Below are 56,286 nucleotides of genomic sequence, written 5' to 3' on the forward strand. Positions count from 1 at the left end.
GTTGACAGCCATGGCGCGAACTCCGATCGAATGGCGGGGCGATGGAGGTATTGAATGGCGCTGAACCGAGGCTGGCTACTGTCAGAAATTACAGGTGCGTGTGGGTTTAAGACAAACGGTCCCCCTATTTGCCACCGATAAAAAAACGGCCCACTGGCCGTTTTCCTGTATCCGAGTAACTAAACCGCCGGAATATCCAGCGACACCGACATGAACTGACTGATCCGCGAACGCAGCCATTTCTCCGCCGGATCGTTGTCATGCACCCCGCTCCACGCCATCGACAGTTGCGCCGCATCAATCGGAAACGGTGGATCTTCAGCCCGCAACGCACACCCCTCAACCAACGCACACGCCGCGTAATCCGGCACGGTCGCGATCATCTCGGTGCCGGCCAGCAGCGCGCGCAAACCGCTGAATTGCGGCACGCCGAGCACCACACGACGGCTGCGACCGACCTTGGCCAGGTCCACGTCGATGTTGCCGCTCAGGTCGCCGGAGAAAGACACCATCGCATGAGGCCGCTCGCAGTATTCATCCAGAGTCAGCGGGCCCGGGCGGTTGTCGCCGCGCAGCACCTTGCACGGAATGTCACGCAGTTTCTTGCGCTTGGCGTTTGCCGGCAGATCGGTGGTGTAACTCACGCCGACGGAGATTTCCCCGGAGGCCAGCAACGTCGGCATCAGCAGATAGTTGGCACGGCGCACCACGACCACGATCCCCGGCGCCTCTTCCTGCAACTGGCGCAGCAATGGCGGGAACAGACCGAATTCGGCGTCATCCGACAGGCCGATGCGGAACACGTCGCAGCTGGTGGCCGGATCGAACTCCTTGGCCCGACTGACCGCGCCGGAAATCACGTCCATCGCCGGTTGGAGCTCCCGAAGAATCGCCAGCGCCCGCGCCGTCGGCTCCATGCCGCGACCGTTGCGCAGCAACAGTGGATCGTCGAACAGATCGCGCAAACGGCCCAGCGCCGCGCTTACCGCCGGCTGGCCCATGAACAGTTTTTCAGCAACGCGGGTCAGGTTTTTTTCGAACATCAGTGCTTCGAAAATCACCAGCAGGTTCATGTCGACGCGGCGCAGATCATTACGGTTCATAGGGCACGTTTTCCTTGTTTGAGCCTGACGTGAAAGGTGGGCACTTTACTCGATCAGCGGTACTTTGGCCGCGCGTTTGTAGGGGCCGTATTCAACCGGTACCCACTGGAAGTGCTTGTCGACCGCCGTGATGTGGCCGATACCCGGAAACGGCAAATGCGCGGCCGTCACCCAGGTTTTGCTGGCGGCCGCTGCGCTGAACACTGCATGACGGCTTTTGATCGCTTGCTGATTGTTGACGTCAAAACTGATCGACACTTCGGGATGATCGAACTGCACCGCGAGGTTGTGCACCAGGTCGCCCATGAACACGATGCTCTGGTTCTGCGAAGTGAAGCGGTAGGTGGTGCTGCCCGGCGTGTGCCCGGCTTCCAGTGTAGCTTCGACCACACCCGGCAAAGGCGACTGGCCCTCTGCGAACGTCTTGAAGCGCCCGGCCGCCACGTAAGGCGCAGTGGAGTCCTGGGCGATCTTGAAAAACTCCCGGGCACCGGCCGGCGCCTTGGCCATTGCCTGCGGATCAAGCCAGTAATCGGCTTCAGCCTTGGCGGCGTAGACCGTAGCGTTGGCGAAGATCGGCTGTTGCTGGCCGTCGACCAATCCACAAACGTGATCCAGGTGCAGATGGGTCAGCAGAATCGCATCGACCTGTTCAGGCCTGTATCCGGCGGCCTGCATGTTTGCCGAGAGCTGGCCGGCGGTGGCGCCGATGCACTGGCCCGCGCCGGTATCGACCAGAATCAGTTGCTTGCCGGTATTGACCAGAAACGCATTGAACGCGGTCTGCACACCCGGCGTTTCAATCGAGCGACGGGCCAGCAATGCACGGATCTGACTCTGGCTCAGGCCCTGCAACAGTTTCGGTGACAGATCGTTGTAGCCGTCGAATAACGCGGTGACTTCGTAATCGCCCAGTGCCAGACGGAAATAACCGGGTGCCTGAGTACCGATCTGTGGCGCTTGCGCCATGGCACTGCTCATCACACCGGCAAGCGCCAGGCCAGTCACGGCGCTGAACAATCCTTTCATGCGTATCCCCTTGGTCGAGCCCGAAACTGCGGCCCCCAATGGTCCGCCGGTCCTTGCCATCCTGCCCGGCCTGCGCCGCGAGGACTTGCAGCGGTGTGCTGAGTTCAGGTTCAGCCAGCGTAATTAACAACGTTTAACTCGTCAGCCCTCGCCCCTCGCCGAACAATGAAACCCTCTGCGCAACGTTGTTTTTTGAACCAAGGGAAAGCCTGACAGTGCATTCCCCCCGACACGGACCCTGGCCATGGCTCATTCACAACAAACCGTCGCCCTCGCTCCTGCCATCGAACCACGCAGAACCGGTACGGGCGGCCTCAGCCCGCAGCGGGAGCGGCTGGTGAAACAACTGATACTCGAACGCCTGGGCGACAGCCTCGAAGTCACCGAACTGGCCAGCGCCTGCTCACTCTCTCGCAGCCATTTTTCCCGGGCGTTCAAGTGCAGCACCGGGTACTCGCCGCAAGACTGGATCCGTACCCAGCGCATTGCCAGGGCCAAATTGTTGATCCAGCACACTAACCACAGCCTTACGCAGATCAGCCTGGAATGCGGATTCTGCGATCAGGCGCACTTCTGCCACATCTTCACCCGCAGCGAAGGGATCAATCCGTTTGCGTGGCGGTGTCAGGTCATGAAAAACCGCTGAGGCGGTTTCAGTCCCGAGCCATCCGCTGAGCCAGGCGTGCCACCCGCTCGCCCAGGTGTGCGGCGGTCAACTGGTCTTCCGGCGGAGGGGCTTGTTCAGGCGGTTGCTCGACCGAGGATTGGGACATCGCCCCGAGGGAGCTGCCGAGGCGATTCAACTGGCCGTCGAACACCCCTTCGCACGCACGCGCCGGCAGCAGATCGAGCCCGACCCAGATCATTGAATGCTGGGCGGCGAACACCGCCATTTGCAGCAGGGTATTGAGTTTGTCGCCGCACAGGCTGCCGGAATTGGTGAAGCCCGCCGCGAGTTTGTCGCGCCATGGCCGGGCGAGATAGAACGACGCCGTGGCCTCCATGAATTGCTTGAACGCGGCCGAGGCGCTGCCCATGTAAGTCGGCGCGCCGAAGATGATGGCGTCGGCGCGGTGCAGGTCATCCCAGCGGGTTTCGACGTCTTCCACCGCCAGCAACAGGCAGGTGCTGCCCACGTGGCGCTCCACCCCCTGGGCCACTGCCTGCGCAATGACGCGGGTGTGCCCGTAGCCACTGTGATAGACCACCACTACTTTGCTCATCGCAGCGCCCTCCGGACGTATGCATTCCATTGCCCCGGAGTTTTGGCTCTGACGCGGGCGCGGACGAGTTAATCGTTGTTAATTTTTCCCGGCTGTCGGCTGAGCGGGCACAGGTTCTGCCCTTTAAATACAGTGGTGAAGGCGCTGGATGCCGAGCGGTGCCCGAACGCCTGCCTCTCGCGCAAGTTGCACTGGCGGCAAATCCTGAGGAATATGCCCGGATACTGCGGATCAGACGGCTTGCGTGACCTTCGAGTCGCTCTGCGCCCTGCCCGTCACGGATTCTTCACCCCGACGGATCAGGATCAAAAAAAACGTCGAAGGAGTGAGCGGTTGAGTCTTTCCCCGAATCAGGCCATCGGTTTCGGCCCCTATCGGATCCACCCCGGCCAGCGGCTGGTGCTTGAAGGCGACCAGCCTTTGCGCCTGGGCCGGCGTGCCATGGATATTCTGCTGATCCTGCTGGCCAACGCCGGCGAGGTGGTGAGCAAGCAGCAACTGATCGCCGGGGTATGGCCGGACAGCGTGGTGGAAGACATCAATCTGCGAGTGCACATGGCCGCGCTGCGCAAGGCCCTCGGCGACGGTCAGAACGGCCAGCGCTATATCATCACCGTTGCGCAACGCGGTTACAGTTTCGTCGCGCCGGTCGTGCTGCAATCGATTGAACAACGCCCCGCCGCCACCCACCTCGGCCAGCATAACCTGCCACTGCGTCGCACGCGGATGATCGGTCGCCAGTCGGTGGTCGACAGCCTGATGACCCAACTGCCGCGCCAGCGCTGCATCACCCTGGTCGGCCCCGGTGGCATCGGCAAAACTACCGTGGCCCTGCGCGTCGCCGAGCAACTGATCGGCCGTTATCGCAACGGTATTCGTCTGCTGGATCTGGCACCGCTCGATGACCCTGCTTCGATCTGCTCGCACCTCGCCGCCCTGTTGGATCTTTCGCTGCACGACAGTGAACCGATGGCATGCCTGATCAACAGTCTGCGAGAGCGGCAGATGCTGCTGGTGATCGACAACTGCGAGCATTTGATCGATGCCGTGGCATTGCTCAGTGAAAGCATTCTGCGCGGCGCGCCGCAGGTGCATATTCTGGCCACCAGCCGCGAAAGCCTGCGAGCCGAGGGCGAGTATGTGCAGCGCCTGGAGTCTCTTGATTGTCCACCGCCGATTGCGGTGCTCGAACGTGATCAGGCGATGGGGTTTTCTGCGCTGCAACTGTTCGTCGAACGGGCGATGGCGGCCCACGAACACTTTGAGCCGGGCAACGCTGATCTGCCCTCGATCATCGAAATCTGCCGCCGACTGGATGGCATCCCGCTGGCACTGGAACTGGCTGCCGCGCAGGTGGCGGGCCTTGGGCTGGACGGTTTGCTGAGTCAACTTCAGGGGCGGTTGCCGGCAGGCAATCAGACGCGTCTCGGCAGGCACGAAACGCTGCGCGCTACGCTGGACTGGAGCTTCAATCTGCTCAACGCCTGCGAACAGACCGGCCTGCGCCGATTGAGTGTGTTCCGTGGCGCCTTCACGCTGGAATCTGCGGCGGCGGTCATCGTCGGTCAGCACATCGAGCCGAACGAAGTGTTCGCCTCGATCACGCAACTGGTGGCCAAGTCGCTGCTCACCGTAGAGGTCGGTGATGAAGAGGTGTTCTATCGCCTGCTCGACACCACCCGCCGCTATGCACTGGAAAAACTTGATCAGGCTGCCGAGCTCGGCGAAACCCGCGAACGCCATGCCGAACGCAGCCTGGCGCTGATGCACCAGGCCCAGGCCGACTGGGAGAACACCGCGACTGAAGTCTGGATCGAGCGCTACGCCCGTAGCCTCGAAGACCTGCGCGCGGCACTGGACTGGACGCTGAATGACGAAGGCTCGCGCCCTCTCGGCGTTCGACTGACGGCGACCTCGGCGCCGTTGTGGCAAGAGTTGTCTCTGCTAAAGGAATACGGCGTTCACGTGCGGCGGGCACTCGCGTTGCTGGCGTCATCCGACGAGCCCTGCCCGCGACTGGAAATCGCCTTGAAACTGGCCCTCGGCAGCGCCTGCTATCACACCTGGGGCGGCACACCGGAAACCATCGAAGCCTTCGTCAGCGCCCGTCTGCTGGCGCAACGGCACGACGACATGGCCGGGCAATTGCGCGCCATATCGGGGCACATGGCGGTCAATCTCAGTTGCGGGCATTACCAGATGGCGCTGGAGCAGAGCGAGCAATTCGAAAGCCTCGGCGTGCACGGCGATGCGCAGTTGTCCTTGAGTACCCACCGCTTGCGGGTGCTCGCGTTGCATTACGCCGGCGATCAGCATCAGGCGCGGATCCACGCCGAACAGGTGATCCAGCGCATGGCCCACAGCGGCCACCTCAACCGCTTCACGCACGGTTTCGGCGTGCAATACGATCAGAGCGTCGCCTCGCTGACCGTCCTCGCCCGGGTGCTGTGGCTGCAAGGTTTTCCCGAGCAGGCCTGGCGCACGGCGCGGCAGGCGCTGGACATCGCGGTGCAGATCAACCACGGCACCTCGATCTGCTACACCCTGGCACTCGCCTCGTGCCTGATCGCCCATTACAACGGCGATGTGCAGAACGCTCGCGCGCTGCTGCAACTGCTGCTCGAACAGGCGCAGAAGCATTCGGTGCTGCTGTTCTACACCTGGGCGCGGCACTACGCGCAGGTGATCGACGCCGACAAGGCCCCCGCCTCCCCGCCCGCCGATAGCGGTCTGGTCAGGGAGATCATGGTCACGCTGGATCCGGTTTTCGTTGATGATGCCTTGCTCGAACGAGCACAAAGCGGAGCGGCCGGCTGGAGCACTGCGGAGATTTTGCGGGCCCGCGCCGAGCGATTGCTGGCGGCTGAATCGCCCTGCCATCACACGGTCGAAAGCGCCTTGCAGCAATCCCTTGAAATTGCCCGGGCACAAGGCGCACTGGCCTGGGAACTGCGCAGTGCAACGTCGCTGGCTCGGTTGTGGCAGCGCCAGTCGCGTTTGCGTGAAGCACTCCAATTGCTGACACCGATCTACCAGCGCTTCACCGAAGGCTATGCCACCCCCGATTTGCGCAAAGTGCGCTTACTGCTCGACGAATTGGGCGGTCAGCCGGCCGCGTGAAGCTGGCCGTGTGCGGCCAAGGTAACGCGCGTGCCGACGCTCGACATCGTTCAGTTCGCCGCTCTGCTCGAGTTGCTCGCGGGCGTATCGGCGCGTGGTGTTGAGCATTCGATAGCGCAGTGTTCCGCTGGATCGATCCATTGTCAGCAGCGACTTGGATGCCAACTGTTCAACCACAGCCACCAGCGTCGAGGGTGGTAATTGGGCACAACTGATCACGCCGATGGCGGCGTCCAGGGTGAATGCCATCTTGAACACCGATAACCTTTGCAGCACTCGTTTTTCCTGCTCGCTCAAGCGCTGATAGCTCCAGTCCAGCGCAGCCTTCATCGACTGATGGCGAGGCACGGCGGTGCGGCGACCGTGACTCAGGACTTGCAGACCTTGATCCAGTTGCGTCTGAAGGCCGACCAGCGCCAGCGCATCGATCTGCGCCGCTGCCAGTTCGATCGCCAGCGGCAGGCCGTCGAGTCGTCGACAGATATCGCGCACCGTTTCCAGATCCTGCTCACGCAGACCGAACCCGTGTTGACGCGCACGGGCACGACTGACAAACAGCTGCACCGCCGAATAGCCCATGACCTCATCGACGCTGTTAAGCGCCGTGGCTTTGGGAAGTGTCAGGGACGGCAGTGGTTGCAATACTTCCAGACCGAGACGCAACGGTTCACGGCTGGTGGCAAGAATCGACAGACGGGGGGCAACGTCGAGCAACGTTTCCAGCAGGCTCCGGCAGGCTTCGTGCAGGTGCTCGCAGTTGTCCAGCACCAGCAAGGCGTGGCGCGCGGCCAGTGTGGGGAAGTCGATGTCGAGTGTTTTCAGCAGGTGATCGAGGAGCGGAGTATCTTCGTCGACCAGCGACAGATCCACCTGCCAAACGCCGTCACGAAAATGTTGCAGCAGCAATTCCGCTGCGCGCAGCGCCACGGTGCTTTTGCCGACGCCGGCAGGTCCCGTCACCGTCAGGAGCCGGGACAACGGCAGTTGCCGGACCAGACCGCCGACCAGTGAGTCGCGCCCGGTGACCGGCGTCAGCCGTGCGGGCAAGTTGTGCTGGGGCGCTTGCAGGCTTTCGAAAACCACCTGAGCAACGCTGTCGCCCTGCACCGGTGCCACGAAGCTGTACCCGCATTGCGGCACATTGACGATGTAGCGTTGACCGTTCTCGCCGTCGCCGAGGGCCCGGCGCAACGCGGCGATGTGCACCCGCAGGTTGATCTCCTCGACCACCGAGGTCGGCCACACCAGAGCAATCAACTGCTCTTTGCTGACCACCCGCCCGGCGCGCTCGACCAGCACCTGCAGAATGTCCAGCGCACGACCGCCCATGCGCAATTGCCGATCCCCTTCGAGGATCAGCCGTTGACGCAAATGGAACGCGTACGGCCCGAAACGCAGGACCGACGCCGAGTTCAATTCGTTGAAGCTGTTCATGTCCGTTATCTTCGCAGGCCTCGATGACGGAACAACCACCACGCGGGGTCCAACACGGACATCCGGATGCCCGTAACGGACAGAACCGCTCTAGCTGAACTGTTCGCGATATTGCGTGGGGGTCAGCCCGAGCTTTTCGCCGAACAGAAAACGCATGTGCCGCACGCTGCCGAAACCGCTTTTATAGGCAACGGTCTTCAACGGCAGATCACTGGTTTCCAGCAGGTTGCGCGCGCAATCGATGCGCGCACTTTGCAGGAATTCCATGGGTGTCATGTTGACCTCGCGGGCAAACACCCGAGCGAAGTGTCGTGCACTCATGTTCGCAAGACTTGCCATGCGCTCGACAGTGAAAGCTTCCTCCAGATGCTCCAGCACATGGTTCTGCACCCGGGTAATCGGTGTTTGCTGGGGCGCCACTGCTGCCATCAACGGGCTGAACTGCGCTTGTCCGCCTTGACGTTTCATCACCACCAGCAACACCTTGGCCACGTCCTGGGCAATCTTTTTGCCATGATCGCGAGCGACCACCGCCAACGCCATATCGATGCCGGCCGTGACGCCCCCGGACGTGATCAGATTGCGATCCTCGACAAAAATCTGGTCAGTTGCGACGTTTGCCATTGGAAAGCCCTTGATCAGGCGTTCGGTGTAATTCCAGTGGGTGGTTACACGGTAGCCGTCGAGCAAACCGGCGTGTCCAAGCACGAAGGCACCGGTACAGATCGAGCCATATTGCCCGGCACGCGTGACCGCCCCCTGCAGCCAGGCGAGCAACGGCGGGTGTTTTTCGTTGTAGGCGCCGGGGCCGCCCGGCACCAGCAACAAGTCATAACGCTCATCGGCTTCGTCGATGTGCCGATCGGCGTGCACGAGGACGCCATTGGACGCACGCAACGGCCCGTGCTCGGTGCCCAGGGTCGTCAGGTGATAGTGGGCTTGCGGTTTCAGGTAACGGTTGGCAACTGAAAAGACCTCCAGCGGCCCGGCCATGTCGAGCAGCAGAAACTCCGGGAACAGCACCATTGCCACGGTCTTCATGGGGGTATCACCAAAATCCATGCAAAATCATAAGTCTGCGCATTATGGCCGGATACGCTGGAGCCGTCGGAAAGAATACGTGATCCAGTGCACACAACTGTCAACTCTAAAGGGACAGTATTTCAATTTTCATCTACTTATTGCATCCCAGGGTTACCAGTAACCTTCTCCTCACTCGGACGAATCAACGTCCTGAAAGGAGATTTCATCATGCTGACCCTTCGTAAAGCTTCCGACCGCGGTCTGGCCAATCATGGCTGGTTGAAGTCGTTCCACACCTTTTCCTTCGCCAGCTACCGTGACCCGCGTGAACAGGGTTTCTCCGACCTGCTGGTGATCAACGATGACCGCGTCGCCGCCGGCAAGGGCTTCGGCCAACACCCCCACCGGGACATGGAGATTTTCTCCTATGTGCTCGAAGGCGCCCTGGAACACAAGGACACCCTCGGCACCGGCTCGGTGATTCGCCCCGGCGATGTGCAACTGATGAGCGCCGGCAGCGGCGTGGCCCACAGCGAGTTCAACCATTCGGCGACCAAACCTGTGCACTTCCTGCAGATCTGGATCGTACCGGACGTCAGCGGCGCGAAACCGCGTTACCAGCAAGAGCACTTCAGCGAGCAGAAAAAACGCGGTCGTCTGCAACTGATCATCTCGCCCGAAGGCAACCACGGCTCGCTGAAAGTGCGCCAGGATGCACGGGTGTATGCCGGGCTGTTCGATGGCGAGGAAAGTGCCACCCTCAAGCTGCCTGCCAACCGCTTCGCCTATGTTCACGTCGCTCGCGGCAGCGTTGAACTCAACGGCCTGCAGTTGAAGGAAGGCGACGGCGTACGGGTTCGTGAAGAGCAGGCACTGACCCTGAGCAATGGCCAGGACGCCGAAGTCCTGGTGTTTGATCTGCGCCCGCAGGAACTGCCGGAAATGCCATGATTCGGTGATTTCATCGCTCGAAAAAAACGGCCTTCATTGAAGGCCGTTTTTCATTCTGCAGGCAAGATCGCCAACTGATGTAGCCGTCTTGCACAACCTCAATGAACTACTCATTCTCCAGTACGAACGCTTCGACAATGTGTTCGATCACCGCCCTGACCCGCGCGGTATGGCGCAAATCCGCATGGGTCACCAGCCACACTTCATAAGGCAGCGGCCGCGTGCGCTCCGGCCACAGTCTGACCAGACCATCGCGCTCGCCCATGTAAACCGGTATTTCTCCTACACCCAGACCGGCGGCAATCGAGCGTCGTACCAGCAAGCTGGAACTCAGACCGGCGACGATCCGCCCGCGAGTCACGGGCTCGTTCACCAAAGTCAGGTCCTTGTTGCCTTGCAGATACGGCTGGTACACCACCAGATCATGGCCCTCGAATGCACTGCCCGGCGCCGGCACGCCATGGTGGTCGACATAGGCCTGCGAAGCGAACAACCCCACCGGCCAACGCGCGATGCGCCGGGCGATCAGGTCCGGGTTGTCCGGGCGGGTGTTGCGCACGGCGATGTCCGCTTCTCGTTTGGCCAGGCTGAGGATCTGCGTGGAAGCGTCCAGCTGCACGCGTACGTCCGGATGCTGGTCGTGCAACTGCGCAATGGCCGGGATCAGGAAATCGATGGCCAGTGAATCGGTGGTGCTGACCCGAACGCTGCCGGTCAGGCGATCGTCCAGGCCCTGGATACGCCGCTCCAGCTCGAGCGCCGAATGCTCCATTTTTTCCACCGACTTGAGCGCGGCTTCACCGACTGCCGTCAACGCGTAGCCCTCGGAGGTGCGCAGAAACAAGGTCGCGCCCAGCGACTTTTCCAGCGCCGTGATGCGTCGCCCGACCGTCGCCTGATCCACGCCCAGCACGCGCGCAGCGCCGCGTAATGTCGACTCGCGGCAGACCGCAAGAAAGACCCTTGCATCATCCCAGTTCATAACATTCCCCATTGATGCATAAACGCATCATAACAACGCAAACTCGCTGCATTAACGCAGCAAAGATAGCCGATATGCTGGGCGCCATAAACCTTTCCTCAGGACCGCCATCATGCGCACTACAACTGCTTCGCCCGAACGTCCGGACACGAGTGTCTGGCTGGCGATCTTCGCCGGACTCTGCGCCAGCCTGGTCAGCATCGGACTGGCGCGTTTCGCCTACACACCGCTGATCCCTTCGCTGATTCAGGCGCAATGGTTTTCCGCCCATGATGTGGTTTACCTCGGCGCGGCCAACCTGGTCGGTTACCTGATCGGCGCCCTCCTCGGTCGCCCGCTGGCACGCCGGGTCACCCAGAGAACAGCTCTGCGCCTGATGATGCTGGCGGTGACCGTGGCGTTTTTTGCCTGTGCATACCCCGTATCGGTGAGCTGGTATTTCGGCTGGCGCCTGCTGTCCGGCATCGCGGGCGGCGCGATCATGGTGCTGGTGGCCGCGACTGTATTGCCCCATGTGCCTGCCGCGCGCAAGGGCCTGGCCAGTGGTGCGATTTTCCTCGGCATCGGTCTGGGCATCGCCGGCTCCGGCACGATCGTCCCCCTGCTGTTGAGTCTGGGCCTGCAAGCGACATGGCTGGGACTGGGCGCGCTGTCGCTGGCACTGACGGCATTGAGCTGGTTCGGCTGGCCTTCTGAGCTGCCCCAAGCAATTACCACAACGACTCAGGTGGATCCGGCAGAACCCACACCGCCTGCGGTGTATCTGTTGTTTGCCCAGTACGCGTTCATGGCCGCCGGGCTGGTGCCAGCCATGGTTTTCCTGGTGGATTACGTCGCCCGTGGGCTGGGCGCCGGGGCGCACGTCGGCGCGCTGGTCTGGGTCATGTACGGTCTGGGCGCCATCGTCGGCCCGGTGAGCTATGGTTTTCTCGCCGACCATCTCGGTGCGCGGACCGGCATTCGTCTGGTGCTTGTGATACAGGCGATCACTCTTGGCTTGCTGGCCGTTTCGCATTCGTTCGTGGCGCTGGCACTGCTGGCGGTTGTGCTCGGTTCGTTTCCGCCGGGCATTGTCCCGCTGGCGTTGGCCCGGGTGCATGAGCTGGTACCGGATCATCATCGCCAACAGGTGGCGTGGAGCCGCGCCACGGTGTCGTTCGCCACGTTTCAGGCGCTGGCCGGTTTCGCCTATTCGGCGCTGTTCAACGCCACAGGTGGACAGCATGTGCTGCTCTTCGTGATTGCCGGCGGTGCCATCGTGATCGCACTGATACTTGAGCACGTCATGAAACTGCTGCCCTCCTCGATCGAACAACGCCGCTGCGCCCATTGACGGGAATCATTAGGCCCTGACTGCGCTCCCATCTACTGATCACTTGTTTCAAGAGGAATTGAAAATGACATTGCCCACTGAAATGACCCGCATCGAAATCACCGAACCGGGCGGGCCCGAGGTTCTGCAATCCCGACGCGTGCCGCTGCCGATTGCTTCAGAAGGCGAAATACTGATCCGCGTGCACGCCGCCGGCATCAATCGCCCGGACGCTTTGCAACGCGCCGGCCAGTACCCGATGAAACCCGGCATGAACCCGATTCCGGGCCTTGAAGTGGCCGGAGAGGTTATGGCGATTGGCAGCGGTGTCAGCAGATTTGCGGCGGGTGACCGGGTCTGCGCGCTGACCAACGGCGGAGGATATGCCGAGTACTGCACAGTCCCGGCCGGCCAGGCCCTGCCAATCCCCGATGGGCTGGACTGGATTCAGGCAGCGGCAATTCCGGAAACCTTTTTCACGGTGTGGGCCAATCTGTTCGGCCTCGGCGGCGCCAGCCGTGGTCAGCGCGCCCTGATCCATGGCGGCACCAGCGGCATCGGCACCACCGCGCTGATGCTGTGCCGCGAGTTTGGCATCGAAGCCTTCGCCACCGCCGGCAGCGCGGACAAATGCGCAGTGATCCGCAGTCTGGGCGGCGAAGCCATCAACTACCGGGAACAGGATTTCGCGACTGTTATCGCCGAGAAAACCGCCGGCCAGGGCGTTAATGTGATCCTCGACATCATGGGCGGCTCGTACCTCAACGGGAACATCAGCGCCTTGGGGATGGATGGGCGGTTGGTGATGCTCGGTTTCCTCGGTGGCGCGCGAGCCAATGACATCGATCTGCTGGCGATCCTCGGCAAGCGTGCGGTGGTCACCGGCTCCCTGCTGCGTGCCCGGACCTCTGCGGAAAAGGCAGCCATCGCCGATCAATTGCGCGAACACGTCTGGCCGGTGTTGGCCGCCGGACGCTGCCTGCCGATCATCGACCAGATCTTCCCGCTCGCCGAAGCGGCCAAAGCCCATGCGCGCATGGAAGCGGGCGACCACATCGGCAAGATCGTGCTGAAGGTCAACTGAGTCGTTGCAGCATTTTGTAATCGTTGCAGGCGTGCGGCGGTCGAAAATGTCACGCGCCGGTCAAGGCATCTGGTAAAAAAGCGTTCTTTGTCCACGCCGTGGTGAAACGTTTAATGTTCCTTGCCTTCATGACCCGACTTCGACGCCGCCGTCTGGCGTTCGCCTGCATGGCTGCCCTGATCATCGGCGTGCCGGCGAGTTGTGCCGTGCTGGAACACACCGAACGCAAACTCTTGTTTCGCATCGAACCGGGCACCGCCGGCTGGTATCACGGATTGCCCGGCAGCGTGCAGGAACTCGACCTGCAACCGAAAAGCTTCAAGGCCGGGCAAAACATTCACGCCTGGTGGTGGCCGGCGGAACGTGCCGATGCGCCGGCCATCCTTTATCTGCACGGCGTACGCTGGAATCTGACCGGGCAACTGTTCCGTATCGAGCAACTGCGCGCGGCGGGTTATTCGGTATTGGCCATCGACTATCGCGGCTTCGGCCAAAGCCGTGGTGATCTGCCGTCGGAAAGCACGGTTTACGAAGATGCGCGAGTGGCCTGGGAACGCTTCCAGCTGTTGCAACCTGATCCGAACAAACGCCTGATCTACGGCCACTCGCTGGGGGGCGCGGTCGCCGTCGACCTGGCTGCCGAACTCGGCCGCGATGCCGCCAGAAATCACACCCCATTGCCGGTGCGCGGACTGGTCATCGAATCCACCTTCACTTCATTGGCGGATGTAGCGGCAGCCGTGGCCAACACCTCCCTTCCAGTCCGTTGGTTGCTGTCGCAGAAGTTCGACTCCATCGACAAGATCGCCGAGATCCACATGCCGTTGCTGGTGGTACACGGTCTTGCCGATGCGTTTGTGCCGTCACGTTTCAGCGAGCAACTGTTCGCCGCCGCCCGGCAGCCGAAACACCTGCTGCTGGTGCCCGGCGCAACGCACAACAACAGCATGGCGCTGGGCGGACAGAACTATCGCAAAGCGATCGATGCGCTGATGCAAACCCGACCTGTCGCCCGGGTGGCGGGCGCAGCGGTGCAGAAGAACCCGCGCGACTCCTGACGCCCTCTGCGCAGACCATCGGTCGCCCCGACAGGAAATTCTTGCAGCATCGGCTGGCAAACCGGCGTTCCAACGCTTTGCTGGATGGAGTCAATCCATGATGCTGTTTCGGCACACCCGGCCGCGCAGCGTTCCACTGCCTATTCGGGAGCACTACCATGAAAATCAACCCGTACCTGATCTTCAACGGCGATTGCCGCGCAGCTTTCACGTTTTACGAGCAATGCCTGCAAGGCAAGCTCGAAGCAATGATGACCTTCGGCGAAACCCCAGCCGCCGAACATGTGCCCAAAGAGCATCACAACCTGATCATCCACACCTGCCTGAAAGTCGGTGACCAGATGCTCATGGCTTCGGACACCACACCCGACCGCCCGACCCAAGGCATGAGCGGATGCTCGATTTCGCTGAATGTCGACAGCATCGCCGAGGCCGAACGAGTGTTTAACGCGCTGGCCAGAGACGGTCGCATCGACATGCCGCTGGAAGCCACCTTCTGGGCCGCCCGCTTCGGCATGCTGGTGGATCGTTTTGGCGTGTCGTGGATGGTCAATTGCGAAAGTGACAAATGATGCTGTCATTGCACCGGAGATGAAAAAGCCCGACCTCTTCAGGTCGGGCTTTTTCGTTCAACGTTGGGCCAACTCGTGCCGAACGCACTGTTCGTAATAGGTCTGCTTGACGGCCGCCGGCTTGAGCCGCGACGCGCTGTCGTAGGTCTGCTCGGTGATGCCCATGGCGGTCATGCGCATCCAGGGTTGCTGAAACTTGCGCGCCTGCAAGCGCTTGCGTGCGCCATACAGGGAAATCCCGGACAGCTTCGACTGTTGTGCGCCGGCGGCGATGTCCGACCCCCAGGTACACGCAAAACGATGGCTCTTGCTCAGTTCCCTGGCCTGGGCCTCCACCGCGAACAGAGCGAGGGAAAGCGTTGCTACGGTGATGACAATCGTCCGCATATAGCCCACCTAACCTTTTGAAAAAAGGCGAGTTTGCCGGGACCGGAAACATTCGGGGGCCAGCAATTTGCCGCCTATTGCTCTCGTGCGCGAACTTCAACCCTCAACCGGGATGCGCCCTCTTCCTCGCACTGGATGACGATCGGTACAAAACGCTCGATCACCGAAATGTTGCTGTGCAAATGCTCGGTCATCCTGGGCGTGGTAAGCGATCCACCTCCGGCCAGCACCATCGGCAACAGCAACTGGTCCGCCAGATGTTCTGCCACCGCTGCACCGCTGTGCAACCAATCGGCCGCCTGATCGATCACGGCGTCCGCCACCTTCTCCGAACGCAGAGACGCTTGACCGAAAGCGCTGAAAACTTCGGTGACGTGTTCAAACGCATATTCCAGCAGCAACACGTTGCCCGGTCCGCAGGCCGGATCAAGAATGACCGCGTTCAACTCCGCTGACGCCATGTTCAATCGCTGGGCCACCCTTTCGAGCTCGCGGACACCAACACTCGGCGCCAGTCCCGCCGTCAGCGCAAACGCCTGTTGCGAGAGCGGCAAGCCGCGCTCGCACAGGTGCAGTGCTGACAACTTCGATGGTTGCACCCTGACGTCGATTTCACCGCCACCCGCCGGTACGAACCCGTGGCGCAGCAACGTCAGTTCAACCTCCGCGCCCATCCGTCGCAGCAGCGGTAACCAGCTGCGGCTGAGAAAGTCGGTCGGTGGCGCCAGCGGATTATGCGTGCCGCCACTGATCCGCACGCGGCTGGCTTGCGGCGCAAGCAATAAAGCGGGCAGCAAGGTCTGCAACACCAATGTGCAACTGCCGGCGGTTCCAATGGCAAAGCGAAAATCGCCACCGCGAATCGGCCCCGGCTCGAAGCTCAATGTCTGCGAGCCCAGCTCAGCCCCCTGGATCTTTGCACCACAGACTTGAGCCGCCGCCGTCACGGCGGTCAGGTGCTGGCGCAACAGTCCGGGACGACTGCGTCTGGCCCGAATCCGCTCGATGCGAAACGCCTGGCCCGTCACCATCGACAGACTCAGCGCACTGCGCAACACCTGGCCACCACCGATGGCGCCGTCCAGTTCAATAACGTCCTGTTTCATTTTTTTCCTTATGCGTACAAACCAACGGTTTCCCGCAGGTATCGATCGAGTTGCCGCGAATCTTCCCGGGTTCTTGGCAATGCCGGCACCGCACGCTCGAGTTCCGCCTCGATGAACGCATGCAATGCCGGACGACGAGGACCGTAAGCGCTCTCGTCGGCATTGCGTTTGAGCGCGAGCAGTTCGTCGACTTCATCGAGCAATGCACGATCATCGACGGTACTCAGCAGATCGCTGAACGTCATCGGCGGCCGACCACGCCCCTGATCGATCCAGCGCACCGCCAGCAGCGGCCGCAGTACGTAGAAATACTTCTTGAACCGCACGCTTTCACCCTGCAGATAACCACGGAAGTTCTTCTTCGCCATCGACAGATAATGATTGCGCGCGGCTGGCGGGCTGTAGAACGCCTCGGCCAGCGCCCGCAGTTGCGCAACCGCTGCGGTCTCGCTGCGATAAACCAGCGGGGAGTCGAGCCACTCCAGCAAGGTCGGGTTGGATTTGCGCAACAGCCCGAGGGTCTTGCGCAGCTCCCAGCCACTGACATCCAGCTCGTCATCCAAAGGCCGCTCGATGACATCACTTGGCGCATCGACCTGGACGAACCACTCCGGTTTCTCTACATAAACGAAGCGCACATCGTAATCACTGTCCGGCGAGGCAAAACCCCAGGCCCGGCTGCCTGATTCGCAGGCATACAGCACCGTGACATTGCGCTCACGCTCTATGCGCGCCAGTTCTTCCAGCACCCGGGCGCGCATGGCGCTGCACAGCGGATGTCGTTCTTCGAATTTCATGTCTTTCAATCCTTGTTCCGGCGCGCCTTTCGGCACGCGTTATCCCTTGACGCACACCACCTGACGCAGGGTGTGCAGCACTTCAACCAGCTCACGCTGGGCGTGCATGACTTTGTCGATGTCCTTGTAGGCCATCGGAATTTCATCAATCACCGCAGCATCCTTACGGCATTCAACATGCGCGGTGGCGCGGATCTGATCTTCGACGGTGAAGGTGTTTTTGGCCTTGGTACGGCTCATGGTCCGACCGGCACCGTGGCTGCAGGAGCAAAACGATTCTTCGTTGCCCAGACCACGCACGATGAAACTCTTGGCGCCCATCGAACCGGGAATGATCCCCAACTCGCCCTTCTTCGCTGACACCGCGCCTTTGCGGGTGACCAGAATGTCCTCGCCGAAATGCCGCTCTTTCTGCACGTAGTTGTGGTGGCAGTTCACCGCTTCCAGCGCGACTTCGAATGGCTTGCGTATGATCTGCCGCGTGGCCTGAATCACCGCTCGCATCATCAGCTCCCGGTTCTGCTTGGCGAAATCCTGGGCCCAGCCCACGGCTTCCACGTAATCATCGAAGTGCCGGCTGCCTTCTTCAAAATACGCCAGATCACGATCCGGCAGGTTGGCGATGTGCTGGCGCATATCCGCCTGGGCCATCTGGATGAACAGGTTGCCGATGGCGTTGCCGACACCGCGCGAGCCGCTGTGCAACATGAACCAGACCCGGTCGGCCTCATCCAGGCACACTTCGATGAAGTGATTGCCGCTGCCCAGTGTTCCGAGGTGCCCGCGATTGTTGGTGTTGGCCAGTTTCGGGTACTTGTCGGTGATCGCCTTGAACCGTGGGTTCAGCGCCGCCCAGGCCTGATCCGCCTGTTGCGGAATCTCGTCCCAGGCGCCTTTGTCACGGCGCGATCGGGTCGAACTGCGGCCATGAGGCACCGCTTGCTCGATGGCACTGCGCAGGCCATGCAGGTTGTCCGGCAGATCGGCCGCGGTCAGCGAGGTGCGCGCGGCAATCATGCCGCAACCGATGTCCACCCCGACCGCTGCCGGGATGATCGCGCCGACCGTGGGAATCACGCTGCCGATGGTCGAGCCCTTGCCCAGATGGACGTCCGGCATGACAGCCAGATGCTTGAAGATGAAGGGCATCTTCGCCGTGTTCATCAACTGCTCGCGCGCCTCGTTTTCCACCGGGACGCCCTCGGTCCAGAGCTTGATCGGTTTGCCGTTGGCGACTTCCAGCAGTTGGTAAGTGTGTTCTTTCATCATCTCGATTCTTCAGGTAGTTCCACCGGTATTCGCCGGCAGATTCAAAAAAGGTGGCACGACAAAGGTTGGTGACTGTTGCGCGTTACCGCGCACCGGGATTAGCCGGCCTCAGATGTACAGCCATCGGCATTCGTGCCGTCACGCGCACTGACAAGGGTTTGGTGAGACGTCTTGGATGTAGTCCCACCGGCATTCAGTGCCCGTGACAAATCAATTCATTGGGTGGCTGATTGCCTCATCCCATGCATTCAATCGCTTCGACCCAGTGCTGCGGTCCGTACCGGCCGGCAGTGAACTGCTCGATCACATCAAACACCGCATCACTGAAACCGCCGACATTCAGGATGTCGTCACGATCCGCCGCCGGTGTCGCCCAACCTGGTTGCAGGTCAATGCAAATCAGGCGTGCCTGCGGGTTGATCCGCTTTATCCGCTCCCATTGCAGCATCGTCTCGCTGGCGCCCTGACGTCGCGCATCGATCCAAGTTTCGTTGTCCGACAGCATGAGCAACGTATCGACCCTGGCCTTGCTGTCCGCCAGTTTCTTCAACGGCGCCGAGCAGCAGGTTCCGCCGCCGAAAATGCCCGCAAGTTTTTCGGCATTGCTGATCACACTGTCGCGCGGGTTGAGGGTGATATCCACCACCTTCCATTCGAACGGCATCACCCGTGCCGTCGGCTGTTTACGCACCACCGCCGCCGTAATCAGTGCCGCCACATCGATGCAGCGCACCGCGGTGGTCGCGCCCTGACGATAACCGGTCAGCGGGCTACCCATGGATCCGGAAACATCCGGGCAAACCACCACAGCCCCCTGAAGCTTCGGCACATTGGCCAACGACAGCTCCAGCGCATCCTGCAAAGCCTCGCGAATCAGCGCCGGCACGTCATCGCCGACCATCCGGTACGCTGCCAGCAACTGGTACGGATACACCCGTGCCCTGACCACTGCTTCGGGATCCGCCAACCGTGCGGCCACGGTTTCGGTGCAACCCGGCACTTCAAAAGCACCATGGCGCGCAAGCGTATTGAGGTTAATCCGCAGCCCCTGCCAGCCCATGTTTCGCGCCTGCTCTGCCCATTGTTCCTTGCTCAACGTTTCGTTACCGAGCAATTGAAAAGGCACTTCAGGCACTTGATCACTCGCTCCGCTGCGAAATGCCAGCAGATCGCGAGTCAATCCGGGCAACGCCTGTGCATCCACCGGTTTGCCGATCACCCAGGCAAAAAACGCTTCGCGCCAGGCCTCGGACGGTTTTGGGTGAACCATCTTCACCACATCCGCCAGCGAAGGCTGATTGCCGATCGATGCCTGCAAGAGCTGGCGTTCGGTCGCGCTGTTCAGCCAGTTCTGCACCAGACGCTTGGGCTGAGAACCCAGGGAGCGGCGACCGGTGGCGCCACTGCGCAGGATTTGCACGAAATTGCGCAGCATTTTGCCGCTGTCCACGACCTTCTCGAACACCTCCGGCACCAGAGCCGAACGCTGAGCGGCCAGCGCCGCCAGCAACAAGGCCGGCATGTCTTTCATGTGTCCTTTTTGGCGAGCGTAAAGAGCGGCATTTGCCACGAAGCGGCTGTCCAGCTCCGCAACCAGCTTCAACACCTGATCCAACTGACTTTGAGCAGATGCGTAAAAGGTCGAATTCAGGCAACCGGTGACAGCCAGCTGAGCCAGTTGATGCTTGGGTGTGTAGGCATAAGCCGCGGCACCGGAAGCATTCAAGGCGTCGCACGCCGGCAGGCTTTTCGATTGCGTATTGAAGAGGTTGAAATTGGCCATTCGTGGCGTCTCGCTATGTTGTCCTGTTCGTTGCGACAGGTATTGCAGTCGCTGTGCCAGCTTTTGAAAAAGTTCGAAAATTATTTTTATCTATTTGATTTTTAAAGACTTTATTTTAGTCGCAATTACCCATGAACTCTCATCACGACAAATAACACGCTTAAACATTATCATTGGGTATCGTCGTTTATCTTTAAGGATCATTAATGTCCGGCAAGCGCACCGTCGCCATCGGTTTCATCGGCGCCACCCTTGATCGCGTAGGCAAAGGCGCCAACCGCTGGAACCATTGGCGGCCTAGCGTGGGCCTGTGCCAGCAACCGGATGTATTGATCCATCGACTGGAACTGATACACGGCACAGACGCCCGGGACACGAGCCTGGCCGAACGCATTCGCGAGGACATCCATCAGGTGTCGCCCGGCACAGAAGTGCGCCTGCACCCGATGCCGTTGCGTAATCCCTGGGATTTCGAAGAGGTCTACGGCGCGCTCCATGACTTCACCTCCGAATACACTTTCGATACCGAGCGTGAGGACTATCTGGTGCACATCACCACAGGAACCCACGTCGCGCAGATCTGCTGGTTCTTGCTGACCGAGGCGCGCTACTTGCCGGCACGCCTGATCCAGACCTCCCCCGCCCGCCGCAAGAACGAAGAAGAACCGGCCACCGGCACACACGCCCTGATTGACCTGGATCTGTCGCGCTACGACCGGATTGCCTCTCGCTTCACTCACAGACGCCTGGAAGGCCTGGAGTTTCTCAAGTCCGGCATCGCCACCCGAAACACCGCGTTCAACCGTTCCATCGAACAGATCGAACGCGTGGCCGTACGCTCCAAAGCGCCGATGCTGCTGATCGGTCCGACCGGCGCCGGCAAGTCTTTTCTCGCCCGACGCATTTACGAGCTCAAACGCAGTCGCCATCAAATGCAGGGACGCTTCGTTGAAGTCAACTGCGCCACCCTGCGTGGGGACGGTGCAATGTCCGCGCTGTTCGGCCACGTCAAAGGCGCCTTTACCGGCGCACAAAACGCACGCGACGGCCTATTGCGAGCGGCTGACGGCGGCATGTTGTTTCTCGATGAGATCGGCGAACTGGGCACGGACGAACAAGCCATGCTGCTCAAGGCCATCGAAGAGAAGCGCTTCTTCCCGCTGGGCTCGGACAAGGAAGTCGACAGCGACTTCCTGATCATCGCAGGCACCCACCGCGACCTGCGCAGTCGTGTCGCCGAAGGCCTGTTCCGGGAAGATCTCTACGCTCGGATCAACCTCTGGACGTTCGACCTGCCAGGCTTGGCGGGCCGCCGCGAAGACATCGAACCCAACATCGATTTCGAGCTTGAACGCCACGCGCGCGAACACGGCCAAATGGTGCGCTTTAACCTTGAAGCCCGACGGCGCTACCTGGGGTTTGCCAGCTCACGGGAAGCTGCGTGGCTGGGTAACTTCCGCGAGCTTTCGGCCTCGATCACGCGCATGGCGACACTGGCCGACAGCGGGCGAATCGATGAAGCGCAGGTCAAGGAGGAAATTGATCGACTGCGGTACGCGTGGGGGCTGGCGCAACCGACAGGCGTGACTGATGAACTGCCGGGCAATGCCGAGACACTGGACCTGTTCGATCGATTGCAATTGAAGGCGGTGCTGGAAGTTTGCCGCCAGGCAGACAGCCTGTCGGATGCCGGCAGACGACTGTTCGGCGTGTCGCGACAGGCCAAAGCGCAGCCCAATGATGCCGACCGATTGAGGAAGTACCTCGGGCGGTTCGGCATTGACTGGAACCAGTTGCGCGAGCAGTGAAACATGACCGTAGCCAATTGGGTCGATGAGATAAACTGCGCCGCACCGCGATACCGGCACCGAACAAAGGACAAACACGGATGGACTTACTGGAGTTTTTTTCAAACCTGCTATCGGCTCTGAATAGCTTCCAGACGTCCGGCCAAAAGCCTCGCAGAGTCTTCACCCGCGGATTTGTAGTGACCTGCGTCTTCGTGGCGATCATCGAGCTGTTCTTACTGAACCATATCTATAGCGGGCATCCGTGAACGAATAGCTACGAGTTCCGCCCGTCAGTTGACCGGCACTTTACCCCGGGTCAGAACTTCCAACGTCTATCAACCTGACGCGGAAGCCCGACGATGAACCGAACCATTGCAGCCCTCATGCTTGGAAGTCTTTTATCCGCCAATGCCTCCCTCGCAATGGCGGGAAGCAGCGTCCCGCCAACCGGCATTCCCGGGGTCAACCAGGGAGGCACCGAGTCCAAGGAAGAAAAGGCCGACAAAAAGGGTGAAGAGGCCTCGGGCTCGAACTCCGGTGCAGAGGCCCATGAAACCGAGAAGGATGCGCAAACGTCCAGCGGCTCAAAGGATGGGATGAAAGAAAAGAAGCCCTGAGCGAGTTAGCCGCCTCATAAGTTTTTGCAGGCATAAAAAGGCTCGAGGGGCGGCTGGTTGTTACAAGGGATGGAAAGAAGAGGAAATGCAGGGCTTCTATGATGTACGAGGATTGCCGCTGCAACCTGTATCAGAAAGTCGGAAAGGATGGGCAGAAAATCACAGGCCATGCCAGTGAGAGCATGACCAAAAACTAACAGAAGGACCGTGCGAAAATCGTCTGGTCGGACGCAGCTTCGGACCTGAATATCAGCGAAATTACCGGGTAATTTTGCGCGGGTTTTGCGCAGGCACAAAAAAGCCGATCCAGATGATCGGCTTAAGTGTCTGATGTTACTCAGGAATTATGGTCGGGACGGAGTGATTCGAACACTCGACCCCTAGCACCCCATGCTAGTGCGCTACCGGACTGCGCTACGCCCCGACTAGGTTTGAAACTCGTTCTTCATCTCGAAGAACGCTCAAGAATATATCGCAAGCTTTTGAAAACTGGAAGTATTTAAAAGCAGGAAATTATTTCTTGAGAACCACCAGCACATCTTCGAGCTCGGCGATCATCTGGCGGATCATTTGCTTGTATTGGGTGGTGTCGTCTTTGGCTTCATCGCCGGACAGACGCAGGCGCGCGCCGCCGATGGTGAACCCCTGATCGTAAAGGAGCGCGCGGATCTGCCGGATCATCAGCACGTCCTGGCGCTGATAATACCGGCGGTTTCCGCGGCGTTTGACGGGGTTGAGCTGAGGAAACTCCTGCTCCCAGTAGCGCAGCACGTGCGGTTTTACCGCACACAGCTCGCTGACTTCACCAATGGTGAAGTAGCGTTTGCCCGGGATGACGGGTAGTTCGTCGTTATGACTTGGTTCCAGCATAAGCCTCAACTCGGGCCTTCAACTTCTGCCCTGGACGAAAGGTGACCACACGGCGAGCCGTGATCGGGATTTCTTCCCCCGTTTTCGGGTTGCGGCCAGGCCGCTGGCGTTTGTCCCGAAGGTCGAAATTGCCGAAACCCGACAGTTTGACCTGCTCGTTGTCTTCAAGAGCGTGCCTGATTTCCTCGAAAAACAGTTCAACCAATTCCTTGGCTTCCCGCTTGTTCAGGCCCAGCTCTTCATACAGACGTTCCGCCATCTCTGCTTTCGTCAAAGCCCCCATACGTCACTTCCTTAACGTGGCGTTCAACCTTTGTTCGAGCGAGGTGAGGATATTTTGCGTCGTCGAATTCACCTCATCGTCATTAAGAGTGCGCGATGGATGCTGCCAGGTCAAGCCGACTGCGAGGCTTTTTCTATCAGGATCAATGCCTTTACCCTGATACACGTCAAATAGCCTGAGGTCTGTCAGCCATTCGCCTGCATTTTCACGGATTACGTCCAGTACAGCCGAGGCTGCAACGTCTTTGTGCGCAATCAGTGCCAGGTCACGACGCACTTCAGGAAAGCGCGACAACTCGTGGAATTTCGGCATTTTCCCCAGAGCGACTTCGGCCAGAACCAGCTCGAAGACGAAGACCGGACGGTCGAGACCCAGGGATTTCGAAAGCTCAGGGTGAATCGCGCCGATAAAACCGACTTCACGCCCTTCCCGCTCGATGCGCGCGGTCTGACCCGGATGCAGCGCAGGGTGTTTGCCCGGTACGAAAGTGAACTGATCCAGCGCACCGGCAAAACCCAGCACCGCTTCTACGTCAGCCTTGACGTCGAAGAAATCCACGGTCTCGCGACCTTGCGCCCAGCCTTCCGGCAGACGGCTGCCGCACACCACACCGGCGATCATCGGCTCTTGCTTCAGACCTTCCAGCTGACCGACAAAGCGCAGACCGCTCTCGAACAGGCGGACACGATCCTGCTGACGGTTGAGGTTGTGTTGCAACGCCTTGACCAGCCCTGGCCACAGCGACGAACGCATGGCAGCCATGTCATTGGAGATCGGGTTCGCCAACAGCAGCGGCTCGACGCCCGGGTTGAACAGCTCGAATTGCTTCGGATCGATGAAGCTATAAGTGATTGCTTCCTGATAGCCACGAGCTACCAGCAGACGACGCAGCTCTGGCAGATCACTACGCGCTTCAGCCTTGGCTTGTGGCGCCAGACGAGCTTGCGGGTAACGAACCGGCAGGCGGTTATAACCGTACAGACGCGCCAGCTCTTCGATCAGATCGACTTCCAGGCTGATATCGAAGCGATGGCTTGGCACTTCCACGCGCCATTGCCCAGCTCCGTCGGCGCAAACCTTCAAACCCAAAGCATTGAGCAGGCGCTCGACTTCGGCGGAATCCATTTCCATGCCCAGCATCTGGGTGATGCGCTGAGTACGCAGAGTAATGGGCGCGATCGACGGCAGATGCTGCTCGCTGACGGTTTCGATGATCGGGCCAGCTTCGCCACCAGTGATTTCCAGCAGCAAACCAGTGGCACGCTCCATGGCTTCACGGGCCAGTTGCCAGTCCACCCCGCGCTCGTAGCGGTGCGAAGCGTCAGTGTGCAGACCGTAGGACCGAGCCTTGCCCGCCACAGCGATCTGATCGAAGAACGCACTTTCAAGGAATACGTCACGAGTGGTCGCGGACACACCACTGTGCTCGCCACCCATCACGCCGGCAATGGCCAGAGCGCGAGTGTGGTCGGCGATCACCAGCGTATCGCTACGCAGGCTGACTTCCTGACCGTCGAGCAGCACGAGCTTCTCGCCCTCTTCCGCCATGCGTACCCGGATGCCGCCATTGATTTCGGCGAGATCGAACGCGTGCAGCGGCTGACCCAGCTCGAGCATCACGTAGTTGGTGATGTCGACGGCAGCGTCGATGCTGCGGACTTCCGCGCGACGCAGGCGTTCAACCATCCACAACGGCGTAGGCTTGGAAAGGTCAACGTTACGGATGACCCGGCCCAGATAACGTGGGCAGGCAGCAGGTGCGAGGACCTCTACCGAACGCACTTCGTCGTGCACCGCCGGAACGGTCATCACCACCGGGCGAGTGACCGGAGCGTCGTACAGCGCTCCGACTTCACGGGCCAGACCGGCCAGGGACAGGCAGTCGCCACGGTTCGGAGTCAGGTCGACTTCGATGCTGGCGTCTTCCAGGTCCAGATAAACACGGAAATCTTCGCCCACCGGCGCATCGGCCGGCAGTTCCATCAGACCATCATTGCCTTCACCGACCTGCAGCTCGGATTGCGAGCACAGCATGCCGTTGGACTCGACGCCGCGCAGCTTGGCCTTCTTGATCTTGAAGTCGCCCGGCAGCTCGGCACCGATCATCGCGAACGGAATCTTCAGGCCCGGACGCACGTTTGGCGCACCGCACACGACCTGGAAAGTTTCCGCACCATTGCTGACCTGGCAAACGCGCAGTTTGTCGGCATCGGGATGCTGCTCGGTGCTGAGCACCTCGCCCACCACCACGCCACTGAAAACACCGGCGGCCGGCGTAACGCTATCGACCTCAAGACCGGCCATCGACAGACGTGCAACCAGCGCGTCGCGATCTACCTGCGGGCTGACCCAGCCACGCAGCCATTGTTCACTGAATTTCATCCTGCTCTCCTAAGAATTCGTTACGACTAGCGAAATTGCGCGAGGAACCGCAAGTCGTTGTCGAAGAACAGACGCAAGTCGTTCACGCCGTAACGCAGCATGGCCAGTCGCTCGACGCCCATGCCGAAGGCAAAGCCCGAGAATTCTTCCGGGTCGATCCCGGACATGCGCAGCACGTTCGGGTGAACCATGCCGCAGCCCATTACTTCCAGCCAGCCGGTCTGCTTGCAGACGCGGCAGCCTTTACCGCTGCACATCACGCATTCCATGTCGACTTCGGCGGAAGGCTCGGTGAACGGAAAGTACGAGGGACGGAAACGCACGGCCAGTTCTTTTTCGAAGAACACCCGCAGGAACTCTTCGATGGTGCCTTTCAGGTCGGCGAAGTTGATGTCGCGATCAACCAGCAGGCCTTCGACCTGATGGAACATCGGCGAGTGGGTGATATCGGAGTCGCTGCGATACACACGGCCTGGGCAGACGATGCGGATCGGCGGCTTTTTCGATTCCATGGTGCGGACCTGTACCGGCGAGGTATGGGTGCGCAGCAACATGTTCGCATTGAAATAGAAGGTGTCGTGCATCGACCGGGCCGGGTGATGACCTGGGATGTTGAGCGCCTCGAAGTTGTGATAGTCGTCTTCGACCTCAGGGCCTTCGGCAATGCCGTAGCCGATATGGGTGAAGAACTGTTCGATACGTTCCAGAGTCCGGGTTACCGGATGCAGACCACCGGAGGTCTGACCGCGGCCCGGCAGGGTCACGTCAATGGATTCGGCAGACAGCTTGGCAGCCAGTTCGGCTTCCTCAAACAGAGCCATGCGCGCATTGAGAACGCCTGTGACACGTTCCTTGGCAACGTTGATCAGCGCGCCGACCTGCGGACGCTCTTCTGCCGGCAAATTCCCCAGGGTCTTCATCACCTGAGTCAATTCACCCTTTTTGCCAAGGTATTGAACCCGGATTTGCTCCAGGGCATTGATATCTTCAGCGCTTTGCACAGCCTCTAGTGCTTGAGAGACCAGCGCATCCAGGTTTTCCATGTACAGACTCCAGATACAAAATAGGGGAAGAGCTTGAAGGCTCTTCCCCTATTTATGACGTTTAACACCTGACCCCACAGAGGTGAGGCCGGGTGACTGTCGGGGGTACTTAAGCCAAGGTGGCTTTAGCTTTCTCGACAATCGCAGCAAACGCCGCTTTTTCGTTCACTGCCAGATCAGCCAGAACCTTACGGTCGATCTCGATGGACGCTTTTTTCAGGCCAGCGATGAAACGGCTGTAGGACAAACCGTTAACACGAGCACCAGCGTTGATACGAGCGATCCACAGAGCGCGGAACTGACGTTTTTTCTGACGACGGTCACGGTAGGCGTATTGGCCTGCCTTGATTACCGCTTGCTTGGCAACACGGAATACGCGGGAGCGCGCGCCGTAGTAGCCTTTAGCAAGTTTCAGAATTTTTTTGTGACGTTTACGGGCAATGACGCCACGCTTTACACGAGCCATGAGTTACTTCCTCTATTCTTGATCCAAAAATTAACGAAGGCGCAGCATGCGCTCGACTTTTGCCACGTCAGACGGATGCAGCAAGCTGCTACCGCGCAGTTGACGCTTACGCTTGGTCGACATTTTGGTCAGGATGTGGCTCTTGAAAGCGTGCTTGTGCTTGATACCGTTAGCAGTTTTCAGAAACCGCTTAGCAGCACCACTTTTGGTTTTCATCTTTGGCATGTTCGGATACTCCGCATTCAGTTGATAAACATAATCAGAAGGCCTGCCGTGCCCTGTTGATTACTTCTTCTTTTTCGGGGCGATGACCATGATCAGCTGGCGTCCTTCCATCTTAGGATGCTGTTCGACCGAACCGTACTCGAGCAGGTCTTGTTCAACCCGCTTGAGAAGTTCCATCCCCAGCTCCTGGTGGGCCATCTCACGGCCGCGGAATCGCAAGGATACCTTGGCCCTGTCCCCGTCACTCAGGAAACGTACCAGGTTGCGCAGTTTTACCTGGTAATCCCCTTCCTCCGTCCCTGGACGAAACTTGATTTCTTTTACCTGAATCTGCTTCTGGTTTTTCTTCGCCGCAGCAATCTGCTTCTTCTTTTCGAAGATCGATTTGCCGTAGTCCATCACACGGCAAACCGGTGGGACTGCGTCGGCAGAGATTTCTACCAGATCAAGCTTTGCTTCTTCAGCAATACGAAGCGCTTCATCAATCGAGACGATGCCAATCTGCTCGCCATCAGCGCCAATTAACCGAACCTCGCGTGCCGAGATATTCTCGTTGATCGGGGCTTTCGGTGCAGTTCGTTTATCTTGTCTCATTTCACGCTTAATAATAATTACTCCGAATCTGGGCGACCACGCCGGGAAACCGCTTGCGCGAGAAACTCAGCGAACTGGGCGACGGGCATCGAGCCCAGGTCAGCACCTTCACGAGTACGCACAGCGACAGTCTGCATCTCGACTTCCTTATCCCCAATAACCAAGAGATATGGAACCTTGAGCAAAGTATGCTCGCGGATTTTAAAGCCGATCTTTTCATTTCTCAAGTCGGACTTGGCACGAAACCCGCTTTCGTTGAGAGTTTTTTCGACCTGAGCGACGAAATCTGCCTGTTTATCAGTGATATTCATGATCACCGCCTGGGTTGGCGCGAGCCACGCAGGGAATGCACCTTCATAGTGCTCGATCAGAATCCCGACGAAACGCTCGAACGAACCGAGGATCGCACGGTGCAACATCACTGGATGCTTGCGGCTGTTGTCTTCGGAGACGTATTCGGCTCCCAGGCGCACAGGCAGGTTGAAATCGAGCTGCAAGGTACCACACTGCCACACACGACCGAGGCAATCTTTCAGCGAGAATTCGATTTTCGGACCATAAAACGCCCCCTCACCCGGTTGCAGATCGTATGGCAGGCCTGCGCTATCAAGCGCTGCAGCCAGGGCCGCCTCGGCGCGATCCCACAGCTCGTCGGAACCGACGCGTTTTTCCGGGCGAGTAGACAGCTTCATCTCGACATCGGTAAAGCCGAAGTCGCGATAAACATCCATGGTCAGTTTGATAAACGCAGCGGATTCAGCCTGCATCTGCTCTTCGGTGCAGAAGATGTGGGCATCATCCTGGGTGAATGCACGGACACGCATGATGCCATGCAGGGCACCCGATGGCTCGTTACGGTGGCAGGCACCGAACTCGGCCAGTCGCATCGGCAGCTCGCGGTAGCTCTTCAGGCCTTGGTTGAACACCTGCACATGGCATGGGCAGTTCATCGGCTTGATCGCGTAGTCGCGGCTTTCCGACTCAGTGGTGAACATGTTGTCGGCGTAGTTGGCCCAGTGCCCGGACTTTTCCCACAGGCTGCGGTCGACGACTTGCGGCGTCTTGATCTCGAGATAGCCGTTGTCGCGCTGCACTTTGCGCATGTACTGCTCAAGCACCTGGTACAGCGTCCAGCCATTCGGGTGCCAGAACACCATGCCCGGCGCTTCTTCCTGGGTGTGGAACAGGCCCAGGCGCTTGCCGATCTTGCGGTGATCGCGCTTTTCAGCTTCTTCGATACGCTGGATGTAAGCTGCCAGCTGCTTCTTGTCTGCCCAAGCGGTGCCATAAACGCGCTGCAATTGCTCGTTCTTGGCATCACCGCGCCAATAGGCGCCGGACAGCTTGGTCAATTTGAAGGACTTCAGGAAGCGGGTGTTCGGCACGTGCGGACCGCGGCACATGTCGACGTATTCTTCGTGATAGTACAAGCCCATCGCCTGCTCGTTCGGCATGTCTTCGACCAGACGCAGCTTGTAGTCTTCGCCACGGGCCTTGAACACTTCGATCACTTCGGCACGCGGAGTGACTTTCTTGATGACGTCATATTCTGTATCGATCAGCTGTTGCATGCGCTGTTCGATGGCCGCCATGTCGTCCGGAGTAAAAGGACGCTCGAAGGCGATATCGTAATAGAAGCCTTCGTCGATAACCGGCCCGATGACCATTTTTGCAGTCGGGTACAGTTGCTTGACCGCGTGGCCGACCAGGTGGGCACAAGAGTGGCGAATGATCTCCAGCCCCTCTTCATCCTTTGGCGTGATGATTTGCAGCGTCGCGTCGCTGTCGATGATGTCGCAGGCGTCGACCAGCTTGCCGTTGACCTTGCCGGCCACGGTGGCTTTGGCCAGACCTGCGCCAATGGATGCGGCGACCTCGGCTACGGAAACCGGGTGATCGAATGAACGTTGACTGCCGTCGGGAAGAGTAATAGTTGGCATGGCGCCTCCTCTCCTAGTGGTGACCCCTACCAAAGGTCACGTGGGTTGGGATGAGCCAGTACAAGATCCGATCCAGGCCATTCAATGACGAACGCCTGCCTTACAGCGGCAGGAGCCTTGCGGCCAACCGGAAAACCGAACCAGAGTGACTGGGATTCAAATCAGAAATTCGTACATTGCCGCCACCGGGACTGAAGGTCATCCGGAGCCTGCGAACGCCCGAGCGAGGCATGCTAGCACAGATGAACGGTCACCGATGCACTCTGGTTTTTACCGGGAGGCAAATCGTCTGTTTTATGCGAGAGTGCTGAACTTGATCGGCCTTCAGGCCCTCAGATAACAAGACATTGACCCACAAGGAGCATCCCCGCATGCGTCTTAACACCCTGCTTGCCGCAGTCGCCCCTCTCGTTTTGCTGCTGCCGTTGAGCGCCCACGCCGACTGGCCCAAGGGCGAGCGTGAGAAATACATGGCTCAGTGCACCCAGGCCGCGACTCCGCAAATCGGTGCTGCTGCCGCGAAATCCCACTGTGCATGCGGCGCCGATGCCATCAAGTCCTACCCTGCCAGCGATATTCAGGCGCTGATGGACAATAAGGCCAGTCAGGAATTGCAGCAGAAAGCCCTGGGACAAATTGCCAAATGCAAGGCCAACGTCCCGGCAAAAAAATGATGAAACAGGCCTTTTCAATGCCTCCGGCACCGCTGAAAAGCATCTGATTCAGGCTTTTTCGTACGATTTATGCAGGTTTTACAGGTTTTTTTATTGTCTTTATTTTTCGCTCGAGGCCTTTTAAACCGGGGCCTCCAGCCGAAACAGGCAGACAAGAAAACAAGACCGATTGGCAAACAGCACGTCCGGGGGGCTACCAAAGCGAACATTTCGACTATGATACCCCGGTGTGCCCAGTTGGCCTGAGCAGCACAGTACTACTGAAAATATATGTTTCTTGGAGATACACCATGTCTAATCGCCAAACCGGCACCGTTAAATGGTTCAACGATGAAAAAGGCTTCGGCTTCATCACTCCTCAAGGTGGCGGTGACGACCTGTTCGTACACTTCAAAGCTATCGAAGCTGACGGTTTCAAAAGCCTGAAAGAAGGCCAAACCGTTTCCTTCGTGGCTGAGAAAGGCCAAAAGGGTATGCAAGCTGCACAAGTTCGCCCAGAGTAATTTCCCGGCGCACTAAAAAAACCCCGTCCATGTGACGGGGTTTTTTATGGGTGAAACAAAAGCCCGAAAGGCTCAGCCACAATTGACGCGTGTGACCACCAGGTTCTGATCGGTATTCAGGTTGAGGCGATCGGATCGGTACTCCAGAGTAATCATGTCATTGGGCTTGAGGAACCGGGCGTTCTGCGCACCGGCCTTTTTGCGTGCCTGCTCCAACAGCTCCGGCGAAGCTTTCTTGCCGAGAGCGAACTCCGCAGCAGATGCCTCACAACGACCATGGCCAGCCTCAGTCGCCACGGGATCCTTCTGCGACTCGCTGGAGGTTGTAGAGCAACCAGCCAAAAGAGCAACGACCATCAGTGCACCCAGTGACGCGAACTTGCAAGGCATTGAAGCCTCCTTATTTCAATTTTGAGCAGAGATCGTGCGACCGCCAATACAGCGTTTGGTTTCACGGTGAGTGCTATCACCCTGCCCTACGATCGGAAAAACGCCGAGTGTGCCTGAGCATCACCTGAAGCATCACCCCGTAAAACGTCACTGAATATTAATGACGTTCAATAGACATCAATGTAGTCATAGGGCGGGTTCGGCCAGTTGTCCTTGAGCGCATTGAAAATCTGCATGACCCAGACTTCGTCGCTGGCCGCGACATTTCCCACGTATCCCGAGCCTATTGCCCAGGTCTCCAGACGAAACAGCAGGCCATCGATGTCCTGGCCGCCAGTGACGCCCGAAGAGATATAAGCGATGCCGCCCTTGGTCACGCGCAGCTGGGTGTGCTCGTCATCACTGGCCGACGCCAGCATGCGACGCACAGCATCAAGGGTCAGGCCGTCGGGGCTGTTCAAATCGATCTGCACAGCGCAATCCTTGTTTTTTGCGGAAATGACCAAGTGTCGCATAGCCCTGCGCTCATGCCTAAGTCGCAGTGCCAAACACTCGGCAAAGTGGTTAACTCAAAACTCCGATCCCGTGACCGAGCCCCGCCATGACCACCGTAAGCATCACCGCCGACATAAAGGCCACCTGGCCACAAGGGCATAGCTCTTACAGTCCGGGCAGCCCGGAGGAATTGGCATTGATCAGCATCGACTTGCTGGTGAAGACGTTGGGAACACAGGGCGCGCAATCCTTCATTGCCCAGCTGTTCGAGAAGTATCCCGATGCCTTCAAAGGGACATCGGGTACCGAGAGGGAGTAAAAGCCCGCAAACTGGCACCTGCAGGCGCATGGCTTATTTCAGACGCTTCAGACGCTCGGTCAGCAGATCGAAGAAGCCCTGGGCGTCGCCGTTCTCCACCCAGAAGGCGTTCTTGGGCGCCTTCAGACCGTCATACCAGTCGACAACGGTCTGGCCGAACGTCGGGCCTTCACGGCTGTCGACCACCACATTCACCGAACGACCAGTGAACAGCTCAGGCTTGAGCAGATAAGCCACGACGGTAGCGTCATGCACCGGACCACCCGGAATGCCGTAGTGCTCCATATCCCCTTTGATGTACTCGTTGAGGATGTCGCCGACAATCTTGCTCGCATTGTTGTTCAGTGCCGCAATCTGCTTGAGGCGTGCATCGCTGGTCAGGATCTTGTGGGTCACGTCCAGCGGCAGGTAAGTCAGTTTCACACCGCTCTTGAGCACCACCTCAGCCGCTTGCGGGTCGGCGTACAGGTTGAACTCGGCCACTGGCGTGATGTTGCCGCCATTGAAGTGAGCGCCGCCCATGATCACCACTTCCTTGATCCCCTGAACAATCTCCGGCTCCTGAATCAGTGCCAGGGCCAGGTTGGTCTGCGGACCGAGCATCGCGATGGTGATGCTGTGCGGCTTGGCTTTTTTCAGAGTGTCGATCAGGTAATTGACCGCATTACCTTCAGCCAGGCCTTTCTTCGGCTCATGTACCGTGACACCCGAAAGGCCTTCCTTGCCATGGATGTTTTCGGCGTAGATCGGCGTACGCATCATAGGTTTAGGCGCACCGGCGTATACCGGAATCTCTTCCCGCCCTGCCCACTCACGGGCCAACCGGGCATTGCGCGAAGTCTTGTCCAGACGGACGTTGCCAGCCACGGTGGTCAACGCGCGAATGTTCAGCTCCTCCGGGGAGGCCAGGGCAAACAACAGGGCGACCACGTCGTCGGCGCCCGGATCGGTATCGATGATCAGGTCGATCTTTTCCGCCGCGTGGGCGCCGGTCGCTGTTATCACAGACAAAAGCAGCAGACTCCGAATCAATTGATGAATTTTTTGAGCATAGCGTTGCATGGCGCATTCCTTGTGCAGATGAAATCAAAAGGGGCGAACCCCGTCAGAATGTAACTCCGGACACCAGCACGATGTTGCAGTACGGCTGACATTCTCCCGTACGAACAATCGCTCGTGCCTGTCGGCTGAGTACCTTGAATTGCTCGTGACTGAGCAGATCGCGCCGCCCGAGCGAGCCTTCGTCATTCAGCTCTTCCAGCGTGGACAGCGCGGTCGGTTGCTTGTCGAAAATCTCCTTGGCCAGCGCATGGCTTTCCACCTGCATCTCGCTGAGCACGACTTTCAGGGTGCTGACGAAATCCGGGACGCCGTGCGTCAACGCCAGATCGATCAGTTCAACACCCGGCGGCACCGGCAGGCCGGCATCACCGATCACGACCATGTCGCCGTGACCGAGGGAGGCAACCAGCCTCGACAGGGCGACATTGAGCAAAGGAGTCTTTTTCATGCGGATTTGAATGCCTGTACGTCGGAGGTAGTGGGAATGGACGGCTGGGCACCTGCCCGGGTAACCGACAGGGCCGCCGCGACTTGCCCGAAACGAATGGCCTCGTCCTCGGTTTTGCCGGCCGCCAGTGCAGCCGCAAATCCGCCGACAAAGGTATCCCCGGCGGCGGTGGTATCGACTGCCTCCACTTTGGGTGCCGGAAAATGCTGGTAACCCTTGCCATCGGCGAACAGTGAACCTTGAGCGCCCAGTGTGATGATGACCTTGCCAGCGCCCAGTGAAATCAGGTGTGCAGCGGCTTTCTCGGCGGTCTCCAGCGAATCCACCGGCAAACCGCTGAGGGCGGCGGCCTCGCTCTCGTTGGGAATCACGTAATCGATGGCGGCAAACCAGTCCGTCGGCAACGGACGACTGGCCGGCGCCGGGTTGAGGATGACCGTCTTGCCCAGTTCACGTCCGCGTTTCAGCGCATGGCCCACAGTCGCATCGGGAATTTCCAGCTGGCAGATGATCACGTCGGCCGCCTGCAGCACTGCGTCGAACCGGTCGATGACCGCCGGGGTCATCGAACCATTGGCGCCGGCCACGATGACAATCGCGTTCTGGCTATTGTCATCGACCACGATCAGCGCCACACCACTGGAACCCTCCACCACGCTGACTGCCTGACAATCAATCTGCTCGGCCAGCAACGCGTCGCGCAATTGCAGGCCATAGTCATCATTGCCGACACAACCAACCATCGACACTTGCGCACCCAATCGAGCAGCGGCCACCGCCTGATTGGCGCCCTTGCCACCGGACACGGTCGCGAAGGAATGGCCGATCAGCGTCTCACCGCCCCGGGGCAAACGCGGCGCCCGGGTGACCAGGTCCATGTTCAGGCTGCCTATTACCACTACATTTGCGGACATACATCACTACTCTTCAATTCGTTTCAGCGGTATTCGGTGAACACGCCGGACAGCGGTGCAGTCGATTCACGCAGGACAATACTCGGGGTCACGATCCGCTGATCCGTCGCCAGACCCGGAGCGGCAATTCTTCGCAACAACACTTCCGCCGCCATTTCTCCCAACTGAAGGATCGACTGGCCCACGGTCGTCAGCGCGGGATATACGTAGCGACTCATCTGGATATCGTCGAAGCCGATCACTGAAAGCTCGGCGGGCACGCGCACGTTGCGTTCCGCCGCAGCCCGCAACACACCGATGCCGATCATGTCGTTACCAGCGAAAATCGCGCTCGGCGGGTTGCGTTCAAGCAGGACCGAAGCCGCGTTGTAACCGCCGGTGCTGGTGTAGTCGCTTTCCAGCACGCGCGACGGGGACACTTCAATCCCGGCCTCTTTCAGCGCTCGAGAAAAACCGGCCTGACGCATTTGCGCAACACTGGTACTGGCAGGACCACCGATCGTGGCGATGTCGCGATGCCCGAGTTCAAGCAGATGCCGTGTCGCGAGGTACGCGCCATATTCGTGGTCGATGCGCACCAGGTCGGCGTCTACGCCTTCGAGTCCACGGTCGACGATCACCATCGGCGTCTTCACGCCCGCCAGCCCTTGCGCCAGGCCGCTGTCACCACCGGCAGAGGCGACGATCAGGCCGTCGATGCGTTTTTCCAGCAGGACCCGCAGATAGCTGCGCTGTTTGTCCGGGTTGTCGTCGGAGTTGCAGAGGATCACGCAGTAACCGTTACGCTCGCAGTAATCCTCGATCCCGCGCGCCAGTTCGGCGAAGTACGGGTTGAGACTGTTGGGCACCAACAAACCGATGGTTGCAGTGGTTTTCGCTTTCAGCGAACGGGCCACGGCGCTCGGCACATAGTCGAGACTCTTGATCGCCGCCTCGACCTTGAGCCGCACTTCTTCGCTCACCGGTCGGGTCTTGTTTACTACGTGGGACACGGTCGTGTAGGAAATTCCTGCAAGTGCCGCCACATCCTTGATCGTTGCCATTTATCAGCCCCGTCGGCTTGCACGTTGACTGCGGTAGGTGTCGAGCACCACGGCGATCACGATCACCGCACCGGTGATGATGCGCTTGGTCGGCTCGGTCGCGCCAATCTGCGCCAGACCGGCCGCCAGCACGGAGATGATCAACACGCCGAAAAAGGTACTGATCACCGAACCACGCCCGCCCATCAGGCTGGTACCGCCGATCACCACAGCGGCGATCACTTGTAGCTCAAGGCCGGAACCGGCGTTCGGGTCGGCCGCTTCCAGCCGGGAAATCTGGAACAGTGCCGCAATGCCGGCGAGCAGCCCCATCAGGCTGAACACCAGGATCTTGTAGGGTTTTGGATTGATTCCTGCCAGCCGCACCGCTTCTTCGTTGGTGCCAATGCCGATCAGGTAGCGACCGAACACGGTACGGGTCAGAACGGCCTGGGCAATAAAGATGACCAGCAAGGCAATGATGAACGATGGCGAAATGCCGAAGGCAATCGGGTTCGAAAGCCAGGCGAAGGAATCACCGATATAGGCGGTGCGCGAACCGGTCATCTGATAGGCCAGGCCACGGGCCATTTCCAGGACACCCAATGACACGATGAATGACGGAATTCGCCACGCCACGGTAATCGAGCCGGTAACTGTGCCGGCCAACGCCGCGACGGCCATACCCAGTAAGGCAGCCGGCATTACGCTCCAGCCCCAGCCAAGAATCGCCACGCTGACAGTGGATGCCGCGAGTGCCAATACCGAGCCTACCGACAGGTCGATCCCGCCGATGATCAGGACGAACGTCATGCCCACCGCCAGAACCATCAGATCGGGAATCTGGTTGGCCAGAGTGCTGAAGGTGTTGTACGACAGGAAATGGCTGCTCATGACCGAGAACAGCGCAATCATTGCCAGCAAGGCGCCGGCCAGGCCCAGATAAGTGCCGAGGCCGTAGAAATTGCCACTGGATTTGCCGGCGGAAGATGCAGTTTTCATGGGAGATCCCTAGGCGCTGCTTCGTTGAGCAACGCATCACGTTTCTGGTAGCCGGCGAACGCGGCAGCAAGCAAGTCGTCCTGGGTCCAGCTGTCGCGCTCGAAAGTGTCGATCAGGCGCCCTGCCGACAGCACGCCAATGCGATCACAGATCAGCATCAGCTCGCGCAGGTCGCTGGACACCACAACCAGCGCCTTGCCCTGACGGGTCAGTTCACCAAGCAGGTTATAAATGTCGAATTTGGCGCCGACATCGATACCGCGAGTGGGCTCGTCGAACAGCAGCACCGAACAGTCGCGCTCCAGCCAGCGGCCGATCACGACTTTTTGCTGGTTGCCACCGGACAACTCGGACACCAACTGGGTCGGACTGGAACTGCGGATGCGCATGGCGTCGATCTGCCGCTGCGCGAGCTTCGTTTCATCGCCGTTGTTGACGAACCCGCCGCTGGAAATTTCCGGCATGTTACCCAAGGCAATGTTGGCGCTGATCGACTGACTCAGGAGCAGGCCTTCGCCCTTGCGATCTTCGGTGATCAAGGCGATGCCGTTGCGCACAGCATCGACGGGCGAACGAATGCTCACCGTTTTGGCCGGCGAACCGAGCGCCACCGTGCCGCTGTCCGCGACGTCGGCGCCGAAGATCAGCCGCAAAAGCTCGGTGCGCCCTGCCCCGATCAGCCCCGAAATGCCAAAAATCTCACCGGCGCGCACTTCAAAGGACACGTCGCGAACCTTGTCGGAGCGGGTCAGGCCTTTGACCGTCAAGGCCGGCGCGCCGATATGGCGAGTCCCCAGATCGATATGCTCGCCCAGCTCGCGGCCAACCATCAGGGTGACCAGTTGCTCGCTGTTGTAATTAGCCATCGGCTCGACGCAAACCAGGTTGCCGTCGCGCAACACGGCAATGCGCTGTGCGACCCGGGCCAGTTCTTCGAGACGGTGAGAGATGTAGATGATCGAGACGCCGCGCGCCTGCAACCGGGTGATTTGCTCGAACAACATCTCGACTTCGCGGGCGGTCAGCATCGCGGTCGGCTCGTCGAGAATCAGCACATGACAATCGCCGATCAGGTTACGGGCGATCTCGACCATTTGCTGGTGACCGATGCCCAGCTCGCCGACCAGTGTGTCCGGATCGATGGCATCGAGGCCGACTTGAGCCATGGCTTCGATGGCGGCCTTGCGCAGTTGCTTGCGGCTGATCCAGCCACCGTTGCTCGGCAGATTGTCGAGGAACAGGTTCTCCGCCACCGAAAGCGTCGGCAGCAGATTGAGCTCTTGCATGACCATGCGCACACCCTGCTCTTCAGCTTGCGTGCGACTGCCGGGGCGATATTCCTTGCCCTGGAACTGCATCTGACCGGTGGTGGGTGTGACCAGCCCGCCGATGATCTTCGACAAGGTGCTTTTGCCGGCACCGTTCTCACCGGTCAGCGCCAGTACTTCACCGCGCATCAACGTCAGGTCGATGCCGGTCAGAACCGGTTGCGCGTAGGTCTTGCCGATACCGCTGACCGAGAGGACAGCGTTCGGAGCGGAAACTGACATAAAAATCTCCATGCGCTCGCCCGGACGGACGAGCGCCGTTGTGTCGCCAAAGGACTTATTTGGTGACCAGCTCGACCGGCGTTTCGATCACGCCATTTGCACCACTGTCGACTTTCTCGCCCTTGATGATTTTCAGCGCGGTCTCTATGCCAAACACCGCTTGTTTCGCGGCGTACTGGTCGGCAGTCGCCAGAACGCGGCCGTCCTTCAGCATTGGCTTGATGGCATTGATGTTGTCATAACCGACAACCTGCACCTGACCGGCCTTACCGGCAGCGCGCACGGCGGAAACAGCACCCACGGCCATGCTGTCGTTACCGGCCAGCAGCGCCTTGACGTCCGGGTATTCGCTGAGAATCGAAGCGGCCACCTTGTTGCCTTTGTCGATTTCCCAATCGCCGGACTGCAGGGAAACAACCTTGATCTGCGCAGCTTCCATCGCATCCTTGAAGCCAGCAGTACGCTGCTGGGCGTTGGTCGTCGTGGAGACACCTTCAATGATGCCGACTTCGTCACCGGCCTTCAGTTGCTTGGCCAGGTATTCGCCCACCAGACGCGCGCCCTTGCGGTTGTCCGGACCTACGAACGGAACGCTGATGTTTTTGCTTTTGATCACGGCCGGATCGAGCTGGTTGTCGATGTTGATCACGGTGATACCGGCATCGACCGCCTTTTTGATCACCGGCACCATTGCCTTCGAATCAGACGGTGCGATGACCAGAGCGTTGACCTTCGCCAGAATCATCTGCTCGACGATGCGCGTCTGCCCCGCCGTATCGGTTTCGTCCTTGATGCCGTTGGAGATCAAGTCGAAATCGGCGGAATGTTCTTTCTGGTAGGCTTTGGCACCGTCTTCCATGGTCAGGAAGAACTCGTTGGCCAGGGATTTCATGACCAGGGCGACTTTGGGTTTTTCAGGGGATTCGGCGAAAGCCGAAGAGACAGGCAGTGCGGCGGATGCGGCAGCCAGCATGGCGACAGCAAGAAGACGTCCAGCGAATGGCAGCTTCATGGGTTCACTCCGATCTTATGATTATTGTGAGCAACGCTTGCACTGGCGTAAGCTCGCTGCACCCCACGACGATCAATCATCGCGAAGGCCGCGCAAACGTTTGCGTAGACCGAACTATGCGAATCACGCCGACATTTGTCAACAATCAGAAATCGGTATTGCGTTGCAGGGCGAATCCATCGATCCGCCCCTGGAGTGCTCAAGCCGTGGTGTTGACCACGTTACCGGCGGAGGAGCCCTTCGACATTTCCTTGACCAGTGCTGCGGAGACCTCCAGCAGCGCACCGCTGGTTTGGGCGATCTGCCCCTGGATTGACATCACGGCTTGCGACTTGGCTTCGGGTGTTGGATAACTCGCAGCCTGCGCGGCAGCCAGTTGCTGTTGCTGCTCCTGAAGCTGCTTTTGCAATTCCTGCATGCGTTTCAACAGCGTCTTGATAGTGACGCTCAGATTGTCACCGCCTTCAGCCTCGCGCGCGCTTGCTTCCTGGGCAGGACCACCGGTTCTGACCTGATTGGTTTCAACCTTCTCGATACCCAGTGCCTGAGCAGACGCGTCGGCTTCAGCTTCACTCATTGCATTGATCGTAGCAGCCGTTTTTCCGCCGATAGTGACCGCGCCGGGATTTGGCAAACCGATAGTGAATGACATTTGAACTCCTGAAAAATTGGATCCCTATCAAGACGCATCGGCTAACGCACCGTTTTCTTTAGCTGAGATCTGAAAAGCTGCCAGCTCAGGCTGTGGACGAGATTCGTAGTCCTTTTCGGTGAGCCGAACAAGAAAACATCCCGCGTTCGGAAACCCGGATGAGTGACGGAAGCTCACAGCCAGCCTTCGAATAAATCTTGATTTAAATCATAAGGTTAAACATTTCTCTGAAGCAGATTACGACTGGTACAGATCCTGCTCCCTACCTGCACCCCTGGCATTCAGATTGGCCCGGGGCGCATCTAGATGAACCTGCATCAGCACCGTCTCACTACTAGAGAGAAAAATAATGACATCTGCTTTGAAGAGTTTCGTTCCGGGCGCTTTGGCCCTTCTCCTGCTCCTGCCCACCGCCCTCCAGGCAAAAGAAGCTGAAACCCAGGCCAAACTGGCCAACGTGGTGGTACTGGCCACCGGTGGCACCATCGCCGGCGCTGGCGCCAGTGCAGCCAATAGCGCGACCTATCAGGCTGCGAAAGTGGGCATCGAACAATTGATCGCCGGCATCCCCGAACTGAGTACGCTGGCCAATGTGCGTGGCGAACAGGTCATGCAAATCGCCTCGGAAAGCATCACCAACGAAAACCTCCTGCAACTGGGTCGTCGCGTTTCCGAGCTGGCCGACAGCAAAGACGTCGACGGCATCGTCATCACCCACGGCACCGATACACTGGAAGAGACCGCGTACTTCCTGAACCTGGTGGAAAAAACCGACAAGCCGATCATCGTCGTCGGCTCCATGCGCCCGGGCACTGCCATGTCGGCGGACGGCATGCTGAACCTGTACAACGCCGTGGCCGTCGCCAGCAGCAAAGAGGCTCGCGGCAAAGGCGTACTGGTGACCCTGAACGATGAAATCCAGTCGGGTCGCGATGTCAGCAAGATGATCAACATCAAGACCGAAGCCTTCAAAAGCGCCTGGGGCCCGCTCGGCATGGTGGTTGAAGGCAAATCATACTGGTTCCGTCTGCCAGCCAAGCGCCACACCATGGATTCGGAGTTCGATATCAAGAACATCAAGAGCCTTCCTGATGTAGAAATCGCCTATTCCTATGGCAATGTCAGCGACACCGCATACAAGGCTCTCGCCCAGTCCGGCGCCAAGGCGATCATCCATGCCGGCACCGGCAACGGTTCCGTTTCCTCCCGCGTGGTTCCGACCCTGCAAGCGCTGCGCAAGGACGGCGTGCAGATCATTCGCTCGTCACACGTCAATGCCGGCGGTTTCGTCCTGCGTAACGCCGAACAGCCTGATGACAAATACGACTGGGTGGTGGCTCACGACCTGAACCCACAGAAAGCCCGCATCCTGGCCATGGTCGCGCTGACCAAGACCAACGACAGCAAAGAGCTGCAACGGATGTTCTGGGAATATTGATTTGCCTTCGTCCGATCCTTTCCTGATCGGCCACTGGCTTCACCCTTCGTCAACCTGACGGAGGGTGAAGCTCCCGCCTCGCTCAAAGAAAAATTTCATCTGCGTGACATCAAAACCGGAAAACCATTGTCAGAGGATTTTCTTGAATTTTAAGCAGTTGCGAAAATGCCTACAGTTAAATACTGTATGCACGTACAGCTTAATAAGGATAACCTCGTGGTCACTTCCCCTGATGCTCCTGACGCTTACGAACGCATGGGCATGCGCGTTCAGAAAATCATCAACTCCCCCACCGCACAAAAAGCCAAAGCCGCACTGATCTTCCGCCTTCCGGACGAACCGGTGGATGAGTGGGAGCGCTTGCTGGAAGAGATCGACGAAAACGACAACGTCACCCTCGCCTACCGCGACGATGGCGGCGTGCAGATTTTCTGGGTTGTGCCGAAGGAAGATTGATTCAATGATTCTGCGTTTTGCTGCTGTGCTGTTGCTGTTCATTTCCGTGGGTGCGCAAGCTGGCGCGCCGCGTACTTTCACCGAGGCCAAGAAGGTCGCCTGGAAGCTCTACGCCCCACAATCCACCGAGTTCTATTGCGGGTGCAAATACACCGGCAACAAAGTCGATCTGGCCGCCTGCGGTTATGTCCCGCGCAAGAACGCCAAGCGAGCGGCCCGCATCGAATGGGAGCACATTGTTCCGGCCTGGCAGTTCGGCCATCAGCGCCAATGCTGGCAGGAAGGCGGTCGCAAGAATTGCACCCGCTACGACCCGAGTTATCAGAAAGCCGAAGCCGACCTGCACAACCTGGTGCCGAGCATCGGCGAGGTGAATGGTGACCGCAGTAATTTCAGCTACGGTTGGCTGCCGGTCGAAAAAGGTCAGTACGGCTCATGCCTGACACAGGTTGACTTCAAGGCAAAGAAGGTCATGCCCCGCCCTTCGATTCGCGGCATGATCGCCCGCACCTACTTTTACATGAGCAAACAATATGGCTTGCGCTTGTCGAAGCAGGATCGGCAATTGTACGAAGCCTGGGACAAGACTTACCCGGTGCAAGACTGGGAACGCCAGCGAAACCAGAGCGTGGCGTGTGTGATGGGACGCGGCAACGATTTCGTCGGCCCGGTGAACCTAAAAGCCTGCGGATGATTGCTTGATCAAAAGAAAAGGCCTTGAGCGATAAACTCAAGGCCTTTTTTTTGCTCAACCGCCGGACTTGTTGTAACGCCAGTAACCCATCAGATTGAGTGATTCGCGAGGGATGCCGCGCTCCTTTATCAGGTATTTGCGCAGGCTCATGACCGCGGCGGATTCTCCTGCGACCCAGCCATAGAATCCCTCGCTGGCCGTATCGGCGATCTCCCACAGAATCTCTTCTTCGATGTCGACATCCGCCAGTTCGACCGCTTGCCCAGCCGTCGATGCGTCAACAGGCAACGTCGCCTGCCGCACAGCCTCCACCATCAACGTACCCGCAGCCGCGTGATCGCGAATCAGCCATTGCACCGAAAGCCCGGGCCAGTCAGGAACGGCCAACATGTCTTCACGACTTTCGACTTCAAAAAACGCCTGAGTCTGCGGCGGTTCAGCCAGCGTCGCCAGCTCTTCCAGAATTCCCATGGCGGCCGGCAATGCTGTCGCGTCGGCGACCAGGAGAAGTTGCTTGAGCGTTTGCGGAGGCTTCCATTCAAATCCCCCCGCCTCTTTTGCCGAAAATTGGCTGTCGGGGGCCAGAATCTGCATCGACTCGCCGGGCTGTGCTCGCAACGCCCATCGGGAGGCCGGGCCGGTCTCGCCGTGCAGGACGAAATCGATATCGACCTCACCTGACTCAGTGCGCAAATGACGGATGGTGTAGGTGCGCATCACCGGGCGACGATCAACCAGCATCGAGCGAAACCGGGCATACCACCCCTCCCCCTGAGAAAGCCTGGCGGGCGAACCGTCTGCTGCGGGAAAAAACAGTTTCACTCGCTGATCCGGTGCCCAGGTTGCCATCTCGGTGACAGCAGGGCTTGCGAGCGTGACTCGCATGAGATGCGGGCTCAACTGCTGCTTGTGACGCAAAACAACGTCGAACAACTTGTAAGGATTGGCGGAGGCCATGCGGAGCTCCTTTTGAGTGTCTTCAGTGATGGCTTTAAAAACGAATCACGTGGGACACCCTTTAGTCAGCTCCGCCGAATGGATCGCTTATTGCGCGGCCGTGCGCTCAAGTACCAGCGTCTCGATGTTCTGCTTCTTCGCCTTGATCAGCGCGGCATTCACATCCGCCTGACGCGCCTCGGCGTCAGCCTTCGAATTGAAAGGGCCAAGGAGAATCCGGGTCTTGCCGCTGGCGTCCTTGATGACACTGGCCACAAAGCCATGCTCGATCAGCCAGCCGCTGAGGTCGCTGACGGCTTGAGGTGTTTCACCGCGCACTTCGAGATCCCACTGCGGGCCCACCGCAGCAGGCGCCGTTACCGCCGCCGGTTTCGGCTTTTGCGCATCCACACTCTTGCCTTCGCCACATCCTGCCAGTGCCAGTGCCGCGACTACCCAGACCAATTTGCGCACAACGCTTCCCTCTGAATTTTCAAAGCGGCGATCTTAACATTCGAGAATAGTTTCGGAGCCCCGTAAAATGGGCACAAAACTACGAGATTGATGCTGGCGGCCCCTGTATAGTTACGCGCTGGGAATTAATGCCGCTGCTGCGCGTCAGAAAGAGGCACCCAAACAGTAAGACTTCGCACTAATCTATACGTACCACCGACCTCTGCACTGTCTGAATCAGGTGCCCTACAAAGCAATCAAGGAGAAGACCATGCTGATACTCACCCGCAAAGTCGGTGAAAGCATAAACATTGGTGATGACATCACGATCACCATTCTTGGCGTCAGCGGCCAGCAAGTTCGAATCGGCATCAATGCTCCAAAGAACGTTGCAGTGCACCGGGAAGAAATCTACCAGCGCATCCAGGCTGGCCTGACCGCACCGGACAAGCCACAAACGCCCTGAGCCCTATCGTAGTCAGTAGCCAGTTTTGCCTGCGCGCAATGACTGGCTAAAGATTCAAGCGCCGTATTGCCATTCCCCCACCTCCCTGGTGACGGCGCGCGCCACGCCCCTTCCTGCCTCAAGCCTTTTCGCAACCGATACTAACCTTCATTCAATGGGCTGGCTGTCGGACATTTCCGAATAGCAGCCGGGAATCTCGCCTGCTTAACCAAATGTGACGCCACGCGCCATCCCGGTAGCCGCCACGACCATCAATATCAACAGCAGCGCTTCGGCATGACTGATCCGCGCGAACACCTTTGCTCGCCCAGTATCAGGGGCAGTGCCGCGCGCCTTGGCCACGCGCCATTTGATCAGGGTGATCATCGGCAAAAGCTCCAGAAGCAGAATCAGCACAAACAACGTCATCTTTAGATGGAACAGCGGCTGGTGCAGGTAGTAATCGGTTCCCTTCTCATAACCTCCAAAAGCCCGCATGCCACCGGTGATAAGCAACACCAGCGCCGAAAGCCCCCATAGACTGTCGGCAAGCAATACGCGCCCCACCTCACCCGAGCCGGACGCCAGGCGGCTGAAAGACGTCCCACGGGTCAACACCGCCCAGAAACCCATGGCAAATGCCAGTAAATGTATCGCCGCAAGAAACCAGTGAACCAGCATCGATGTGCTCCCGTCCGGCAGAGTTGAAATCCGCCTGACAGTAGTAGTCGAAAAAGTGTGGACTTGCCTGTCACCCTTCCCGGAAACAGGAGCGAGCGAGACGAGAAACGGGCAGAGGTATGAGAAAGGCAAATAGCAGGCAAAAAAAATCCCAAGCAGCTGATGGAAGCTTGGGATTTAAAAATGCATAAACCGTGGTGGTGAACGCGGGGCGGATATTACTGATTTATTCGTCTTGTAACAACGTATTTTTGATAACCGGATGGTTAATAAAATCCGTAACCCATTAAATATCCACATTATTTAAAAGGGAGATCGCGAAATCGGCGACGAATGGATCAAAATCCATCGCAGCCAATAAGCGCCTGACCCAGGATTTTACAAGAATGAGTCAGGATCGCCCGGATCAAGGTTCTTCACCGTTCCGCTGTGCGGATACCCGAGATTGATCAGCAGCTCTCGCATCAGCGAGTTGGACGTATCAGTCGTCCCACGCCGCAACGCCTGTTCGCACTGGAGACGACCACAAGACGTATGAACAACTCACTGTGAAAATTTAGACCCAGGCATCCGTAGCCGGAGGGAGCGCTCATCTCGCATGCAAACCAGCGCTCTCCCTACTCTGACGGCTCTTGCGACAGAAGCTATCTTTTCCAGCGACTGAATCATTCTTCAACAAACTTTCAATATCGCCTGAACCCGCGCGCCTGAGTTGGCGAATCATGAATACATTCCTGCAAATGTGCCGGAGTGCAGCTGTGATCGACCGAACCGAAATTTGCAAATGCTGTGAAATCGCAGACAACAAAAAAGGGCCCACCTTTCGGTGAGCCCTTTCAGACCGCCCAGCAGAGCGGATTTTGTTTGGTAGGCGCGATTGGACTCGAACCAACGACCCCCACCATGTCAATGTCTGCTTGAGCAAGCTGCAAGCTGTGGTGCTCAAGGGTTTCACAGAACGCCCATTCACATGATGAGGCGTCAAATATGGCCACTTTCCGCTTACTCCCGTCCGGCAGCTGGAACGCTCAGATACGGGTCAAGGATAAATCTCCGCAGTCCAAAACCTTCAGCACCAAAGCGGAAGCAGAGTTATGGGCGAGCCGGGTCGAAGCAGTGACAATGGATCGCAAGCACCACACCATCTTTACGTTGGGCATGACGTACTGCGAAACGATGCTCAAGGGCAAAGGCAGCTACGACCACGCACTGAAAATTGTTGAGCATCTAGGAAGGCACTTCACACAACCCATTCACGAAATCACCCCGCAGATGATCAACGACTTCAAGATCATGCGATTGAAGAAAGTGAAGCCATCCACGTGCAGGACGCAACTCGCGTTCATGTCCCGCTTCTATAGGTTCGCCAAACGCGGCTTGCTAATCGACATCCACAACCCAGTAAGTGATATCGCACTCCCTAAGCCTGATCGGTCTTCCGACAAGGTGATCCGTGCAAGTGAGCTTGAGCTGCTGCTTGAGAAACTGTCTCCAACCATGAAGCTCATTGTTGAACTCGCCTACGAGACCGCCATGCGGCGATCCGAAATTCTGAAGCTGACGAAAGACTGCCTACATCTAAAAGATCGTATTGCTGATGTGATCGACGGCAAGAATGGCACAAGGTCCGTCCCCCTCACCCACCGGGCCATTGAAATCCTTGAACTCGCCCAGCTATGGGCCACTGTGGAGCGTCACCCCAACAACTTGCTCTTCATTGTCACTCCACACGCGGTGTCACAGGCTGTACGTCTGGCACGTGTAAAGGCGGGATTAGACAGCAGCGTCAGACTGCACCAACTCAGGCACACCCGAATCACCAATGTCGCCAAAAAGGGCTTCAACAACGCACAAATTATGATCGTCTCAGGCCACCGAGATACACGATCCGTTGCCCGGTACTCCCATTTGAATGTCAGGGATGTTTTGCACCTCATTGATTGACGAACTGGATGGGCCGCCAGCCTCGATTAACTGAAAGGTTGGCGGCCCCGAAAACTCGTTAGAAACCATCGATAAACCCGAGCATAACCTGCACTGGATTCGTCATGCCCTGAGGAACAACTGTCCTTCAGTCCAGTGTTTACGGGCTTACATGGCTGTCTGGACTAAGCAGGATGCTTTCTCTCCGCTGAAAATTGGTTTCGTACGAACGGGATATTAGATGCGGCTAAACCATCGCTTTTGCGGTACGCCTACAACATTCAGCTTGCACATGCAAGAAATAAAACTTGACAAATGATGGCACTTTGACTGACAATCCTCAAATCGACAAAACATACCGAATACGTCCCGCACCCATACAGTGCCAGATGGATCGGTATTGCTTTGTCTGCAAACTGGCTGACCACCACCGACGGTCAATGCAAACCATGAGAAATAGCCATGACCATTGCAATGAAAGCAAAACCAACCTCGAGGTCGACGACATCCGAAAGCTGAGTTCATTCACTCCTCTGTAGAGAGAAATGCTGCTGATGATGCCGACCAACGTGTCGGTTTTTTTTCGCCCAAAATTCAACCTATGGAGGTATCAATGAACCAAAATTTCATGCATGACCGTGTTAAGACCATCTACGTACTGCCACAACTGGCAGGCGTCCGCCTCGACTACACCCTAGGAGAGGAGCTTCCACTCTTTGGACCGCTAGCAGCGGACAAACTGGTTCATGGCGTGGGTTACAACTCGTCAGAAAGACGTAGGGCGCTCTCATTAACAGTCCATGAGACCACTTCCCCCGTGTACAGGCGATGGCTGGACATGCTCACGCGGTGCTACAAGTCACGAGCTGCCGCGTATGAAGGCTGTACCGTCTGCCGGAAGTGGCTGGATTTTCAAGAGTTCGCTGACTGGTTTGTTGCTCAGACATACTCGGGTGCCAAAGACGCAGAGCTCGATAAAGACATTCTTGATCCAATCAACAAGGTTTACTCGCCAGAGTACTGCTCAGTCGTACCTAGAGTGATTAATCAGATGTTCCGAGATACCCGAAGCCAGCGCGGCAAGCTGCCCATTGGCGTGTCGATTGCAGCGAGAGGAAAAGGCTTCATCTCTCGTATTTCGAAAAACGGAAAGCACTTTTATCTCGGGAAATTCAACGATCCAATCGCAGCATTCGAAGCGTACAAGGCAGCACATTCCGAATATTGCGATGAGCTTGCAGCAACATATGAAGGCAAAATTGATCAACACGTCATCAGGCGACTTCAAACCTACTCCCGCCATATCCGGGACTGATGATGTGATCTTGAAGCCGCAGGCGTACCTGCGGCAACCACTACTAACGGGGCACACGCCTATGAAATGAACTTGAATACAGGAGAACCATCCATGCCACACCCATTTGTTCTGAATTTGATCCCCACCTCAGCCAATGACGAGTTGACTACTGTAGCTGGAGTCGCACCGATCCCAACAAAATCGGATTCTAGCCACAACCTTGATGCACCGACAACCGAAGATCAGGTTGTGCAACTACGACGGGGCGGTCTATCGATTGCCAAAATTGTGCAAGCCACGGGACTCCCTGAACGCAGAGTCAAAGCCCTGATTAAAGATGTACCAATGGGAATCTCTACACCCTTTGATAAATCCGTGAGTCGAATTTATGACCTCGCGACTCGCCCTCAAGGAATCAAAGACTACGAGCTTCGCGGCATCTTGCATCAAGAATACGGTTGTAAATGGGATACTACTGACGGGCGTTATTACAACAGTTTCGACGCAGATGTGGTCAAGCGAGTCAAAGAAAGGGTGCGACAGCGTGCGTCCAACGAGGACTCACATGTCATCTTCGTAATGGACTGGGTAGATGAAACAGCGCCAACCGGAAGTCGCCTCTTTCTCGAAGAATCTGCACTCAATTTGATGTGCAGGATAGATGAGTGCATCAATCAGTTCATGGAACTCCATTGTGCTCGTGCGGCAGAAGACAGTGAAGATGCCGACTTGGCACAACGTAAACAGGCATTTGCTGCTCGAAGGCATATTCTGAAGATCGTGAGCGGACTTGGTGCGGAACCTGTCGCCAAACTACTTGCGCGAACGACTGCCGTAACGAATTCATTGGATGGCGTCCCTGACATGAGCCGTCCAAAAGTTCCAGACTCACGAGACGAATACTTCCCAGAACCGTCGTACAATGACCCGTTTCTAGAATATGTCGAGTCTCAGGGTTGGCTGGGATAAGCGACCTAACACGTAGTAATCTGACCTGTCCGGCTCACGCCCACCATATGTATAGGGTCGGACACCGGACGGGGAGCTCACAGTTACACGCGAGTGAATCTGCACCTGTACGAGCGTTTCTGCATCGTCACGATTCCGGATCAGCACACCAGTAAATTAATATTGTATCAATACACATCCAAGCTCTTGCTCTTGATCTGCTCCAACGAAGGTGACGTGCAATAACTGTCAGCATCCGCTGGCAGGGAGACACTGAATACGTTCCGATTCGTTTTTTCACCAAAAAAAATGAGTCAAGATCAAAGGCAGGAGCTTGATTTTGTTTTTAGCGTTTCTGTTGTGTTGCTTAACCGATAGGTCGTAGGTTGATTCGCACGTATAGGTGAACAATTGAAAGTTCACGCTCTCGGTGCGAGAACACTGGCGGAGCCAAGAGATAGTAACCCTTCAAGCTCCGCTTGGCGGACATCATTATAAGTTAAACTGGTTACTGTGCTATGGGCGTTCTCTTTGGTGTAGTGTAGTTATAGTGCGTCATCTATATCGTCCACTGTGACAGTGAATCTTTCGTTTACTTGGTTTATGGTCAATCCGGACTTCTTGCAGGTGGCAATGCCACGTCGATAGATGTCATTGATTTTTTCTTTATCATTGCTCTTGACGGCCGCTACGAAGTAGCTGACTAATATACTGGCAGTGTTGCTTGAGGTGTCTGTCATTGTCTGTAGCGTGGTTGCTGGATACTTGTTCTTCGCAGCGACTGCTTTCATCTTGACTCCAGCGATATCGCTTGAGCTATCCATCATCTTTGCGTTGATGTACTTTTGTGAGGCAAGAAAGCCAACGCATTTCGATATGTCGTTTTCTTCTTCGGATAACCCTCCTGCAAGGCTGGAGGTGCTGAATGCAAGTAGGACTGCTGAAAGTATCAGTTTTTTCATAGTGCAAAGCCTCTTCTTGGGGGTGGTGGCTTACCGCAAATAAAAGTAGAGGAACACGACAAACAGAACTACGAATATCACTCGGCCTTGAAGCACGTCATAGTTTAATTCGTCTTTCTTGATCTGCTGGTAGGTATCGGTATCACTCAACCCTTGCGTTTTATAAAGCATGATTTGATTGATTTGCTTATCGATTTTTTTGTTGTGAGCGTCATTGCTCCGCATGACTATTCCCCACACCAATAGCCATAGCCCTCCTGTCAGCACCGTAAGAATCACGTGCAGGACGTGATTTGTTGTCTTCTTTTGGTTGGTGAGTACAAACAGTTTTTCGTTCATGGTTCATCCTTGCGACATGGCTGGTGGTCTGGGTGGTACCGCTTGGGGATTGAATTTATCCCAAATTCAGATATCTGAAAACCAGATATAGCTTGGAAGGCTGCCCACCCGTAGCAAGCCAGCCATGCCCAAGACGATTTATAGACCAGAACACGCTGCACTCTTGTCGCTGCTGAAGAAGTACAGGAAAGCTGCTGACCTGACTCAAGTACAGTGCTCAAAAGCTCTAGGTCGTCCACAGTCCTTCATGAGTGACGTAGAAAGCGGGACACGTCGATTGGATATCGTGCAGCTACGTGATTTGTGCAAAGTCCTGGGAATTGGCCTGCAAGACCTGATTGCAGAGCTTGAGAGGTCTCTGGAGGAGCTCTGACTACGGGATATTGGTAGGAGTGCTACGCTGCCGCTCAGTCAGAACAGCATAAGGAAATGAGCAATGGAGCTGAAAGACTTCATCAAGAGCAGCCTCTGCCAGATTGCAGAGGCAATTCTTGACGCAAATGAGGAGCTGAGCGGGACTGATGCCGTTGTCAATCCCACTCGAATGCAGACACACACGAATAATTCTCAGGCTTATGGCCGCACCGTATCGGAAGAGGACGACACCCATCTTTCCAAAACTCGAATTGTTGAGAAAGTCGAGTTCGATGTCTCCGTCACCACCGACGCGGAGACTCAGGCAAACGGCGGAATCAAAATCTCAATTGCTTCCGTGAGCATGAAAGCTGGTGGTGAGTTCAGCGATAAACTTGGTTCAGAATCGCGAATCAAATTTTCAATTCCTATGGTTTTTCCTTCTCGAAGGACGTGACGCCGTCGTCGCCCCCAGATGGGCAAAGGCAGGCACTATCAATGGAGTAGACCTATCCGGTAGTGCGGCGGACGCTCCGCAGTGGCCAAAATAAACTATCAATTAAGTCTTTAAAATAGCTTAACGATAAATTATCATTGTTCTATCAAATTAAGACTCCAAAGGATAGTCAGCCATGAACGCCCACTTGTACCTGCGAGCATCGACCAAAGATCAAGACGCCAACCGTGCAAAAGTGGCTCTGGAGTTGTTCGCTGTCGAGAAGGGTTTGAGTATCGTTGGTGTGTATGCAGAGAACATCAGCGGGACCAAGCTCAACCGTCCTAAGTTGCTTTCCTTGCTCGATACTGCCGAGAGTGGAGACGTGCTATTGGTTGAGTCTGTAGACCGCCTGAGTCGCCTCTCACAGGCTGACTGGGACACCCTCAAGGCCACTATCAAGACCAAGGGATTGCGTCTGGTTGTAGCTGATCTGCCTACCAGTCACATGCTGGTTGAAGCGAAGGGCATCACCGGGCAAATCATGGATGTTATCAACAACATGCTGATTGATTTGATGGCAACCATGGCACGACTGGATCAAGAGAAGCGCGTGGAACGCATCATGCAGGGCTTGAAGAACAAGAAAGCTGCTGATCCTGATTGGAAGCCAGCAGGCAAAGGGCGGAATGCCGCCACTTGGGCGAAGGTACAGGCGCTGATGCAAAAGCATTCAACGATGTCTGCCGATGAGATTGCAAAACTGGCTGAGTGTGGTGTCGCTACGGTATACAGGATTAAGCGAGAAACAAAGGCAACCCGATGATCACATACTCTGGCACTTGGTTGGGGCTTCGGCGCCAAAACATCGAAGGTTATTTTCAAATTACAGCGGCGCTCCTTTGGCCCCCTCGCACTCGGCTAAGCACCTCAGGCAAACCACAAGATTATTTTTTCCGGCGACAAACCAAACGCCTATCGAAGAGCACCCGAAATTTTGACGAGGCTGGATTTTACTCCACATCGGGACACCTTGATTCATTTAAGAACAAGCCAAATAAGCACCTCGACTCTACCTGAGAATATTGGTAGTGCTAATCTGAAAGCTCACCCTTTAAGACTTAAATATAGAGTTGCGATCATCACAATCACGACCGATCAAGTAATTACAGCCCAACGCCAAAAATCAAAACCGACACACAAAGCATACCAAGACAAAGCTAGCAATCACACTCGCATTAGCTTTACATGTTCACCAAACCTATCAGAAAGCTGTTTATTTAGTTCGTATGAAATCGCAAGCCTATTACTTATCTCATTCAGACCAGAAAACCATTGATTCATCAATCCCTTCAAATCCTCTTTGTGAGTTAACTCAAAGCCATACGACTCTTTCTTAAGGCGACATAAACAAAACAGTAAAACTTGCGTCCAACCGGGTTCAGCCCCCTGAAATACAAGCCAATATGGCCTCTGACCATTCAACACCGCAAGAAATCTCCTGACCTCCTCAATCTCCCATAAATCTCTGGAGTCACTCTCATATCCATACACACTAAATTCTACTTTTCCTAAGGACGACATAAGCGCCTCCCTAGTTACAAGCTGTTGATCAATAAAGCTTAACACACCACTAAAATCTTCCTTCTCAATATCCTCCCTCATAATAGCGTAATGCAATATATCCACATTCCCTTTATTGGAGAGAACAACCCAAGGATCTTCAACCACGCCATAAGTACTTGGAAAGTTAGCCAAATGATTAATGGTGACGTTCGCAGCATGGTATCTCGGAGGCTTAGTATCAATAGTCCCACTCAAAACCCGAACCCCAAACTCTGAACCCTTGGTCATAATTTTGATCACATGCTTCCTTTCCTCGTTGAGCTCCACGCCACGTTGTGGAATAGCAAGATAAAAAGCGAATGAATCAATATATACGTAGCGAAAGCTCCATCGATAGAAGTCCACCTCTGGCAATCTGAACACTCCAACTCGGAATGCATTGGGTGGAATTGAGCTACTAGCATCTTGCCTATGTGCTGCCTTCCATCCCCCTCCATCCTCAAGCGACGGAGCCACAGTCGAACAAAATAAAATTACGTCATCGCACAAACCATCATTAATGATGTCTTTTGCATAGCCATTAAGAACGTGCAAGTCTGCTTTGTTCGCTCTAGCCGAATTAAATGCAACTTTCAACAACCACCGGATGAGCCTTCTCCTGTCCACCTGTATTTTTTTTCGCTCTTTACCGTAAACTGGATGACAAAAATATTTATCGTATAAGCTTTTTCCGTAATCATCCAACTGACCCAATACAACATTGTTACATGTAGCGCACACATCTTTAACTTTCGGATCAGACTTAACTATTTTATCAGGCGCTTTCTCTACAAAAATCTCCCCTTCATCAGCGGAGTTTGCAGAGTCATACCAGTCAGGGATGATGTGCTCTCGCGTCAACTTCCCTTCAAAGCCACAATAGGCACAATTACCCATAAAATCCTCGACCGACAAATATAGAATTACAGCTTACTAGCACTCGGCTTGAGCTGACCGTCAATGTAGATTATCGATATATTCGAACCGGCAATTGCCTGATGCACTGCATTCATATTATCAACCTGTGTTTGATTCATCCCTAAATCTAGCACTAGGTAGATAGCCTTGCGGGATTTTTCTGACTTCATGTACTCAGGAAGTTGTCGCACAATACCATTTTTAAGATGCGAATTATCTGATTTTTTTATTTCCACAAGCACACTGTTTTCGCCATTAGAGCCAAATTTGAAATCAACCGGCCCTCGGCCAGAATTTGATTCCCTAGCAATCATGATCTTATTCGCTTCACAGTAAGCTTCAGCAATTCCATAAAATGCCAACTGGATCGCCGTCTCATTTTTAATTTTAGACTTCCCATCGTAGAACAGTGTATTCAAACCATTATTCTCGACGAGCTGCTTGAATTTATTGCAAATAGTAACAACAAGGTCGTGCACCTCGCCTAAGCTAGGATGAGCACTTAGAGTCAAGTCTATCGGATTCTCAGACACTGCCTCCACAGTTCTTTGATACCATGCGTACTCACCTTTTTTGTCCTCATTGAAGTCGTATGGCTCTACATCCTTAGATGCATACTGATCAACCAGATCATCAACAAGATCAGGATATTTTAAAATTAGCTTTTTAAGCTCCTCTTTCTTCATACTGGCTAATGCTCGCCAGCTAGAGCCGACCAAAGCATTAAGCGCTTCTCTTATCTCAGCACTATTAATTCCAATTTCATTCGACCCACTCCACTCAAAGGCCGAAGGCAAGTCCCTTAATAGCTCTTTTGGAACTAGCAGAACAGGCTCTTTTGTAAATGGATTTTGGGGGAGATTAGTTTTACGATCTACAACACCACCCCAACCCTGTGGCAAAATCTTCTTATAGATATTCGAGGAGTAAGTTAGAATATCGCCCTGAATGATATTGGCAGTCATATCACTAATTCGATCAGCCCCAAAGTTATCCTCAAACAAGCCAACCAACTCAAATAGCTCAGGGTCACTTTTTCCAGCATCAATAATTAGCTTAGCAGTTGTTAAAATTCTATCTCTAAGCCCTTTACCAATACCGCTACCCGAAGTCCCCCCGGTAGAATAGCCAATACAAAGCCCACGCACTTCGTGCCAACTCATTTTAGTCGCAGCGGACTTCCAAAAGGGGTCGTTTTTACGCTGACTGTGCTGCAATAGCTTCCCGATTGCTAAAAATCTGCTTTGTAAGTCTGTATAACTGGAGGAAAACTCTGGTGTTTTACAATGTTTTAGTAAGAGCGGATCAATAAACAGACGAGTATCGTGATCGAGAATGGGGTCGAAGACCCCTAGGGCTTCCAAGCTAGCGTTGGAAATTCCGAGGTATTTAGATAAAGACGTTGGCATGACAATCCTTGTGCGTTGGCATTCTCTGGCAAAATGCCATGATGCCGAGGCACTTTCAATCATCCTATCGTCTTGTCATGCCAATGCGCCTCATATCCACAGAGAATCCACTCAGGTGACCATCGTCTCGATCTTACCCACCCAACCACAAATTTCCCTAAGAATGGCCTTTCGCCACAATAGCAGTTGGAAATGAGCATTTTCTGAGGGGAAGACTACGAGCAAGACTTAGAACATGAAAGCTCATGCAAGGAACGGAGGAGCTTGGAGGTAGGGCTTTAGGTTGGTAAGCTGCGAAGTACGGTGCACCACTTAGATGTACCTAAACGCTGTCACACTTCGAGACTTTTGACTGAAAAATCCTTGCAGAATCAAGGACTTATAGAATGGAGGCAACCCCACCAGCCACACCCCGGCACACAATGTTCTCGTTGTGGCTGCTCCCTTCCGGGCCTGACCCATACCAAGGCTGGACGCAAGAAGCTAGGACGTCCAGAAGCAACCGA

General features: G+C 57.0%; 58 protein-coding genes and 1 tRNA gene. 22 read left to right on the forward strand and 37 right to left on the reverse strand.

The window, feature by feature from the left end; translation table 11 throughout:
- Positions 1-179 precede the first annotated feature (179 nt).
- A complete protein-coding gene (locus tag CAF79_RS27515) occupies positions 180-1,103 on the reverse strand; it encodes a LysR family transcriptional regulator (RefSeq protein ID WP_085701205.1) in 924 nt (307 codons plus the stop codon).
- A 45-nt stretch (positions 1,104-1,148) separates the two neighbouring features.
- Positions 1,149-2,132 carry an MBL fold metallo-hydrolase gene (locus CAF79_RS27520; RefSeq protein ID WP_085701206.1) on the reverse strand — a complete coding sequence of 328 codons (984 nt, stop codon included), beginning with the start codon at positions 2,130-2,132 and terminating at the stop codon, positions 1,149-1,151.
- A gap of 244 nt (positions 2,133-2,376) precedes the next feature.
- Here CAF79_RS27520 and CAF79_RS27525 point away from each other — a divergent pair, with 244 nt between their 5' ends.
- Positions 2,377-2,778 carry a helix-turn-helix domain-containing protein gene (locus CAF79_RS27525; protein WP_085701207.1) on the forward strand — a complete coding sequence of 134 codons (402 nt, stop codon included), beginning with the start codon at positions 2,377-2,379 and terminating at the stop codon, positions 2,776-2,778.
- 7 nt (positions 2,779-2,785) lie between these two features.
- On the opposite strand, the gene CAF79_RS27530 is transcribed toward CAF79_RS27525, so the two are convergent.
- A complete protein-coding gene (locus tag CAF79_RS27530) occupies positions 2,786-3,355 on the reverse strand; it encodes a flavodoxin family protein (protein WP_085701208.1) in 570 nt (189 codons plus the stop codon).
- A gap of 333 nt (positions 3,356-3,688) precedes the next feature.
- Here CAF79_RS27530 and CAF79_RS27535 point away from each other — a divergent pair, with 333 nt between their 5' ends.
- Positions 3,689-6,475 carry a winged helix-turn-helix domain-containing protein gene (locus CAF79_RS27535; protein WP_085701209.1) on the forward strand — a complete coding sequence of 929 codons (2,787 nt, stop codon included), beginning with the start codon at positions 3,689-3,691 and terminating at the stop codon, positions 6,473-6,475.
- Here CAF79_RS27535 and CAF79_RS27540 read toward each other — a convergent pair.
- The gene (locus CAF79_RS27540; RefSeq protein ID WP_085701210.1) at positions 6,437-7,909 is read right to left on the reverse strand and encodes a winged helix-turn-helix domain-containing protein; all 1,473 of its coding nucleotides are present in this window, start codon (positions 7,907-7,909) and stop codon (positions 6,437-6,439) included. The genes CAF79_RS27535 and CAF79_RS27540 overlap by 39 nt on opposite strands.
- Positions 7,910-7,999: 90 nt before the next feature.
- On the reverse strand, positions 8,000-8,950 hold the full coding sequence (locus CAF79_RS27545) for a GlxA family transcriptional regulator (protein ID WP_085701211.1): 951 nt from the start codon (positions 8,948-8,950) through the stop codon (positions 8,000-8,002).
- Between the two features lie 210 nt (positions 8,951-9,160).
- On the opposite strand from CAF79_RS27545, the gene CAF79_RS27550 reads away from it, so the two are divergent.
- Positions 9,161-9,883 (forward strand): pirin family protein, encoded by a 723-nt coding sequence (locus CAF79_RS27550; RefSeq protein ID WP_085701212.1) that lies wholly within the window; start codon positions 9,161-9,163, stop codon positions 9,881-9,883.
- A gap of 106 nt (positions 9,884-9,989) precedes the next feature.
- On the opposite strand, the gene CAF79_RS27555 is transcribed toward CAF79_RS27550, so the two are convergent.
- Positions 9,990-10,865, reverse strand: coding sequence for a LysR family transcriptional regulator (locus CAF79_RS27555; RefSeq protein WP_085701213.1), 876 nt, complete (start codon positions 10,863-10,865; stop codon positions 9,990-9,992).
- 112 nt (positions 10,866-10,977) lie between these two features.
- Between CAF79_RS27555 and CAF79_RS27560 the strand changes: the two genes are divergently transcribed.
- From CAF79_RS27560 to CAF79_RS27575, 4 genes are all read left to right on the forward strand, one after another.
- Positions 10,978-12,198: a YbfB/YjiJ family MFS transporter gene (locus tag CAF79_RS27560; protein ID WP_085701214.1), complete on the forward strand. Its 1,221-nt coding sequence runs from the start codon at positions 10,978-10,980 to the stop codon at positions 12,196-12,198.
- A 64-nt stretch (positions 12,199-12,262) separates the two neighbouring features.
- Complete coding sequence (locus CAF79_RS27565) at positions 12,263-13,261, forward strand: NAD(P)H-quinone oxidoreductase (RefSeq protein WP_085701215.1); 999 nt, start codon at positions 12,263-12,265, stop codon at positions 13,259-13,261.
- Positions 13,262-13,374: 113 nt separating this feature from the next.
- Positions 13,375-14,319: an alpha/beta hydrolase gene (locus tag CAF79_RS27570; protein ID WP_085701216.1), complete on the forward strand. Its 945-nt coding sequence runs from the start codon at positions 13,375-13,377 to the stop codon at positions 14,317-14,319.
- Positions 14,320-14,477: 158 nt separating this feature from the next.
- On the forward strand, positions 14,478-14,891 hold the full coding sequence (locus tag CAF79_RS27575) for a VOC family protein (protein ID WP_085701217.1): 414 nt from the start codon (positions 14,478-14,480) through the stop codon (positions 14,889-14,891).
- A 57-nt stretch (positions 14,892-14,948) separates the two neighbouring features.
- Here the strand turns inward: CAF79_RS27575 and CAF79_RS27580 are convergent, their stop codons facing one another.
- The 5 genes from CAF79_RS27580 to CAF79_RS27600 form a co-directional block, all read right to left on the reverse strand.
- Positions 14,949-15,278 carry a hypothetical protein gene (locus CAF79_RS27580; protein ID WP_064378879.1) on the reverse strand — a complete coding sequence of 110 codons (330 nt, stop codon included), beginning with the start codon at positions 15,276-15,278 and terminating at the stop codon, positions 14,949-14,951.
- A gap of 74 nt (positions 15,279-15,352) precedes the next feature.
- Positions 15,353-16,384 carry an RNA 3'-terminal phosphate cyclase gene (rtcA, locus tag CAF79_RS27585; protein ID WP_085701218.1) on the reverse strand — a complete coding sequence of 344 codons (1,032 nt, stop codon included), beginning with the start codon at positions 16,382-16,384 and terminating at the stop codon, positions 15,353-15,355.
- Between the two features lie 8 nt (positions 16,385-16,392).
- Positions 16,393-17,181, reverse strand: a complete 789-nt coding sequence (locus CAF79_RS27590; protein WP_085701219.1) for a nucleotidyltransferase domain-containing protein — start codon at positions 17,179-17,181, stop codon at positions 16,393-16,395.
- A 39-nt stretch (positions 17,182-17,220) separates the two neighbouring features.
- A complete protein-coding gene (locus CAF79_RS27595) occupies positions 17,221-18,447 on the reverse strand; it encodes an RtcB family protein (protein ID WP_085701272.1) in 1,227 nt (408 codons plus the stop codon).
- A 238-nt stretch (positions 18,448-18,685) separates the two neighbouring features.
- A complete protein-coding gene (locus CAF79_RS27600) occupies positions 18,686-20,233 on the reverse strand; it encodes a TROVE domain-containing protein (protein ID WP_085701220.1) in 1,548 nt (515 codons plus the stop codon).
- 206 nt (positions 20,234-20,439) lie between these two features.
- Between CAF79_RS27600 and rtcR the strand changes: the two genes are divergently transcribed.
- On the forward strand, positions 20,440-22,041 hold the full coding sequence (gene rtcR / locus CAF79_RS27605; protein ID WP_085701221.1) for an RNA repair transcriptional activator RtcR: 1,602 nt from the start codon (positions 20,440-20,442) through the stop codon (positions 22,039-22,041).
- Between the two features lie 341 nt (positions 22,042-22,382).
- The gene (locus tag CAF79_RS27610; RefSeq protein WP_085701222.1) at positions 22,383-22,640 is read left to right on the forward strand and encodes a hypothetical protein; all 258 of its coding nucleotides are present in this window, start codon (positions 22,383-22,385) and stop codon (positions 22,638-22,640) included.
- A 347-nt stretch (positions 22,641-22,987) separates the two neighbouring features.
- On the opposite strand, the gene CAF79_RS27620 is transcribed toward CAF79_RS27610, so the two are convergent.
- The 9 genes from CAF79_RS27620 to thrS all read right to left on the reverse strand — a co-directional run bounded on the left by CAF79_RS27620 (position 22,988) and on the right by thrS (position 30,443).
- Positions 22,988-23,064 (reverse strand) — tRNA-Pro (locus CAF79_RS27620).
- Between the two features lie 89 nt (positions 23,065-23,153).
- On the reverse strand, positions 23,154-23,510 hold the full coding sequence (locus tag CAF79_RS27625; RefSeq protein ID WP_003179985.1) for a MerR family transcriptional regulator: 357 nt from the start codon (positions 23,508-23,510) through the stop codon (positions 23,154-23,156).
- Entirely contained in the window at positions 23,491-23,793 is a 303-nt protein-coding gene (gene ihfA, locus CAF79_RS27630; RefSeq protein ID WP_002553164.1) for an integration host factor subunit alpha, read from the reverse strand. Before ihfA ends, CAF79_RS27625 begins: the two co-directional genes overlap by 20 nt.
- Before the next feature lie 3 nt (positions 23,794-23,796).
- Positions 23,797-26,175: a phenylalanine--tRNA ligase subunit beta gene (gene pheT / locus CAF79_RS27635; protein ID WP_085701223.1), complete on the reverse strand. Its 2,379-nt coding sequence runs from the start codon at positions 26,173-26,175 to the stop codon at positions 23,797-23,799.
- 26 nt (positions 26,176-26,201) lie between these two features.
- Positions 26,202-27,218, reverse strand: coding sequence for a phenylalanine--tRNA ligase subunit alpha (gene pheS / locus CAF79_RS27640; RefSeq protein ID WP_011333387.1), 1,017 nt, complete (start codon positions 27,216-27,218; stop codon positions 26,202-26,204).
- 109 nt (positions 27,219-27,327) lie between these two features.
- Complete coding sequence (rplT, locus tag CAF79_RS27645; RefSeq protein WP_002553161.1) at positions 27,328-27,684, reverse strand: 50S ribosomal protein L20; 357 nt, start codon at positions 27,682-27,684, stop codon at positions 27,328-27,330.
- 30 nt (positions 27,685-27,714) lie between these two features.
- Positions 27,715-27,909: a 50S ribosomal protein L35 gene (gene rpmI, locus CAF79_RS27650; RefSeq protein ID WP_002553160.1), complete on the reverse strand. Its 195-nt coding sequence runs from the start codon at positions 27,907-27,909 to the stop codon at positions 27,715-27,717.
- Positions 27,910-27,969: 60 nt separating this feature from the next.
- Positions 27,970-28,521, reverse strand: a complete 552-nt coding sequence (gene infC / locus CAF79_RS27655; protein ID WP_170929631.1) for a translation initiation factor IF-3 — start codon at positions 28,519-28,521, stop codon at positions 27,970-27,972.
- Positions 28,521-30,443 (reverse strand): threonine--tRNA ligase, encoded by a 1,923-nt coding sequence (gene thrS / locus CAF79_RS27660; RefSeq protein ID WP_007956031.1) that lies wholly within the window; start codon positions 30,441-30,443, stop codon positions 28,521-28,523. Before thrS ends, infC begins: the two co-directional genes overlap by 1 nt.
- 371 nt (positions 30,444-30,814) lie before the next feature.
- On the opposite strand from thrS, the gene CAF79_RS27665 reads away from it, so the two are divergent.
- Both CAF79_RS27665 and CAF79_RS27670 read left to right on the forward strand, forming a co-directional pair.
- Positions 30,815-31,117 carry a hypothetical protein gene (locus CAF79_RS27665; RefSeq protein ID WP_085701224.1) on the forward strand — a complete coding sequence of 101 codons (303 nt, stop codon included), beginning with the start codon at positions 30,815-30,817 and terminating at the stop codon, positions 31,115-31,117.
- 290 nt (positions 31,118-31,407) lie between these two features.
- Positions 31,408-31,620, forward strand: coding sequence for a cold-shock protein (locus tag CAF79_RS27670; RefSeq protein ID WP_017904083.1), 213 nt, complete (start codon positions 31,408-31,410; stop codon positions 31,618-31,620).
- Positions 31,621-31,692: 72 nt separating this feature from the next.
- Here CAF79_RS27670 and CAF79_RS27675 read toward each other — a convergent pair whose 3' ends face one another.
- Together CAF79_RS27675 and CAF79_RS27680 are read right to left on the reverse strand one after the other, a co-directional pair.
- On the reverse strand, positions 31,693-32,010 hold the full coding sequence (locus tag CAF79_RS27675) for an I78 family peptidase inhibitor (RefSeq protein ID WP_085701225.1): 318 nt from the start codon (positions 32,008-32,010) through the stop codon (positions 31,693-31,695).
- 167 nt (positions 32,011-32,177) lie between these two features.
- Complete coding sequence (locus CAF79_RS27680) at positions 32,178-32,483, reverse strand: hypothetical protein (RefSeq protein ID WP_085701273.1); 306 nt, start codon at positions 32,481-32,483, stop codon at positions 32,178-32,180.
- 128 nt (positions 32,484-32,611) lie between these two features.
- Between CAF79_RS27680 and CAF79_RS27685 the strand changes: the two genes are divergently transcribed.
- The gene (locus tag CAF79_RS27685) at positions 32,612-32,824 is read left to right on the forward strand and encodes a hypothetical protein (protein WP_085701226.1); all 213 of its coding nucleotides are present in this window, start codon (positions 32,612-32,614) and stop codon (positions 32,822-32,824) included.
- A gap of 33 nt (positions 32,825-32,857) precedes the next feature.
- Here the strand turns inward: CAF79_RS27685 and CAF79_RS27690 are convergent, their stop codons facing one another.
- From CAF79_RS27690 to CAF79_RS27725, 8 genes are all read right to left on the reverse strand, one after another.
- Positions 32,858-33,886: a nucleoside hydrolase gene (locus CAF79_RS27690; protein ID WP_085701227.1), complete on the reverse strand. Its 1,029-nt coding sequence runs from the start codon at positions 33,884-33,886 to the stop codon at positions 32,858-32,860.
- Positions 33,887-33,929: 43 nt separating this feature from the next.
- Positions 33,930-34,334 carry a D-ribose pyranase gene (rbsD, locus tag CAF79_RS27695; protein WP_085701228.1) on the reverse strand — a complete coding sequence of 135 codons (405 nt, stop codon included), beginning with the start codon at positions 34,332-34,334 and terminating at the stop codon, positions 33,930-33,932.
- Complete coding sequence (gene rbsK, locus CAF79_RS27700) at positions 34,331-35,248, reverse strand: ribokinase (protein WP_085701229.1); 918 nt, start codon at positions 35,246-35,248, stop codon at positions 34,331-34,333. The genes rbsD and rbsK overlap by 4 nt, the downstream gene beginning before the upstream one ends.
- Before the next feature lie 23 nt (positions 35,249-35,271).
- Positions 35,272-36,291: a LacI family DNA-binding transcriptional regulator gene (locus CAF79_RS27705; RefSeq protein WP_085701230.1), complete on the reverse strand. Its 1,020-nt coding sequence runs from the start codon at positions 36,289-36,291 to the stop codon at positions 35,272-35,274.
- A 3-nt stretch (positions 36,292-36,294) separates the two neighbouring features.
- A complete protein-coding gene (locus CAF79_RS27710) occupies positions 36,295-37,272 on the reverse strand; it encodes an ABC transporter permease (protein ID WP_085701231.1) in 978 nt (325 codons plus the stop codon).
- Positions 37,269-38,822 (reverse strand): sugar ABC transporter ATP-binding protein, encoded by a 1,554-nt coding sequence (locus CAF79_RS27715; RefSeq protein ID WP_085701232.1) that lies wholly within the window; start codon positions 38,820-38,822, stop codon positions 37,269-37,271. Before CAF79_RS27715 ends, CAF79_RS27710 begins: the two co-directional genes overlap by 4 nt.
- 55 nt (positions 38,823-38,877) lie before the next feature.
- Positions 38,878-39,834, reverse strand: a complete 957-nt coding sequence (locus tag CAF79_RS27720) for a sugar ABC transporter substrate-binding protein (RefSeq protein WP_007956008.1) — start codon at positions 39,832-39,834, stop codon at positions 38,878-38,880.
- Between the two features lie 199 nt (positions 39,835-40,033).
- Positions 40,034-40,486, reverse strand: a complete 453-nt coding sequence (locus CAF79_RS27725; RefSeq protein ID WP_085701233.1) for a hypothetical protein — start codon at positions 40,484-40,486, stop codon at positions 40,034-40,036.
- A gap of 349 nt (positions 40,487-40,835) precedes the next feature.
- On the opposite strand from CAF79_RS27725, the gene CAF79_RS27730 reads away from it, so the two are divergent.
- The 3 genes from CAF79_RS27730 (at position 40,836) to CAF79_RS27740 (ending at position 43,074) form a co-directional block, all read left to right on the forward strand.
- Positions 40,836-41,924, forward strand: coding sequence for an asparaginase (locus CAF79_RS27730; protein ID WP_007956004.1), 1,089 nt, complete (start codon positions 40,836-40,838; stop codon positions 41,922-41,924).
- Positions 41,925-42,110: 186 nt separating this feature from the next.
- Positions 42,111-42,380 (forward strand): DUF1654 domain-containing protein, encoded by a 270-nt coding sequence (locus CAF79_RS27735; protein WP_371917949.1) that lies wholly within the window; start codon positions 42,111-42,113, stop codon positions 42,378-42,380.
- Positions 42,381-42,384: 4 nt separating this feature from the next.
- Positions 42,385-43,074: an endonuclease gene (locus tag CAF79_RS27740; RefSeq protein ID WP_085701235.1), complete on the forward strand. Its 690-nt coding sequence runs from the start codon at positions 42,385-42,387 to the stop codon at positions 43,072-43,074.
- Between the two features lie 54 nt (positions 43,075-43,128).
- On the opposite strand, the gene CAF79_RS27745 is transcribed toward CAF79_RS27740, so the two are convergent.
- Complete coding sequence (locus tag CAF79_RS27745) at positions 43,129-44,031, reverse strand: siderophore-interacting protein (protein ID WP_085701236.1); 903 nt, start codon at positions 44,029-44,031, stop codon at positions 43,129-43,131.
- 87 nt (positions 44,032-44,118) lie between these two features.
- Positions 44,119-44,484, reverse strand: coding sequence for an SPOR domain-containing protein (locus CAF79_RS27750; protein ID WP_085701237.1), 366 nt, complete (start codon positions 44,482-44,484; stop codon positions 44,119-44,121).
- Positions 44,485-44,734: 250 nt separating this feature from the next.
- Here CAF79_RS27750 and csrA point away from each other — a divergent pair, with 250 nt between their 5' ends.
- On the forward strand, positions 44,735-44,929 hold the full coding sequence (gene csrA / locus CAF79_RS27755) for a carbon storage regulator CsrA (RefSeq protein WP_003179932.1): 195 nt from the start codon (positions 44,735-44,737) through the stop codon (positions 44,927-44,929).
- 204 nt (positions 44,930-45,133) lie between these two features.
- On the opposite strand, the gene CAF79_RS27760 is transcribed toward csrA, so the two are convergent.
- A complete protein-coding gene (locus CAF79_RS27760) occupies positions 45,134-45,589 on the reverse strand; it encodes a DUF2214 family protein (protein ID WP_085701238.1) in 456 nt (151 codons plus the stop codon).
- A 987-nt stretch (positions 45,590-46,576) separates the two neighbouring features.
- Between CAF79_RS27760 and CAF79_RS27770 the strand changes: the two genes are divergently transcribed.
- From CAF79_RS27770 to CAF79_RS27780, 3 genes are all read left to right on the forward strand, one after another.
- A complete protein-coding gene (locus tag CAF79_RS27770) occupies positions 46,577-47,533 on the forward strand; it encodes a site-specific integrase (RefSeq protein WP_085701239.1) in 957 nt (318 codons plus the stop codon).
- 592 nt (positions 47,534-48,125) lie between these two features.
- The gene (locus CAF79_RS27775) at positions 48,126-48,827 is read left to right on the forward strand and encodes a hypothetical protein (protein ID WP_085701240.1); all 702 of its coding nucleotides are present in this window, start codon (positions 48,126-48,128) and stop codon (positions 48,825-48,827) included.
- 93 nt (positions 48,828-48,920) lie between these two features.
- Entirely contained in the window at positions 48,921-49,778 is an 858-nt protein-coding gene (locus CAF79_RS27780; RefSeq protein ID WP_085701241.1) for a hypothetical protein, read from the forward strand.
- 524 nt (positions 49,779-50,302) lie between these two features.
- On the opposite strand, the gene CAF79_RS27785 is transcribed toward CAF79_RS27780, so the two are convergent.
- Entirely contained in the window at positions 50,303-50,719 is a 417-nt protein-coding gene (locus CAF79_RS27785) for a hypothetical protein (protein WP_085701242.1), read from the reverse strand.
- A gap of 30 nt (positions 50,720-50,749) precedes the next feature.
- Positions 50,750-51,058, reverse strand: a complete 309-nt coding sequence (locus CAF79_RS27790; protein ID WP_085701243.1) for a hypothetical protein — start codon at positions 51,056-51,058, stop codon at positions 50,750-50,752.
- A gap of 124 nt (positions 51,059-51,182) precedes the next feature.
- On the opposite strand from CAF79_RS27790, the gene CAF79_RS27795 reads away from it, so the two are divergent.
- The 3 genes from CAF79_RS27795 to CAF79_RS27805 all read left to right on the forward strand — a co-directional run bounded on the left by CAF79_RS27795 (position 51,183) and on the right by CAF79_RS27805 (position 52,674).
- Positions 51,183-51,431, forward strand: coding sequence for a helix-turn-helix domain-containing protein (locus CAF79_RS27795; RefSeq protein ID WP_085701244.1), 249 nt, complete (start codon positions 51,183-51,185; stop codon positions 51,429-51,431).
- A 63-nt stretch (positions 51,432-51,494) separates the two neighbouring features.
- Positions 51,495-51,869, forward strand: a complete 375-nt coding sequence (locus CAF79_RS27800) for a hypothetical protein (RefSeq protein ID WP_085701245.1) — start codon at positions 51,495-51,497, stop codon at positions 51,867-51,869.
- Positions 51,870-52,044: 175 nt separating this feature from the next.
- Positions 52,045-52,674, forward strand: a complete 630-nt coding sequence (locus tag CAF79_RS27805; protein WP_085701246.1) for a recombinase family protein — start codon at positions 52,045-52,047, stop codon at positions 52,672-52,674.
- A gap of 401 nt (positions 52,675-53,075) precedes the next feature.
- On the opposite strand, the gene CAF79_RS27810 is transcribed toward CAF79_RS27805, so the two are convergent.
- The gene (locus CAF79_RS27810) at positions 53,076-54,350 is read right to left on the reverse strand and encodes a hypothetical protein (RefSeq protein WP_085701247.1); all 1,275 of its coding nucleotides are present in this window, start codon (positions 54,348-54,350) and stop codon (positions 53,076-53,078) included.
- A gap of 26 nt (positions 54,351-54,376) precedes the next feature.
- The gene (locus CAF79_RS27815; RefSeq protein WP_139832638.1) at positions 54,377-55,843 is read right to left on the reverse strand and encodes a hypothetical protein; all 1,467 of its coding nucleotides are present in this window, start codon (positions 55,841-55,843) and stop codon (positions 54,377-54,379) included.
- Positions 55,844-56,286: the final 443 nt, after the last annotated feature.

It is taken from the genome of Pseudomonas sp. B26(2017) (genome assembly GCF_002113045.1).
Lineage (GTDB): Bacteria > Pseudomonadota > Gammaproteobacteria > Pseudomonadales > Pseudomonadaceae > Aquipseudomonas.

Coding starts and splice junctions, on each gene's coding strand:
- CAF79_RS27565 (WP_085701215.1), top strand. CDS start 12,263: ATGACATTGCCCACTGAAATGACCCGCATCGAAATCACCGAACCGGGC.
- CAF79_RS27735 (WP_371917949.1), top strand. CDS start 42,111: ATGCACGTACAGCTTAATAAGGATAACCTCGTGGTCACTTCCCCTGAT.
- CAF79_RS27515 (WP_085701205.1), bottom strand. CDS start 1,103: ATGAACCGTAATGATCTGCGCCGCGTCGACATGAACCTGCTGGTGATT.
- CAF79_RS27670 (WP_017904083.1), top strand. CDS start 31,408: ATGTCTAATCGCCAAACCGGCACCGTTAAATGGTTCAACGATGAAAAA.
- rtcR (WP_085701221.1), top strand. CDS start 20,440: ATGTCCGGCAAGCGCACCGTCGCCATCGGTTTCATCGGCGCCACCCTT.
- CAF79_RS27580 (WP_064378879.1), bottom strand. CDS start 15,278: ATGCGGACGATTGTCATCACCGTAGCAACGCTTTCCCTCGCTCTGTTC.
- CAF79_RS27690 (WP_085701227.1), bottom strand. CDS start 33,886: ATGCAACGCTATGCTCAAAAAATTCATCAATTGATTCGGAGTCTGCTG.
- CAF79_RS27815 (WP_139832638.1), bottom strand. CDS start 55,843: ATGATTGAAAGTGCCTCGGCATCATGGCATTTTGCCAGAGAATGCCAA.
- rtcA (WP_085701218.1), bottom strand. CDS start 16,384: ATGAAACAGGACGTTATTGAACTGGACGGCGCCATCGGTGGTGGCCAG.
- CAF79_RS27705 (WP_085701230.1), bottom strand. CDS start 36,291: ATGGCAACGATCAAGGATGTGGCGGCACTTGCAGGAATTTCCTACACG.
- pheT (WP_085701223.1), bottom strand. CDS start 26,175: ATGAAATTCAGTGAACAATGGCTGCGTGGCTGGGTCAGCCCGCAGGTA.
- CAF79_RS27775 (WP_085701240.1), top strand. CDS start 48,126: ATGAACCAAAATTTCATGCATGACCGTGTTAAGACCATCTACGTACTG.
- CAF79_RS27685 (WP_085701226.1), top strand. CDS start 32,612: ATGACCACCGTAAGCATCACCGCCGACATAAAGGCCACCTGGCCACAA.
- CAF79_RS27780 (WP_085701241.1), top strand. CDS start 48,921: ATGCCACACCCATTTGTTCTGAATTTGATCCCCACCTCAGCCAATGAC.
- CAF79_RS27525 (WP_085701207.1), top strand. CDS start 2,377: ATGGCTCATTCACAACAAACCGTCGCCCTCGCTCCTGCCATCGAACCA.
- CAF79_RS27720 (WP_007956008.1), bottom strand. CDS start 39,834: ATGAAGCTGCCATTCGCTGGACGTCTTCTTGCTGTCGCCATGCTGGCT.
- rbsK (WP_085701229.1), bottom strand. CDS start 35,248: ATGTCCGCAAATGTAGTGGTAATAGGCAGCCTGAACATGGACCTGGTC.
- CAF79_RS27540 (WP_085701210.1), bottom strand. CDS start 7,909: ATGAACAGCTTCAACGAATTGAACTCGGCGTCGGTCCTGCGTTTCGGG.
- CAF79_RS27530 (WP_085701208.1), bottom strand. CDS start 3,355: ATGAGCAAAGTAGTGGTGGTCTATCACAGTGGCTACGGGCACACCCGC.
- CAF79_RS27795 (WP_085701244.1), top strand. CDS start 51,183: ATGCCCAAGACGATTTATAGACCAGAACACGCTGCACTCTTGTCGCTG.
- CAF79_RS27575 (WP_085701217.1), top strand. CDS start 14,478: ATGAAAATCAACCCGTACCTGATCTTCAACGGCGATTGCCGCGCAGCT.
- CAF79_RS27675 (WP_085701225.1), bottom strand. CDS start 32,010: ATGCCTTGCAAGTTCGCGTCACTGGGTGCACTGATGGTCGTTGCTCTT.
- CAF79_RS27710 (WP_085701231.1), bottom strand. CDS start 37,272: ATGAAAACTGCATCTTCCGCCGGCAAATCCAGTGGCAATTTCTACGGC.
- CAF79_RS27715 (WP_085701232.1), bottom strand. CDS start 38,822: ATGTCAGTTTCCGCTCCGAACGCTGTCCTCTCGGTCAGCGGTATCGGC.
- CAF79_RS27790 (WP_085701243.1), bottom strand. CDS start 51,058: ATGAACGAAAAACTGTTTGTACTCACCAACCAAAAGAAGACAACAAAT.
- CAF79_RS27785 (WP_085701242.1), bottom strand. CDS start 50,719: ATGAAAAAACTGATACTTTCAGCAGTCCTACTTGCATTCAGCACCTCC.
- CAF79_RS27770 (WP_085701239.1), top strand. CDS start 46,577: ATGGCCACTTTCCGCTTACTCCCGTCCGGCAGCTGGAACGCTCAGATA.
- CAF79_RS27520 (WP_085701206.1), bottom strand. CDS start 2,132: ATGAAAGGATTGTTCAGCGCCGTGACTGGCCTGGCGCTTGCCGGTGTG.
- CAF79_RS27740 (WP_085701235.1), top strand. CDS start 42,385: ATGATTCTGCGTTTTGCTGCTGTGCTGTTGCTGTTCATTTCCGTGGGT.
- CAF79_RS27610 (WP_085701222.1), top strand. CDS start 22,383: ATGAACCGAACCATTGCAGCCCTCATGCTTGGAAGTCTTTTATCCGCC.
- CAF79_RS27545 (WP_085701211.1), bottom strand. CDS start 8,950: ATGAAGACCGTGGCAATGGTGCTGTTCCCGGAGTTTCTGCTGCTCGAC.
- CAF79_RS27600 (WP_085701220.1), bottom strand. CDS start 20,233: ATGGCCAATTTCAACCTCTTCAATACGCAATCGAAAAGCCTGCCGGCG.
- CAF79_RS27625 (WP_003179985.1), bottom strand. CDS start 23,510: ATGCTGGAACCAAGTCATAACGACGAACTACCCGTCATCCCGGGCAAA.
- CAF79_RS27560 (WP_085701214.1), top strand. CDS start 10,978: ATGCGCACTACAACTGCTTCGCCCGAACGTCCGGACACGAGTGTCTGG.
- csrA (WP_003179932.1), top strand. CDS start 44,735: ATGCTGATACTCACCCGCAAAGTCGGTGAAAGCATAAACATTGGTGAT.
- thrS (WP_007956031.1), bottom strand. CDS start 30,443: ATGCCAACTATTACTCTTCCCGACGGCAGTCAACGTTCATTCGATCAC.
- CAF79_RS27570 (WP_085701216.1), top strand. CDS start 13,375: ATGTTCCTTGCCTTCATGACCCGACTTCGACGCCGCCGTCTGGCGTTC.
- rplT (WP_002553161.1), bottom strand. CDS start 27,684: ATGGCTCGTGTAAAGCGTGGCGTCATTGCCCGTAAACGTCACAAAAAA.
- CAF79_RS27805 (WP_085701246.1), top strand. CDS start 52,045: ATGAACGCCCACTTGTACCTGCGAGCATCGACCAAAGATCAAGACGCC.
- CAF79_RS27760 (WP_085701238.1), bottom strand. CDS start 45,589: ATGCTGGTTCACTGGTTTCTTGCGGCGATACATTTACTGGCATTTGCC.
- CAF79_RS27590 (WP_085701219.1), bottom strand. CDS start 17,181: ATGAAATTCGAAGAACGACATCCGCTGTGCAGCGCCATGCGCGCCCGG.
- rbsD (WP_085701228.1), bottom strand. CDS start 34,334: ATGAAAAAGACTCCTTTGCTCAATGTCGCCCTGTCGAGGCTGGTTGCC.
- pheS (WP_011333387.1), bottom strand. CDS start 27,218: ATGGAAAACCTGGATGCGCTGGTCTCTCAAGCACTAGAGGCTGTGCAA.
- CAF79_RS27595 (WP_085701272.1), bottom strand. CDS start 18,447: ATGAAAGAACACACTTACCAACTGCTGGAAGTCGCCAACGGCAAACCG.
- CAF79_RS27745 (WP_085701236.1), bottom strand. CDS start 44,031: ATGGCCTCCGCCAATCCTTACAAGTTGTTCGACGTTGTTTTGCGTCAC.
- CAF79_RS27665 (WP_085701224.1), top strand. CDS start 30,815: ATGCGTCTTAACACCCTGCTTGCCGCAGTCGCCCCTCTCGTTTTGCTG.
- CAF79_RS27730 (WP_007956004.1), top strand. CDS start 40,836: ATGACATCTGCTTTGAAGAGTTTCGTTCCGGGCGCTTTGGCCCTTCTC.
- CAF79_RS27725 (WP_085701233.1), bottom strand. CDS start 40,486: ATGTCATTCACTATCGGTTTGCCAAATCCCGGCGCGGTCACTATCGGC.
- CAF79_RS27810 (WP_085701247.1), bottom strand. CDS start 54,350: ATGGGTAATTGTGCCTATTGTGGCTTTGAAGGGAAGTTGACGCGAGAG.
- CAF79_RS27555 (WP_085701213.1), bottom strand. CDS start 10,865: ATGAACTGGGATGATGCAAGGGTCTTTCTTGCGGTCTGCCGCGAGTCG.
- CAF79_RS27550 (WP_085701212.1), top strand. CDS start 9,161: ATGCTGACCCTTCGTAAAGCTTCCGACCGCGGTCTGGCCAATCATGGC.
- CAF79_RS27800 (WP_085701245.1), top strand. CDS start 51,495: ATGGAGCTGAAAGACTTCATCAAGAGCAGCCTCTGCCAGATTGCAGAG.
- rpmI (WP_002553160.1), bottom strand. CDS start 27,909: ATGCCAAAGATGAAAACCAAAAGTGGTGCTGCTAAGCGGTTTCTGAAA.
- ihfA (WP_002553164.1), bottom strand. CDS start 23,793: ATGGGGGCTTTGACGAAAGCAGAGATGGCGGAACGTCTGTATGAAGAG.